Annotated in this window: 65 protein-coding genes (1 of these 65 only partly in view); 34 read left to right on the top strand and 31 right to left on the bottom strand. The window is 71.9% G+C overall.

Annotated elements, in window-relative coordinates:
- Window positions 1-429 precede the first annotated feature (429 nt).
- Window positions 430-1,086 (top strand): DUF461 domain-containing protein, encoded by a 657-nt coding sequence (locus OG488_RS20770; protein WP_329231302.1) that lies wholly within the window; start codon window positions 430-432, stop codon window positions 1,084-1,086.
- Window positions 1,087-1,144: 58 nt separating this feature from the next.
- On the opposite strand, the gene OG488_RS20765 is transcribed toward OG488_RS20770, so the two are convergent.
- A complete protein-coding gene (locus OG488_RS20765) occupies window positions 1,145-1,825 on the bottom strand; it encodes a response regulator transcription factor (RefSeq protein ID WP_014047499.1) in 681 nt (226 codons plus the stop codon).
- Window positions 1,822-3,090, bottom strand: a complete 1,269-nt coding sequence (locus OG488_RS20760) for a sensor histidine kinase (protein ID WP_329231300.1) — start codon at window positions 3,088-3,090, stop codon at window positions 1,822-1,824. Before OG488_RS20760 ends, OG488_RS20765 begins: the two co-directional genes overlap by 4 nt.
- A 198-nt stretch (window positions 3,091-3,288) precedes the next feature.
- On the opposite strand from OG488_RS20760, the gene phoU reads away from it, so the two are divergent.
- The gene (phoU, locus tag OG488_RS20755) at window positions 3,289-3,966 is read left to right on the top strand and encodes a phosphate signaling complex protein PhoU (RefSeq protein WP_329231298.1); all 678 of its coding nucleotides are present in this window, start codon (window positions 3,289-3,291) and stop codon (window positions 3,964-3,966) included.
- 227 nt (window positions 3,967-4,193) lie between these two features.
- Complete coding sequence (locus OG488_RS20750; protein WP_329231296.1) at window positions 4,194-4,334, top strand: hypothetical protein; 141 nt, start codon at window positions 4,194-4,196, stop codon at window positions 4,332-4,334.
- Between the two features lie 71 nt (window positions 4,335-4,405).
- On the opposite strand, the gene OG488_RS20745 is transcribed toward OG488_RS20750, so the two are convergent.
- Complete coding sequence (locus OG488_RS20745) at window positions 4,406-5,683, bottom strand: MDR family MFS transporter (RefSeq protein WP_329231294.1); 1,278 nt, start codon at window positions 5,681-5,683, stop codon at window positions 4,406-4,408.
- Window positions 5,684-5,903: 220 nt separating this feature from the next.
- Between OG488_RS20745 and OG488_RS20740 the strand changes: the two genes are divergently transcribed.
- Entirely contained in the window at window positions 5,904-6,665 is a 762-nt protein-coding gene (locus OG488_RS20740; protein ID WP_147958379.1) for a phosphoglyceromutase, read from the top strand.
- 166 nt (window positions 6,666-6,831) lie between these two features.
- On the opposite strand, the gene OG488_RS20735 is transcribed toward OG488_RS20740, so the two are convergent.
- Window positions 6,832-7,110 carry a hypothetical protein gene (locus OG488_RS20735; RefSeq protein WP_329231293.1) on the bottom strand — a complete coding sequence of 93 codons (279 nt, stop codon included), beginning with the start codon at window positions 7,108-7,110 and terminating at the stop codon, window positions 6,832-6,834.
- Between the two features lie 225 nt (window positions 7,111-7,335).
- Between OG488_RS20735 and OG488_RS20730 the strand changes: the two genes are divergently transcribed.
- The 3 genes from OG488_RS20730 to OG488_RS20720 all read left to right on the top strand — a co-directional run bounded on the left by OG488_RS20730 (window position 7,336) and on the right by OG488_RS20720 (window position 8,802).
- The gene (locus OG488_RS20730) at window positions 7,336-7,764 is read left to right on the top strand and encodes a VOC family protein (RefSeq protein ID WP_329231291.1); all 429 of its coding nucleotides are present in this window, start codon (window positions 7,336-7,338) and stop codon (window positions 7,762-7,764) included.
- A gap of 550 nt (window positions 7,765-8,314) precedes the next feature.
- The gene (locus OG488_RS20725) at window positions 8,315-8,563 is read left to right on the top strand and encodes a hypothetical protein (RefSeq protein ID WP_329231289.1); all 249 of its coding nucleotides are present in this window, start codon (window positions 8,315-8,317) and stop codon (window positions 8,561-8,563) included.
- Window positions 8,560-8,802, top strand: coding sequence for a hypothetical protein (locus OG488_RS20720; RefSeq protein ID WP_329231287.1), 243 nt, complete (start codon window positions 8,560-8,562; stop codon window positions 8,800-8,802). Before OG488_RS20725 ends, OG488_RS20720 begins: the two co-directional genes overlap by 4 nt.
- A 30-nt stretch (window positions 8,803-8,832) precedes the next feature.
- Here the strand turns inward: OG488_RS20720 and OG488_RS20715 are convergent, their stop codons facing one another.
- On the bottom strand, window positions 8,833-9,345 hold the full coding sequence (locus tag OG488_RS20715; RefSeq protein ID WP_329231285.1) for a MarR family winged helix-turn-helix transcriptional regulator: 513 nt from the start codon (window positions 9,343-9,345) through the stop codon (window positions 8,833-8,835).
- A gap of 76 nt (window positions 9,346-9,421) precedes the next feature.
- On the opposite strand from OG488_RS20715, the gene OG488_RS20710 reads away from it, so the two are divergent.
- Window positions 9,422-10,156 carry a nitroreductase family protein gene (locus tag OG488_RS20710; protein WP_329231283.1) on the top strand — a complete coding sequence of 245 codons (735 nt, stop codon included), beginning with the start codon at window positions 9,422-9,424 and terminating at the stop codon, window positions 10,154-10,156.
- A gap of 2 nt (window positions 10,157-10,158) precedes the next feature.
- Window positions 10,159-11,103 carry an EamA family transporter gene (locus OG488_RS20705; RefSeq protein ID WP_329231282.1) on the top strand — a complete coding sequence of 315 codons (945 nt, stop codon included), beginning with the start codon at window positions 10,159-10,161 and terminating at the stop codon, window positions 11,101-11,103.
- Here OG488_RS20705 and OG488_RS20700 read toward each other — a convergent pair.
- On the bottom strand, window positions 11,072-11,851 hold the full coding sequence (locus OG488_RS20700; protein ID WP_329231281.1) for a hypothetical protein: 780 nt from the start codon (window positions 11,849-11,851) through the stop codon (window positions 11,072-11,074). The genes OG488_RS20705 and OG488_RS20700 overlap by 32 nt on opposite strands.
- 221 nt (window positions 11,852-12,072) lie before the next feature.
- On the opposite strand from OG488_RS20700, the gene OG488_RS20695 reads away from it, so the two are divergent.
- The gene (locus OG488_RS20695) at window positions 12,073-13,056 is read left to right on the top strand and encodes a phosphotransferase family protein (RefSeq protein WP_329231279.1); all 984 of its coding nucleotides are present in this window, start codon (window positions 12,073-12,075) and stop codon (window positions 13,054-13,056) included.
- Between the two features lie 78 nt (window positions 13,057-13,134).
- Here the strand turns inward: OG488_RS20695 and OG488_RS20690 are convergent, their stop codons facing one another.
- Window positions 13,135-13,641: a YbjN domain-containing protein gene (locus OG488_RS20690; RefSeq protein WP_329231278.1), complete on the bottom strand. Its 507-nt coding sequence runs from the start codon at window positions 13,639-13,641 to the stop codon at window positions 13,135-13,137.
- Between the two features lie 65 nt (window positions 13,642-13,706).
- On the bottom strand, window positions 13,707-15,056 hold the full coding sequence (gene mshA, locus OG488_RS20685; protein ID WP_329231276.1) for a D-inositol-3-phosphate glycosyltransferase: 1,350 nt from the start codon (window positions 15,054-15,056) through the stop codon (window positions 13,707-13,709).
- Window positions 15,057-15,248: 192 nt separating this feature from the next.
- Between mshA and OG488_RS20680 the strand changes: the two genes are divergently transcribed.
- The 3 genes from OG488_RS20680 to OG488_RS20670 all read left to right on the top strand — a co-directional run bounded on the left by OG488_RS20680 (window position 15,249) and on the right by OG488_RS20670 (window position 19,152).
- Window positions 15,249-16,031 carry a class I SAM-dependent methyltransferase gene (locus tag OG488_RS20680; RefSeq protein ID WP_329231275.1) on the top strand — a complete coding sequence of 261 codons (783 nt, stop codon included), beginning with the start codon at window positions 15,249-15,251 and terminating at the stop codon, window positions 16,029-16,031.
- Window positions 16,032-16,299: 268 nt separating this feature from the next.
- On the top strand, window positions 16,300-17,367 hold the full coding sequence (locus OG488_RS20675; RefSeq protein WP_329231273.1) for a C40 family peptidase: 1,068 nt from the start codon (window positions 16,300-16,302) through the stop codon (window positions 17,365-17,367).
- 435 nt (window positions 17,368-17,802) lie between these two features.
- On the top strand, window positions 17,803-19,152 hold the full coding sequence (locus OG488_RS20670) for a PP2C family protein-serine/threonine phosphatase (protein ID WP_329231272.1): 1,350 nt from the start codon (window positions 17,803-17,805) through the stop codon (window positions 19,150-19,152).
- Here OG488_RS20670 and OG488_RS20665 read toward each other — a convergent pair.
- From OG488_RS20665 to OG488_RS20655, 3 genes are all read right to left on the bottom strand, one after another.
- A complete protein-coding gene (locus OG488_RS20665; protein ID WP_329231271.1) occupies window positions 19,134-19,469 on the bottom strand; it encodes a DUF2516 family protein in 336 nt (111 codons plus the stop codon). The two genes, OG488_RS20670 and OG488_RS20665, sit on opposite strands and share 19 nt — an antisense overlap.
- 117 nt (window positions 19,470-19,586) lie before the next feature.
- On the bottom strand, window positions 19,587-20,252 hold the full coding sequence (locus OG488_RS20660) for a hypothetical protein (RefSeq protein WP_329231269.1): 666 nt from the start codon (window positions 20,250-20,252) through the stop codon (window positions 19,587-19,589).
- A gap of 28 nt (window positions 20,253-20,280) precedes the next feature.
- Window positions 20,281-20,790: a helix-turn-helix domain-containing protein gene (locus OG488_RS20655; protein WP_329231267.1), complete on the bottom strand. Its 510-nt coding sequence runs from the start codon at window positions 20,788-20,790 to the stop codon at window positions 20,281-20,283.
- Window positions 20,791-20,979: 189 nt separating this feature from the next.
- Here OG488_RS20655 and OG488_RS20650 point away from each other — a divergent pair, with 189 nt between their 5' ends.
- Window positions 20,980-21,705, top strand: coding sequence for an SMI1/KNR4 family protein (locus tag OG488_RS20650; RefSeq protein WP_329231265.1), 726 nt, complete (start codon window positions 20,980-20,982; stop codon window positions 21,703-21,705).
- 186 nt (window positions 21,706-21,891) lie between these two features.
- On the opposite strand, the gene OG488_RS20645 is transcribed toward OG488_RS20650, so the two are convergent.
- Window positions 21,892-22,908, bottom strand: a complete 1,017-nt coding sequence (locus OG488_RS20645; RefSeq protein WP_329231263.1) for an NADP-dependent oxidoreductase — start codon at window positions 22,906-22,908, stop codon at window positions 21,892-21,894.
- A gap of 70 nt (window positions 22,909-22,978) precedes the next feature.
- Between OG488_RS20645 and OG488_RS20640 the strand changes: the two genes are divergently transcribed.
- The 10 genes from OG488_RS20640 (at window position 22,979) to OG488_RS20595 (ending at window position 29,904) form a co-directional block, all read left to right on the top strand.
- Window positions 22,979-24,040 carry a GlxA family transcriptional regulator gene (locus tag OG488_RS20640; protein WP_443074235.1) on the top strand — a complete coding sequence of 354 codons (1,062 nt, stop codon included), beginning with the start codon at window positions 22,979-22,981 and terminating at the stop codon, window positions 24,038-24,040.
- 61 nt (window positions 24,041-24,101) lie between these two features.
- Window positions 24,102-24,710, top strand: coding sequence for an SMI1/KNR4 family protein (locus OG488_RS20635; RefSeq protein ID WP_329231261.1), 609 nt, complete (start codon window positions 24,102-24,104; stop codon window positions 24,708-24,710).
- Window positions 24,711-24,837: 127 nt separating this feature from the next.
- On the top strand, window positions 24,838-25,431 hold the full coding sequence (locus OG488_RS20630; RefSeq protein ID WP_329231259.1) for a DinB family protein: 594 nt from the start codon (window positions 24,838-24,840) through the stop codon (window positions 25,429-25,431).
- Window positions 25,424-25,780, top strand: a complete 357-nt coding sequence (locus tag OG488_RS20625; protein WP_329231257.1) for a hypothetical protein — start codon at window positions 25,424-25,426, stop codon at window positions 25,778-25,780. The genes OG488_RS20630 and OG488_RS20625 overlap by 8 nt, the downstream gene beginning before the upstream one ends.
- A gap of 94 nt (window positions 25,781-25,874) precedes the next feature.
- Window positions 25,875-26,201 (top strand): hypothetical protein, encoded by a 327-nt coding sequence (locus OG488_RS20620; RefSeq protein WP_329231255.1) that lies wholly within the window; start codon window positions 25,875-25,877, stop codon window positions 26,199-26,201.
- 41 nt (window positions 26,202-26,242) lie between these two features.
- Complete coding sequence (locus tag OG488_RS20615; RefSeq protein ID WP_329231254.1) at window positions 26,243-26,578, top strand: deoxyxylulose-5-phosphate synthase; 336 nt, start codon at window positions 26,243-26,245, stop codon at window positions 26,576-26,578.
- A 50-nt stretch (window positions 26,579-26,628) separates the two neighbouring features.
- Complete coding sequence (locus OG488_RS20610) at window positions 26,629-27,117, top strand: MarR family winged helix-turn-helix transcriptional regulator (protein ID WP_329231252.1); 489 nt, start codon at window positions 26,629-26,631, stop codon at window positions 27,115-27,117.
- Between the two features lie 101 nt (window positions 27,118-27,218).
- On the top strand, window positions 27,219-28,694 hold the full coding sequence (locus tag OG488_RS20605; RefSeq protein WP_443074234.1) for an MFS transporter: 1,476 nt from the start codon (window positions 27,219-27,221) through the stop codon (window positions 28,692-28,694).
- Window positions 28,695-28,713: 19 nt separating this feature from the next.
- The gene (locus OG488_RS20600; RefSeq protein WP_329231250.1) at window positions 28,714-29,199 is read left to right on the top strand and encodes a pyridoxamine 5'-phosphate oxidase family protein; all 486 of its coding nucleotides are present in this window, start codon (window positions 28,714-28,716) and stop codon (window positions 29,197-29,199) included.
- Between the two features lie 81 nt (window positions 29,200-29,280).
- A complete protein-coding gene (locus OG488_RS20595; protein WP_329238854.1) occupies window positions 29,281-29,904 on the top strand; it encodes an HAD family hydrolase in 624 nt (207 codons plus the stop codon).
- Window positions 29,905-29,962: 58 nt separating this feature from the next.
- On the opposite strand, the gene OG488_RS20590 is transcribed toward OG488_RS20595, so the two are convergent.
- Window positions 29,963-30,604 (bottom strand): TetR/AcrR family transcriptional regulator, encoded by a 642-nt coding sequence (locus OG488_RS20590; protein ID WP_329231248.1) that lies wholly within the window; start codon window positions 30,602-30,604, stop codon window positions 29,963-29,965.
- Window positions 30,601-31,398: a TetR/AcrR family transcriptional regulator gene (locus OG488_RS20585; protein WP_403913086.1), complete on the bottom strand. Its 798-nt coding sequence runs from the start codon at window positions 31,396-31,398 to the stop codon at window positions 30,601-30,603. The genes OG488_RS20590 and OG488_RS20585 overlap by 4 nt, the downstream gene beginning before the upstream one ends.
- A gap of 73 nt (window positions 31,399-31,471) precedes the next feature.
- Between OG488_RS20585 and OG488_RS20580 the strand changes: the two genes are divergently transcribed.
- Together OG488_RS20580 and OG488_RS20575 are read left to right on the top strand one after the other, a co-directional pair.
- Window positions 31,472-32,431 (top strand): ATP-binding cassette domain-containing protein, encoded by a 960-nt coding sequence (locus tag OG488_RS20580; RefSeq protein WP_329231246.1) that lies wholly within the window; start codon window positions 31,472-31,474, stop codon window positions 32,429-32,431.
- Window positions 32,424-33,197, top strand: a complete 774-nt coding sequence (locus OG488_RS20575) for an ABC transporter permease (protein WP_329231245.1) — start codon at window positions 32,424-32,426, stop codon at window positions 33,195-33,197. The genes OG488_RS20580 and OG488_RS20575 overlap by 8 nt, the downstream gene beginning before the upstream one ends.
- Window positions 33,198-33,262: 65 nt before the next feature.
- Here OG488_RS20575 and OG488_RS20570 read toward each other — a convergent pair whose 3' ends face one another.
- The 3 genes from OG488_RS20570 to OG488_RS20560 all read right to left on the bottom strand — a co-directional run bounded on the left by OG488_RS20570 (window position 33,263) and on the right by OG488_RS20560 (window position 36,284).
- Window positions 33,263-34,519, bottom strand: a complete 1,257-nt coding sequence (locus tag OG488_RS20570; protein WP_329231243.1) for a GNAT family N-acetyltransferase — start codon at window positions 34,517-34,519, stop codon at window positions 33,263-33,265.
- A gap of 75 nt (window positions 34,520-34,594) precedes the next feature.
- On the bottom strand, window positions 34,595-35,566 hold the full coding sequence (locus tag OG488_RS20565; protein WP_329231241.1) for an asparaginase: 972 nt from the start codon (window positions 35,564-35,566) through the stop codon (window positions 34,595-34,597).
- Between the two features lie 52 nt (window positions 35,567-35,618).
- The gene (locus OG488_RS20560; protein WP_329231240.1) at window positions 35,619-36,284 is read right to left on the bottom strand and encodes an RsiG family protein; all 666 of its coding nucleotides are present in this window, start codon (window positions 36,282-36,284) and stop codon (window positions 35,619-35,621) included.
- Between the two features lie 115 nt (window positions 36,285-36,399).
- Here OG488_RS20560 and dtd point away from each other — a divergent pair, with 115 nt between their 5' ends.
- A complete protein-coding gene (gene dtd, locus OG488_RS20555) occupies window positions 36,400-36,849 on the top strand; it encodes a D-aminoacyl-tRNA deacylase (protein ID WP_329231238.1) in 450 nt (149 codons plus the stop codon).
- Window positions 36,850-36,889: 40 nt separating this feature from the next.
- Here the strand turns inward: dtd and ygfZ are convergent, their stop codons facing one another.
- From ygfZ to OG488_RS20525, 6 genes are all read right to left on the bottom strand, one after another.
- A complete protein-coding gene (gene ygfZ / locus OG488_RS20550; protein WP_329231236.1) occupies window positions 36,890-37,855 on the bottom strand; it encodes a CAF17-like 4Fe-4S cluster assembly/insertion protein YgfZ in 966 nt (321 codons plus the stop codon).
- 30 nt (window positions 37,856-37,885) lie between these two features.
- Complete coding sequence (locus tag OG488_RS20545; protein ID WP_329231235.1) at window positions 37,886-38,344, bottom strand: Fur family transcriptional regulator; 459 nt, start codon at window positions 38,342-38,344, stop codon at window positions 37,886-37,888.
- 44 nt (window positions 38,345-38,388) lie between these two features.
- Window positions 38,389-38,961: an FABP family protein gene (locus OG488_RS20540; RefSeq protein WP_329231232.1), complete on the bottom strand. Its 573-nt coding sequence runs from the start codon at window positions 38,959-38,961 to the stop codon at window positions 38,389-38,391.
- Window positions 38,962-39,220: 259 nt separating this feature from the next.
- Window positions 39,221-40,114 (bottom strand): hypothetical protein, encoded by an 894-nt coding sequence (locus OG488_RS20535; protein ID WP_329231231.1) that lies wholly within the window; start codon window positions 40,112-40,114, stop codon window positions 39,221-39,223.
- A complete protein-coding gene (locus OG488_RS20530; RefSeq protein WP_443074233.1) occupies window positions 40,111-40,944 on the bottom strand; it encodes a hypothetical protein in 834 nt (277 codons plus the stop codon). The genes OG488_RS20535 and OG488_RS20530 overlap by 4 nt, the downstream gene beginning before the upstream one ends.
- On the bottom strand, window positions 40,941-41,777 hold the full coding sequence (locus tag OG488_RS20525) for a hypothetical protein (protein ID WP_443074232.1): 837 nt from the start codon (window positions 41,775-41,777) through the stop codon (window positions 40,941-40,943). The genes OG488_RS20530 and OG488_RS20525 overlap by 4 nt, the downstream gene beginning before the upstream one ends.
- Window positions 41,778-41,883: 106 nt before the next feature.
- On the opposite strand from OG488_RS20525, the gene OG488_RS20520 reads away from it, so the two are divergent.
- Window positions 41,884-42,246 carry a DsrE family protein gene (locus OG488_RS20520; RefSeq protein WP_329231228.1) on the top strand — a complete coding sequence of 121 codons (363 nt, stop codon included), beginning with the start codon at window positions 41,884-41,886 and terminating at the stop codon, window positions 42,244-42,246.
- Between the two features lie 19 nt (window positions 42,247-42,265).
- Here OG488_RS20520 and OG488_RS20515 read toward each other — a convergent pair whose 3' ends face one another.
- From OG488_RS20515 to OG488_RS20485, 8 genes are all read right to left on the bottom strand, one after another.
- Window positions 42,266-42,619 carry a DUF3099 domain-containing protein gene (locus OG488_RS20515; protein WP_329231227.1) on the bottom strand — a complete coding sequence of 118 codons (354 nt, stop codon included), beginning with the start codon at window positions 42,617-42,619 and terminating at the stop codon, window positions 42,266-42,268.
- Between the two features lie 144 nt (window positions 42,620-42,763).
- Entirely contained in the window at window positions 42,764-43,051 is a 288-nt protein-coding gene (locus OG488_RS20510; protein WP_014154938.1) for a DUF1416 domain-containing protein, read from the bottom strand.
- A 48-nt stretch (window positions 43,052-43,099) separates the two neighbouring features.
- Window positions 43,100-43,939, bottom strand: coding sequence for a sulfurtransferase (locus OG488_RS20505; protein WP_329231225.1), 840 nt, complete (start codon window positions 43,937-43,939; stop codon window positions 43,100-43,102).
- Between the two features lie 150 nt (window positions 43,940-44,089).
- Complete coding sequence (locus OG488_RS39290) at window positions 44,090-44,170, bottom strand: putative leader peptide (RefSeq protein ID WP_350310325.1); 81 nt, start codon at window positions 44,168-44,170, stop codon at window positions 44,090-44,092.
- Between the two features lie 250 nt (window positions 44,171-44,420).
- Window positions 44,421-45,116, bottom strand: coding sequence for an LmeA family phospholipid-binding protein (locus tag OG488_RS20500; RefSeq protein ID WP_329231224.1), 696 nt, complete (start codon window positions 45,114-45,116; stop codon window positions 44,421-44,423).
- A 155-nt stretch (window positions 45,117-45,271) separates the two neighbouring features.
- Window positions 45,272-46,726, bottom strand: coding sequence for a hypothetical protein (locus OG488_RS20495; RefSeq protein ID WP_329231222.1), 1,455 nt, complete (start codon window positions 46,724-46,726; stop codon window positions 45,272-45,274).
- A 10-nt stretch (window positions 46,727-46,736) separates the two neighbouring features.
- The gene (locus OG488_RS20490) at window positions 46,737-46,991 is read right to left on the bottom strand and encodes a MoaD/ThiS family protein (RefSeq protein ID WP_329231220.1); all 255 of its coding nucleotides are present in this window, start codon (window positions 46,989-46,991) and stop codon (window positions 46,737-46,739) included.
- 41 nt (window positions 46,992-47,032) lie between these two features.
- A complete protein-coding gene (locus OG488_RS20485) occupies window positions 47,033-47,995 on the bottom strand; it encodes an alpha/beta hydrolase (protein WP_443074231.1) in 963 nt (320 codons plus the stop codon).
- Between the two features lie 297 nt (window positions 47,996-48,292).
- Between OG488_RS20485 and OG488_RS20480 the strand changes: the two genes are divergently transcribed.
- The 6 genes from OG488_RS20480 to OG488_RS20455 form a co-directional block, all read left to right on the top strand.
- Entirely contained in the window at window positions 48,293-49,096 is an 804-nt protein-coding gene (locus OG488_RS20480; RefSeq protein WP_329231217.1) for a response regulator transcription factor, read from the top strand.
- A gap of 24 nt (window positions 49,097-49,120) precedes the next feature.
- Complete coding sequence (locus OG488_RS20475; protein ID WP_329231215.1) at window positions 49,121-50,164, top strand: LacI family DNA-binding transcriptional regulator; 1,044 nt, start codon at window positions 49,121-49,123, stop codon at window positions 50,162-50,164.
- Between the two features lie 94 nt (window positions 50,165-50,258).
- Complete coding sequence (locus OG488_RS20470; protein WP_329231213.1) at window positions 50,259-51,503, top strand: S1C family serine protease; 1,245 nt, start codon at window positions 50,259-50,261, stop codon at window positions 51,501-51,503.
- A gap of 13 nt (window positions 51,504-51,516) precedes the next feature.
- Window positions 51,517-51,693: a hypothetical protein gene (locus OG488_RS20465; RefSeq protein ID WP_329231211.1), complete on the top strand. Its 177-nt coding sequence runs from the start codon at window positions 51,517-51,519 to the stop codon at window positions 51,691-51,693.
- A gap of 47 nt (window positions 51,694-51,740) precedes the next feature.
- Window positions 51,741-52,472, top strand: coding sequence for a response regulator transcription factor (locus tag OG488_RS20460; protein ID WP_124273950.1), 732 nt, complete (start codon window positions 51,741-51,743; stop codon window positions 52,470-52,472).
- Window positions 52,469-53,341 carry the 5' portion of a HAMP domain-containing sensor histidine kinase gene (locus OG488_RS20455; RefSeq protein WP_329231210.1) on the top strand. Its footprint extends 552 nt past the window's final position, so 873 of the gene's 1,425 nt are visible here — the first part of the coding sequence; the start codon lies at window positions 52,469-52,471; its stop codon lies beyond the right edge, outside the window. The genes OG488_RS20460 and OG488_RS20455 overlap by 4 nt, the downstream gene beginning before the upstream one ends.

The raw sequence follows: 53,341 nt of genomic DNA, 5'->3' as shown, positions 1-53,341 counted from the left end.
AACTTTCCGTACTCCGTTCGGACCTCGATCACCCGTACGGCTCTTAGTGTCCGTGGTCATTGAAATTGATCAACGGCCCGGGACCGGGTGGATTATGCGCGGGAAATGCGCCGCCGCCCGGAAATCGATCATCGGCCGATCAACGACGCAGCTCACCCCCTGTTTTGTGAACACCGTGCGAATCGTGAGGGGTGTGGAGACGCCCAGGACGCGGCCTGAGGACATCAGGCGCCCCGACGGGAACTGTCGACCCGCGGCCGGGCTCACAGGTCGGTCGGCCCAAGGGGCGGGTCGGGTGCGGGCCCGGGACGACGGCTCGGTAACCTGAGGCCGCTGACACACACTTAGGGCGGCTTTACGGCCGCTCGGGCCTTCCTGTCCGCAGAGTCCGAAGTCCGCAGTCCGATCGTTCAAGGAGTTGCCGCCGCCGTGAGCCGCAGCCTTCGACACGGCGCCCTCGCCGCCACTGCCCTCGTGTTCTCGATCGCCGCTCTGTCCGCGTGCAGCGCCGGCAACGACGCGCAGACGCTTCAGGTCAGGCCGGACAACGCAGCCACCGCTGTCGACTCCATCAAGATCCAGAACCTGAACATCATCACCCAGCCCGAAGCGGACGCCGAGGGTCCGGCGGTCATCGCCGCCACCCTGTTCAACGACGGCACGAAGCGCGAGATCGTGGAGAAGGTCACCCTGCCGGGCACCTCCACGACCGTGAAGCTGCAGGCCGCCAAGGGCAAGGGACCGCTCGTGGTCCCGGCCGGCGGACGGGTCGTCATCGGCGGGAAGAACAACGCCTCGGCCGTGATCGAGAACGGCCGGGAGGCGGGACGCAACGGCAACGTGCAGACCGTGGCCTTCACGTTCAGCGAGACGGGCGACATCGAGCTCGGCGCCGCCATCGTCCCGGCGACCAGCTTCTTCAAGGACTTCGGTCCGAGCGCCCTGCCGTCGGCGAAGCCCACGCCCTCGGCCTCCGCGTCCGGGACGCCGGGGTCGGCCTCCGAGACGCCGGGCGAGCAGTCGTCGAGCCCCTCGGGCACGCCGAGCGACTCGGCCACGCCGGACGACGAGGCCGCCGAGCACTGAGCGCGCGTGGGGGGTGTCTCCGGCGGAGACACCCCCCACGTAGCCCGCAGCCCTCGGTTTACGGCTCGAACTTGTACCCCAGGCCCCGCACCGTCACCAGGTAGCGCGGTGCCCCCGGGTCGGGCTCGATCTTGGCCCGGAGCCGCTTGACGTGGACGTCCAGGGTCTTGGTGTCGCCGACGTAGTCCGCGCCCCAGACCCGGTCGATCAGCTGCATGCGCGTCAGTACGCGCCCCGCGTTGCGCAGGAGCATCTCGAGGAGGTCGAACTCCTTCAGCGGGAGGTCGACCTTGCCGCCCGAGACCGTGACGACGTGGCGGTCCACGTCCATCCGCACCGGACCGGCCTCCAGGGCCGCCGGCGTGACCTCCTCCGGCTCGCCGCGGCGGCGCAGCACCGCGCGGATACGGGCCACCAGCTCCCGCGAGGAAAAGGGCTTGGTCACGTAGTCGTCGGCTCCTATTTCCAGACCCACGACCTTGTCGATCTCGCTGTCCTTGGCGGTGACCATGATCACCGGGACGTTGGACCGGACGCGCAGCTGACGGCAGACCTCCGTACCGGGCAGTCCCGGGAGCATCAGGTCGAGCAGCACGAGGTCGGCGCCGTTGCGCTCGAACTCGTCCAGGCCGTCCGGGCCGGTGGCCGCGATGGCCACCTCGAAGCCTTCCTTGCGGAGCATGTAGGACAGGGCGTCGCTGAAGGATTCCTCATCCTCGACGACAAGCACTCGGGTCACGGAAGGGCCTCCGGGGCAGGAAATGGTTCATAAGAATCGGTCCCGTAGGGCCCGTCGTCGTCAACGGCTCCGTTGACGACGAGAGGTCCGCCGGTGGTACGACCCCGTACGACGCCCGACTCGGGCAGTCGCAGGGTGAACGTGGAGCCCTGTCCCTCCGAGCTCCATACGGTGACCTCCCCGCCGTGCGAGGCGGCCACATGCTTGACGATGGCGAGGCCGAGGCCGGTGCCACCGGTGGCCCGCGAGCGGGCCGGGTCGACGCGGTAGAACCGCTCGAAGACGCGCTCGCGGTCCTTCTCGGAGATGCCGAGGCCCTGGTCGGTCACGGCTATCTCGATGAGGTCCCCGCCGGGCGCGGCCATCTTCCGGGCGGCGATGCCGACGCGGGTCCGGGCGGGGCTGTAGTTGACGGCATTCTCCACGAGGTTGCCGAGGGCGGCCGCGAGCTGGCTGCGGTTCCCCCAGACGAAGAGGTCCGCCGCGCCGCCCGATGCCATGGTGATCTGCTTGGAGCCGGCCTGCTGGCGGCAGCGGTCGATGGCCTCGGCGACCAGCTCCTCGACCCGGACGGGCTCGGCGTCCTCGAGCGGGTCGTCGTTCTGCACCCGGGAGAGGTCGATGAGCTCCTGGACGAGGTTGGTCAGCCGGGTCGCCTCGATCTCCATGCGCCCGGCGAACCGCTGCACCGCCTCCGGGTCGTCGGACGCGTCCATGACGGCCTCGGAGAGCAGGGAGAGCGCGCCGACCGGGGTCTTGAGCTCATGGCTGACGTTGGCGACGAAGTCGCGGCGGACCGCCTCTATGCGGCGGGCCTCCGTGAGGTCCTCGACGAGCAGCAGGACCAGGCGCGACCCCAGTGGGGCGACCCGGGCGGAGACGGCCAGCGCCTCCCCCCGGCCCGTGCCACGCCGCGGGAGGTCCAGCTCGACCTGCCGTATCTCCCCGTCGCGCCGGGTGTCCCTGGCCATGTGGAGCATCGGCTCGACCGACAGCCGGCCGCCCCTGACCAGGCCCAGCGCGTAAGCCGCGGAGCTGGCCTTGACCACGCTGTCGCTCTCGTCGAGCACGACGGCGGACGAGCTGAGCACGGAGAGGACCGTGTCCACCCCCGGGGGCAGCGCGGCGTTGCCGTCGGGCCGCAGGGACGTACGCGTGGGGCGCTTCTGCTCGCGTTCGCTCCAGCGGAACGCCAGCATGGCGATCACACCGGTGCACAACCCGGCGATCGCTGCAGCTGCGGCGACCGCCGCGTTCACGTCCATGCCTCAAGGTTATGCGGGCGCGCCGACACTCTCCCAGCCATCCGGGTGCCATCTCGAACACTCGTCGCCCAGAGTTCACCAAGGGGATAGTGCCGGTTCACTTAGGGGGACGGATCCCGACGCGTTGGGACCGCACCGTGGAAGCGTGGGGGTCGGCACCGGACCCCGGCCTCAGTAAGGATCTGGAGAGGGACTTCCATGCGCGACGCTTATCACGAGGAACTCGACTCGATCGGCGAAGGCCTGGTCGAGATGGCCAGGCTGGTCGGCTCGGCGATCGGCCGGGCCACGACCTCCATGCTCGACGCCGATCTCAAGCTCGCCGAGAGCGTGATCGCCGCGGACCAGAAGGTCGACGACCTCCAGCACGACCTGGAGGCGCGCGCCATCGCGCTGCTCGCCCGCCAGCAGCCGGTCGCCACCGATCTGCGGATCGTGGTCACCTCGCTCCGGATGAGCGCCGACCTGGAGCGCTCGGGCGACCTCGCCCAGCACGTCGCCAAGCTGGCGCGGCTGCGCTTCCCCCAGTCGGCGGTGCCTCACGACCTGCACGCCACCATCCTGGAGATGGGGCAGCTCGCCCAGCGGCTCATGGCGAAGGCCGCGGAAGTCATCATCACGAAGGACGTCGACCTGGCGCTCCAGCTGGAGCAGGACGACGACGAGATGGACCTGCTGCACCGCACGCTGTTCCAGCACCTGATGGACGACCGCTGGAAGCACGGCATCGAGACCGCCGTCGACGTCACCCTGCTCGGCCGCTACTACGAGCGCTTCGCCGACCACGCCGTGTCGGTCGCCAAGCGCGTCGTCTACCTGGTCACGGGTGAGCACGCGGACGAGATCCAGGCGGCGGCGTCGGTAGAAGGAGCGTAGGTGGGAGGTGCGTAGGGGGAAGGGGCATCGGGGGGAGGGGCGCAAGGGCGCGACCGCCTACAGCGGTCGCACGTCTGTTCCCGCACTAGTGCGCCGTTGATGCGCCCTCTTCGCTGGGCATGCAATGGGTGCGGGGGCGACACGTCATGCCCGTACGCCCCCGCCGTCGGCCACGCGCTCCACGCATGTGCCGTACGCCGTCGTGTCGTACCCCCTGAGGAGGGACCATGGCCGATTCCCCCGTGACCGAACCCCAGCAGGAGACCCCGACCGAAGTGGTGCATCTGACCGTGCTGGGGGCCTGCGGCTGCGGCTCGGGCTGCGGGTGCGGCTGTCAGTCCGGTGCGCCCTGCCAGTGCGGTGGCTGAACCAGGCCGACTGCCGCCTCGGGGGGTGCCTCACGACTGTCCGTCGTGAGGCACCCCCCGAGGCGTCCTGCTCAGAGCGCGGGCTCGGCCACCGTGCCGTCCACCGGCGCCGGGGCGACGAGCGGAGCCGGCTCCGGCTGGGGCAGCTCCAGGTTCCGCATCAGCAGCCAGTAGCCGAACGCCGTCACCGTGCCCAGGACCGCACAGGTCCCCCACAGCCAGGCGGCGCCGTAGCGGTCGATCACGAAGCCGGACATCAGCGGAGCGACGAGCGCCGCCACCGACCAGGACATCGTGTACATGCCCTGGTAGCGGCCCCGCCCGTGCGCCGGGGACAGCTGCACGACGATGCCCGTCTGCGTGGGCGCGTTGACGATCTCGGCAAGGGTCCAGACGCAGATCGTCAGGGCGTACACCCCGACCGAACCCGCGAAGGCGGTCAGCCCGAAGCCGTACCCCGCGACCAGTGACGAGAGGATCAGCAGCCGTCGCGGGTCGCGGTGCTGGATGAACCGGGTGATAGGGATCTGCAGGGCCACGATCAGCACGCCGTTGACGGCGATGGCCGTACCGAACTCGGAGCTGGACAGCCCGTCCGTCCCCATGGCCACGGGCAGACCCACGTACCCCTGCTGGAAGATCAGCGCGACCAGGAACGACAGCCCGACGACGCCCATGTAGCGCCCGTCGCGCAGGACGGTGCTCAGCCGCACGTCGTCCGGCGCCGGGGCACCGGCGGCCCGGGGCGCCTCCTTCGGCCGCGACTCCGGCACCCTGAGGAAGACGACGACGGCGCAGAGCAACGTCAGAGCGGCCTCGCCCATGAAGCCGGCCAGGTAGCTGTACTCGGCGATGAACCCCGCTCCGGCCGACGAGACGGCGAAACCCAGGTTGATGGCCCAGTAGTTGAGCGAGAAGGCCCGGACACGGTCCTCGGGCCGGACGATGTCGGCCATCATCGCCTGCACGGCCGGCCGCGACGCGTTGCTGGCCATGCCCACGACGAAGGCCACGCCCGCGATCGCCACCGGATGGACCATGAAGCCGAGCACGGCCACGGACACCGCCGTGGAGAGCTGGGCGATCAGCATCGTCGGGCGACGGCCGAGCCGGTCCGTCATCACCCCGGCACCCAGCGACGACACGACCCCGCCGAGCCCGTGGAGCGAGGCGACGAGGCCGGCGTACGAGGCCGAGTAGCCCCGGTCCAGAGTCAGGTAGAGCGCCATGAAGGTGGCGACGAAGGCCCCGAGGCGGTTGACCAGCGTGCTGGTCCACAGCCACCAGAACTCCCTGGGGAGGCCGGCGACCGTCTCGTGTGCCGCCTTTCTGAGACCGGCGACAGACATAGGGCTTCCCCCCGGGGACGTACGCGTGCGGAACGGATGCGGGCCGGACCTGTGTAAGCGGTCCGACCACTGTCCGAACATTACGAAGGCGGATTCCCCGACCGCCACTCAATTGACGCCGCCCGTCAATCGTCGGCCCGCCGCCCCACCCCGCCCCGCCCCCTGTCCGCCCTGTGACCGAGCGCGCAGAGGCCGCACGGGTTCGATTACGCTCGGACCCATGGCCGACGCACCGTACAAGCTGATCCTCCTCCGCCACGGCGAGAGCGAATGGAACGCGAAGAACCTGTTCACCGGATGGGTGGACGTAGACCTCACCGACAAGGGCGAGAAGGAGGCGGTCCGCGGCGGTGAGCTGCTCAAGGACGCCGGCCTGCTCCCCGACGTCGTGCACACCTCCCTCCAGAAGCGCGCGATCCGCACCGCCCAGCTCGGGCTGGAGGCCGCGGACCGCCACTGGATCCCCGTGCACCGCTCCTGGCGCCTGAACGAGCGCCACTACGGCGCCCTCCAGGGCAAGGACAAGGCCCAGACGCTCGCCGAGTTCGGCGAGGAGCAGTTCATGCTCTGGCGCCGCTCGTACGACACCCCGCCGCCCGCGCTCGAGGACGGCACCGAGTTCTCGCAGAGCGCCGACCCGCGCTACGCGACGATCCCCCCGGAGCTCCGCCCGCGCACGGAGTGCCTCAAGGACGTCGTCGAGCGCATGCTGCCGTACTGGTACGACGGCATCGTCCCGGACCTCCTCGACGGCAAGACCGTCCTGGTCGCCGCCCACGGCAACAGCCTCCGCGGCCTGGTGAAGCACCTGGACGGCATCTCCGACGACGCCATCTCGGGCCTCAACATCCCGACCGGCATCCCGCTCGCCTACGAGCTGGACGCCGACTTCCGCCCCCTCAAGCCAGGCGGCACCTACCTCGACCCGGACGCGGCGAAGGCCGCGATCGAGGCTGTGAAGAACCAGGGCAAGAAGAAGTAGTCAGCGCTGAAGCAGCCCCCTGCCTGCGGACTTCCCGTCAGGAGGGGGCTCTTCTCTGCGCTCGAGGGCCCTGTCCGGGCCCGTCGCGTCCGAGCTCGGCGAAGCCGAGCAGCGCTGGGATGTCGCGCAACCGTGCAGGGCCGTGGGTGCCCCGCTGGCCCCCGGCTCAGTTCTCCTCTTCGTCGACCAGGCCGAAGTCGCGGGGAAACGACTCCAGGAACTCCCGTCGCGCGGTATCCGGCTCCGCGTCGCCCAGGTCGGCAAGCACCCGCAGGAGGCTGTCGCGCTGGGCTGCGGGCAGGCTCAGCAGTTGCCCGCCCATGCCTTCCATCATCTCCACTGCGGTATCCGGATCGACTTCGTCGTCCTCGCAGGTGTCGAGGAACCGAGCCACGTCGACGATCAATGCCACAAGAGCTGGCACCAGCGGATCTCTGTCTGTCATCCGCGCAACCTAACCGACCCCGATGACAGCAGGACGCCCGTCCCTCTGTGTCCGGCACGGACAGCCCTGGCCGGTGCCGATACCGGCGGGATGGATGCCGCCGTGGGGGCACAAGTGGCTGTAGGCGGCCGGCCCGGTCGAACCTCGCGCAGGCTGAAAGGCCCGCCCGGGAATCACCCGCGCATCCTCCCCGGCATCGCCCGCCGTGCACGGCACAGTGGGCGCATGGACGCAGACGATAGGAAGACGCTGGCCGGGGCTCGCGGCGCCGCCACTCGGCTGCCGGCCCAGGATCTGGAGCGGGCTCGGCGGTTCTACTCCGAGAAGCTTGGTCTGGAGCCCGTCGACGAGCGGCCAGGCGGGTTGCTGTACCGGTGCGGACAGTCGGAGTTCGCCCTGTTCGAGTCGGTGGGGGCCTCCCCCGGCACCTTCACCCAGATGGGATGGGCCGTCGACGACATCGAGGCGGTGGTGGCGGGACTGGTGAGTCGAGGCGTGGTGTTCGAGGAGGTCGACCTGCCGGGGTTGCGCACGCGGGGCGGCATCGCCGAGATCGAGGGCAACTACCCGAGCAAGGGCGCCCGGGGCGAGCGCGGCGCCTGGTTCCGCGACAGCGAGGGCAACATGCTGGGCATCGGCCAGCCCGTCGCGTAGGGGTACGGGGGCGCGTACGGCCGTTGCGAGGAGGGCGCGGCAGGCGGACACGCCTGCTTCTGCGGGGGAGCCGCTCGCCGTCGAGAGCAGTGGCACTCTCGCGAGGGCGCATCCCCGAGACACCCCGGCGCCCGTAGCCCCGACTGTCTTCTGGCGTGAGGCGGGTTCCTCCCTGGTACGCGAGCTGTTCGAGGAGTGCGACCAGGTTCCGGACGAGGGCCCTGCGGTTCGTCGGTTACGCGGAGTTCGTCCTGCTACCTGAGCAACAGCGTAAGTACGGACCCCTGTTCACCAGAGAGACGAGCCTCGAGCTCGACTTAAAGTACAACGGGACGCCTTTCGCCGTCCGTTGGGTGACTCACGGGTACCCACTCCCCCGGCGCGCAGCTCGACTCGACGCGTTCCTGGACCTGCTGCACCGGAAGCAGCCGTCCCGTCCAGGGTGGCACCCGCTAACCTGACCCCCACGTCCGCCCGTTACCCAGGTGCAGGCCCCCGGAGGTACAGGCCGGGCAGGGCGCGGAGAGCAAGGAGATCGGGGAGAGCGATCATGGGCGAGTCTCTGAAGACCTTCGTCGGCGGCACCGAGGTCGAGGTGCCCAACAGCATTCCAGCGATCCGTGCCGCGCTCCCTGAAGGGAGACGCGAGGAGTTCGACCAGGCCATCAACGACGCCGGGGTGCACGAGATCCAGGCCGTGATGCGCCACTGGATGCTCGAGTCCGTGCCCGATCCCGAGGCCGAGCGCATCCTGGTCCGGCTGGCGCAGGACGAGGCCGAGAGGCGGAAGGTCGCTTGAGCTTCCGCATCTCCTTCGCCCCGCCCGCCGACGACACCCTGGCCAAGATGCGCGACGGTGACTCGTTCCGGGACGAGATGGCGCGCACCCTGGGCCTCGACCCGTACGGACACGCCTCGACCGCCGTGAAGCGCGAACGCGACCGGCGCGAGGCGACGGTGTCCGGCGCCATCGTCCTCTACTACGTCTCCGGAACCGTGCTGACGGTCACCGTCGTGAGGCTCGTACCGCTGCCGTGAGGCTCGGCCTCACCCCCGGCCCGGGGGGCCTCACCCCAGCCTGACCTTGCGGTCCGTGTCGCCGAGGGATTCCAGCAGGTCCCGCAGGTCGCCCGCGATGCGCTCGCGCTTCTCCTCGGTGAGGCCGGACAGCAGGCGGTTCTGGTTCTCCACGTGGTCCACGAGCGCCCGGTCGATCAGTTCCCTGCCCGCCGCCGTGAGCGAGACGTGCACGCTGCGGCCGTCCTCCGGACGCCGGCTGCGTACGACGAGCTCCCGCTCCTCCAGGCGGTCGAGCCTCTGGGTGATCGCGCCCGACGTGACCATGGCGGACCGCATCAGCTCCGCGGGGGTCAGCCGGTGCGGGGCCGGACTGCGCCGCAGGGTGGCCAGGACGTCGAACGCGGCGGGGTCGAGATCGTGCGCCCCGAAGACGGCCCGCTGTTCCGCCTCGACGATCCGGGACAGTCGTTTGATGCGCCCGACCAGGCCCATCGACGAGGTGTCCAGTCCGGGGCGCTGCTCCGCCCACTGCGCCAGTACGCGGTCCACATGGTCGCTCATGGGGGACAGCATAGCTTTACCTTAGAGTTGAGATACCTACTTGCTTAGCGCTAAGCAAAAACGCTACGGTCCAGCCATGACTCGGGACTTAGACCCTCTGACCGTGCCGCAGGCGATCCGTGCGCGCCGCAGCATCCGCCACTACCTGCCCGACCCGGTCCCCGACCGGCTCCTGACCGAACTCCTGGACCTGGCGATGGAGGCCCCCTCCAGCTGGAACGTGCAGGCGCGCTTCGTCGTGGTCGTCTCGGACGACGAGGGACGGGCCGCCCTCACCCGGGCCACCGGGGGCCAGCCGCACCCCCAGGAGGCCCCGCTCACCTTGGTGTTCGTGGCCGGGAGCCAGACCTGGCGCGAGGACCTGAGCGACGTCTACGAGCGGGCCCTGCGCGACGGCGCGTGGAACGAGCGGTTCGTCAGCGGGTTCTCCCAGGCCACCCAGGACTTCCAGCGGGACCTCGAACAGCGGGGGCTGCTGCGGGAGTACGCCGTCAAGGACGCGGTGATCGCCGCGACCTACGCGATGCTCGCCGCGACCTCCATGGGCCTGGCCACGTCCCCGATGAACGGCTGGGACGAGCAGCAGGTGAAGCGGGTCATCGGCGTCGAGGACCGGGACGACCTGCACATCGCCATGCTGGTGCCGGTGGGCATGCCCGCGGAGACGCGCGCCCACCCGGGCCGACGACCACGGTCCCGACAGGCGTTCACCGGCCGCTTCGGCCACGAGAGGCACGAGAGGCACGAGGGCCACAAGGTCCACGAACCACACAACACACACGACGCACACGACGCAGGCGGTATCCGGTGACGATGAAGGCCAACGGGTCCGCGGCCGACTCCGCGATCACCGCCCTCGCCCCGCTCGTCTGGGGCTCCACCTATCTCGTCACCACCGAGTTCCTGCCGCCCGACAGGCCCTTGCTGGCCGCCACCGCCCGGGCCCTGCCGGCGGGCCTGATCCTCCTGGCGATCGGCCGGACGCTGCCGCGCGGCAGCTGGTGGTGGCGCGCCGCCGTGCTCGGCACGCTGAACATCGGCGCCTTCCTCTACCTGCTCTTCGTCGCCGCCTACCACCTGCCCGGCGGGGTGGCCGCCCTGGTGATGGCCGTACAGCCGACGGTCGTGCTGGCCCTGTCGGCGGTGGTGCTGAAGGAGCGGATCACGGTGACGCACGCCGCGGCCTGCGCGCTGGGGATCACGGGCGTCGGACTGCTCGCCCTGACCCCCCGCGCGGGACTGGACGCGGTGGGGGTGGGCGCCGGGCTCCTGGGCGCGGTGAGCATGGCAACCGGCATCGTGCTGACCAAGCGCTGGGGGCGCCCCACCGGGGTGGGCGTCCTGACGTTCACGGGGTGGCAGCTGACCTTCGGCGGGATCATCCTGCTGCCCGTCACCCTCCTCGGCGAGGGCCTGCCCGACGCGGTCGACGGCCGGAACCTCGCGGGCTTCGCCTACCTGGGGCTCATCGGTGCCCTGCTCGCCTACGCGGTGTGGTTCCGCGGCGTGGAGCGGCTGCCCGCGCTGACCGTGTCCATGCTCGGCTTCGCCTCACCGCTCGCCGCGATGGTGCTGGGCTATCTCGTCCTGGACGAGACCCTGTCCCCCGTCCAGCTCGCCGGCGCGCTGGCGGTGGTCGCGGCCGTGGTGCTCGTCCGGCCCCGGACGGCGAAGGGGCGGGAGCCGTCCTGCCCGCCCCCGCCCCCGCCCCCTCACCGCACCCGTATCAGCCGAGCTTCGCGACCTGCGCGTCGATGACCGACGTCGGCCGCTCGAAGTCGGCGTCCGCACCCGTCTTGGCGAGGTTGAAGGAGAAGAACGTGGCGACGGTGCCGCCCTGACGCACGCTCACCAGCTTGAAGGGGGCGACCTCGTCGCCCTCGCCCATCTGGACCCGCCAGGCGAGGGCCTCCTCGCCGCCGGTCACCTTCTCCTCGGTGAGCTTGGTGACCTTCTGCTTCGAGCCCTTCATCGACAGGGTGAAGCCACCGGTCGCGCACTTGGCCGCCGATTCACGGAGCTCCGCCATGTTCTTGACCGCGCCGTCACCGTCGTACGAGGCCAGGGTGACCAGGGACGACGTCATGTCGAGCATGCCGGCGAGGAGGTCCTCGGGGTCGGCGGACTCGTCCTTCTTGGGCTCCTCGACGACCTTGCGCCCGGCGTTCCCGACCGGGGTCCCCCGCTTCACCCCGTAGAAGGCGAAGCCGATGGGCTCGCACTCCTTCTTGTCCACGGTGACGTCCCCGGGCTGCGCGATGTCCTCGGGGCCGGTCTTCGAGATCTTGTGGCCGGCGACGTCGCCCTGCTCCAGCGACGCCTTCTCCAGCTCGGCCGAGGACAGCGCCTTGACGGCGGCGGGCTTGGCGGAGGCGTCGTCCTTCGCCCCCGAGGTGCCGCCGTCACCCTTGGCATCGGAGTCCGAGCCGCCGCAGGCGGTGGCGAGCAGCGTCAGGGACGCCACGGCGGCGGCAAGGGCGGTACGGCGTACGGCGGTGGCGCGCATGGTTCGTTCAACTCTCCGTCCGAAGGAGCAACAACCGCCCGCCGAGGCGTGATTCAGGGCTGTCGGAGGAGAGCTGTCGCAGTGCGCCACACTCTACGATCGGACACCTGTCCGATGATCGCCCCGCATGGTCACGGGATGTGATCGTGACTCCTCTGTGATCACTCTGTGAAGCTCCTGTGGGGCGGACGAATCCGCAGCTCAGCCATGGGAGCCCGCCTGTGCCCGTCGACGCGACGACAGCCGTCCTGGAAGCCGTCGGTGCCCACACGCCCGCCTCCCGTGAGGCGCTCACCGGGGGCACGTACAACACCGTCACCCGTGTGACGTTCGAGGACGGCGGCGACTGGGTGGTGAAGGTCCCTCCGGCGCACTCCCCGGGGCTGAGCCACGAACTGCGCCTGCTCGTCAACGAGGTCACCTTCTACGGCGCCGCCGCCGCGGCGGGTGGCGCCGCGATCCCGCGGGTCGTGCACAGCGAGCTCGACCCGGGAGCGCCGGCCGGGGCGTACGTGGTCATGACCGCCTGCCCCGGCCGGCCCTGGAGCACCCTCGCCGGTGACCTGACCGCCGACGAGGGACACGCCCTGCGCACCGAGTTCGGGCACATTGTCGGGCGGCTGCACGGTGTCACGGGTCCCGCGGGGTTCGGATACCCCGCCGAACCCTTCGGGCCGCTCTCCCCCACCTGGCGCGAGGCGTTCACCGCGATGACGGACGCCGTGCTCGCCGACGCCGAGACGTACGGGGCGAGGCTGCCCCGCCCGGTGGACCGGATCCGCGAGGTGCTCGCCGGGGCGTCGGACGTGCTGGACGAGGTGGTCCGGCCTGCGCTGGTCCACTTCGACCTGTGGGAGGGCAACCTGCTGGTGGCCGGGGAGCCGGGCGCCCGCCGGATCGGCGGGATCATCGACGGCGAGCGGATGTTCTGGGGGGACCCGATGGCCGATCTGGTCTCGGCGCACCTGTTCGGCGACCCGGAGGCGGACCTCGGATTCCTCGCCGGATACGCGTCCGCGACGGGCCGCCCGCTGGTGTTCACCCCGTCCGTGCGGCGCCGGCTCGACCTCTACCGGAGCTACCTCTACCTGATCATGCTCACCGAGACGGTTCCCCGGGGCGCGGGGGCCGATGCGCTGGCCTGGACCTGGAAGGAGGTGGCACCGCGGCTCGTCACGGCACTGGACGGGCTGGCGACGGCATGACGCCCGGACCTCGGGAAGCAGCCCGGCAAGGACGCCGGGAAGGACCGCCGCACGAGCCGGGCGGCCGCGGGAAGGACCTCAGGAGGGCCGCTTCGTCAGATGGGTGAAGGCGTCCAGGTTGCGGGTGGACTCGCCCCGCTCCACCCGCCAGGCGTACTCCTTGCGGATCGCGCTCGCGAACCCCAGCTCCAGCAGCGGGTTGAACGCGCCGTCCGCCGCCTCCAGGACCGCCCCCAGCAACCGGTCGAGCTCCTCGGGCGTGACCACCGAGAGCGGCAGCCTTCCGACGAGGTAGATGTCGCCGAGCTGGTCGATGGCGTAACTCACTCCGAAGAGGCGGAGGTTGTGCTCCAGGAGCCAGCGGTGCACGGCAGCGTCGTTCTCGTCCGGGTGGCGGATGACGAACGCGTTGAGGGAGAGGGAGTGCTGCCCGACGATCAGCGAGCAGGTCGTGGACAGCTTGCGCGTGCCGGGCAGTGTGACGACGTAGCTGCCCGGGCCGGGGCTCTCCCATGCGAGCTCCGCGTCGTCCAGCGTCGCCTCGATGACCTGCGCCGCTGCTGCTTCGTCGGATACGTCAGCCATGGTGCGAGCGTACGACAACGCGTGCGCGCGGACTCGCGGCGAGGGGGGCGGAGGGCCGTGGGACCTCAGCCGTGGTGCGCACGGGCACGGCGCCGGTGGTCGAGCATCGCCGCCGTGTAGACGTCGGCGGTGGCCGACGCCGCCGTGTCCCAGCCGAACGACTGGGCGTGCGCGGCGGCGGCCTCGCCCATCCGGGAGGCCAGCTCCGGGTCGTCCGCGAACCGGCCGAGTGCCTGTGCGTACGCCGCCGGTTCGTGGCCCGGGATCAGGAAGCCGCTGACGCCGTCCTTCACCGCGACGGGGAGACCGCCCACCTCCGCCGCGACGACGGGCGTGCCGGCCGCCTGCGCCTCGATGGCGACGAGCCCGAAGGACTCGCTGTACGAGGGCATGACCAGCACGGACGCCGCCCGGAACCAGTCGGCGAGCTGGTCCTGCCCGACCGGCGGGTGGAACCGTACGACGTCGGCGATGCCCAGGCGCGCGGCGAGCTTCTGGAGGCCCTCGGGCTTCGCGAGGCCGCTGCCGCTGGGGCCCCCGACGACGGGGACGACGATGCGCGAGCGCAGCGAGGGGTCCCGCTCCATGAGCACGGCGACCGCGCGCAGCAGCACGTCCGGAGCCTTGAGCGGCTGGATCCGGCCGGCGAACAGCGGGATCAGCGCGTCCTGCGGCAGGCCGAGACGGGCCCGGGCGGCGGCGCGGCCGTCTCCGGGGCGGAAGCGTTCCAGATTGACGCCGGGGTGTACGACGGCGACCGACGCCGGATCCGCCTCGTAGAAGCGGATGAGCTCGTCGGCCTCCCCCGCGGTGTTCGCGATGAGCCGGTCGGAGGCGTGCACGATCTGGGTCTCACCGATGACGCGGGCGGCGGGCTCGGGGGTGTCGCCCTCGGCGAGCGCGGCGTTCTTGACCTTCGCCATGGTGTGCATGGCGTGGACGAGGGGCACGCCCCACCGCTGGGCGGCCAGCCAGCCGACCTGTCCGGAGAGCCAGTAGTGGGAGTGGACCAGGTCGTAGTAGCCGGGGCGCTGACCCGCCCAGGCCTGCATCACACCGTGGGTGAAGGCACAGAGCTGAGCGGGCAGCTCCTCCTTGGCCAGGCCCTCGTACGGCCCCGCGTCGATGTGGCGGACCAGGACCCCGGGCGCCAGCTCGACCGTCGGGGGCAGTCCGCCGGTGGTGGCCCGGGTGAAGATCTCGACCTCGATGCCGATCGCGGCGAGGCGCTTGGCCAGCTCGACGATGTAGACGTTCATGCCGCCCGCGTCGCCGGTGCCGGGCTGGTGCAGCGGGGAGGTGTGCACGGAGAGCATCGCGACGCGGCGGGGCTTGCGGTGTCCGGCGAAGCCGCCCGGGAAGCGGATGCGGGGTGCCGCACGGCTGCTGCCGAGCCGGGAGACGTACTGGCTCACGGGTCCGCTCCTCCTCGCTCAGGGCATGACGCGTACGGGGCACAAGGCCCCCTCGAAGGGCCAGAACAGCGGAACTCAGCCTTTCATTTCCGCTTTGCCAAATCATTGCGATCCGCCCGGCGTGCCGGACGAGGTCCGGCGGGCCCCGCCGCTCCGCGTGTGCCCTCCTCCGCGTCGCATACGCTCCCTTTCATGCACCAGCGCCCCATCGGCACCGCGACCCGCGGGACCACCAACCCCAACCGGCTGCGCCGCATGGACCGCTGGATCGCCGCCACGCACGGCCCCGCCCTGCGCCGCAGCGACGCCCCCGTCGCGGTCGACCTCGGCTACGGCGCCGCGCCGTGGACCGCCGTCGAGCTGCTGGAGCGGCTGCGCACCGCCGAGCCGCGCACCGCCGTCGTGGGCATCGAGATCGACCCGGCCCGGGTCGCGGCGGCACAGCCGTACGAGCGCGAGGGCCTCACCTTCGCGCACGGCGGCTTCGAGATCCCCGTGGCGGGCCGGCCGGTCCTCATCCGGGCCGCGAACGTGCTGCGCCAGTACGACGAGGGCGAGGTCGCCGCGGTCTGGCAGCGGCTGTGCGCCCGGCTCGCCCCGGACGGCCTGCTGGTCGAGGGCACCTGCGACGAGATCGGCCGCAGGCACGTATGGGTCGCGCTCGGCCCCGAGGGGCCGCGCACGGTGACCTTCGCGACCCGGCTCGGCTCACTGGAACGCCCCTCCGACCTCGCCGAGCGCCTCCCCAAGGCCCTGATCCACCGCAACGTGCCGGGCGAACCGGTCCACGCCTTCCTGCGGGACCTCGACCGGGCCTGGGCCACGGCCTCCCCGTACGCGTCCCTGGGGGCGCGGCAGCGCTGGATCGCGGCGGTCCGTGCGGTCTCCGTCGACTGGCCGCTGACGGACGGCGAACGCCGGTGGCGGCAGGGCGAGATCACGGTGCGCTGGGAGGCCCTGCGCCCGGGCGGGTGAGGGGCGGCCCGCAGCCGGTGTGAGGCGGGGGCCCGGGGAAGGGGCGGGTGAGAGGCGGCGCACGCGGAGGAACCGGCGGTGAACCCCACCGGACCCGGGAACACCCGCCCCTCACCGTTCGTCCCCCTGTGTGACGGGCAGGGTGGCACGAACCTCTGTTGCTTTACGGGACAACATGGCACGATCGCGTCGTCACGCAAACGTTACTGACGGTAAGTCAGATGTACGCGATATGGCTTTCGTTGCCTTTCGCCCGGAGGGGGAGCTTGTGAACCGACGCCACTGTGCCAGCGCCGCGATCACTCTGGTCTGCGCACTGGCCCTGCTGACCGCGCCGGTCCAGGCCATGGCCGCCCCGATCCCCGAGCCCACACCGACCGCCACCGCGCCCGCCGCCACCGGGAAGAGCCTGGAGGAGGTGCGCGACGAGATCGACACCCTCTACCGCAAGGCCGGGGCGGCCACCGACGCGTACAACCTCGCCGAGGAGCAGGCCGAGAAGCAGTCCGGCGAGATCGTCCGGCTGACCAAGGCGATCGCCGACGGCCAGGCGAGGATCGCGGAGCTGAAGGACAAGGCCGGCGCCGTGGCCCGCGAGCAGTACCGCACCGGCGGGCTCCCTCCGGGCGCGCAGCTGGTCCTGAGCGGTGACCCGAACCTCTTCCTGGACGGCGTCAACCAGGCCAGGCAGGGCCAGCAGGCCACCAAGGGCATGCTGACCGAACTGGAGCGCGCACAGGAGGACTTGGAGACGTATACCAAGGACGCGAGCCTCAACTGGGAGAAGATCGAGGCCACTCGCGTCAAGCAGGCCAAGGCGAAGAAGAGCATCGACGCGCAGATCGAGGCGGCGGAGAAGCTCGAATCCCAGCTGGCGAAGGAGGAGCAGGCCAGGCTCCTCCAGTTGGAGAAGGACGCCGCGTCCACGGCGCAGGCCGCCTGGCTCTCCTCCGGCGCCCTCAAGGACATCAACCGCGAGGCGAGCCCCGCCGGGAAGAAGGCGCTGGCCTTCGCGACCGCCCAGATAGGCAAGCCGTACGTCTGGGGAGCCGAAGGCCCCTCTTCGTACGACTGCTCGGGGCTGACCTCACAGGCCTGGGCCGCGGCGAAGAGGCCGATCCCCCGGACGTCCCAGGAGCAGTGGCGGCAGCTGCCGCACATCCCCGTCCAGGACATGCGCCCCGGCGATCTGATCATCTACCACAGCGACGCCAGCCACGTCGGGATGTACGTCGGCGACGGCTCGATCGTGCACGCCCCCCGGCCCGGACGGCACGTCACGCTGACGGGTGCGGGCACGATGCAGATCCTGGGCGTGGTCCGGCCGGACAAGTAGGCACCGGGAGTTACGGCGGTCGGGACGCGGACCGGGCACGTGACGGACCATGCCCGGCGCACGGCACCGAGGGGTGAACAGCCCCTCAGGTGAAGGGGCCGGGCGGTCCGTCCGGGGCACGCGTCACCGGGCATCTGGCGGAGTACGCGTGACCGGGCGCACGTGACGCACACCGCAACGCCCGCCCGGGCGCGGGCGACCGAATGTGTGCGGTACGTGTCGGGCGCGTGATGTTTGTCATGACCCCATGTCCGTCTCATGCGCGCCGATCGCGCCGGATCCGTGGTGGGACGCGGCTTATGGCCGCGCATATGACACAGGATGATCGCCGGGCGCCATTCCGTTCCCCTGCTGCGGACCGCTATCGTCCCCGTCGGCGGTTCGTCGTTCGTCGATCCGCCGCGCCCTCGGGGGGAGGGAAGGAAACCCGAACCGATGCCCGTACCCGTACCGCAGCAACGTGCCGTTCCCGCTGCGGAGACCACTCATGGCGCCGACCTCACACTCCTGGTGATCGAGGACGACCCTGCGGGCACCTTCGCCGTCCCCGAGCTGTCGTCCACCGCCGGGGCACGGGTCCGCGTCCGCACCGCCCGCAACCTCACCGAGGCGGGCCGGCTGCTCACCGACGACGTCGACTGCATCCTGCTCGACCTCGACCTGGCGGCGGCGCCCGTGCCCGGCGGCGCGCGCTCCGACGTCCGTGACGAGGAGACGGGCGGCCCGGACGAGCTCGCCGCGCTCAAGCACGTCCTGCGCATCGCGCCGCGCCACGCCGTGCTCGCCCTCACCGCCGAGGGTGACGCCGAGCGGGCTGCCGAGGCGGTACGGGTCGGCGCCCAGGACTACCTCTTCCGCGACGAGCTCGACGGCCGGCTCCTCAGCCGCGCCATCCGGTACGCGGTGGAGCGCAAGCGCGCGGACACCGCCCAGCACCAGTTGACCGAGTCCCGGCTGCGCGCCCAGGAGAACGCCCGGCTGGAGCGCGGGCTGCTGCCCACCCCGCTCCTCGACGGCTCCGACCTCGCCTTCGCCGCCCACTACCGCCCGGGCCGCAGCCGCGCCCTGCTCGGCGGGGACTTCTACGACACGGTCCGCACGCCCGACGGCACGGTCCACGCGATGATCGGCGACGTCTGCGGGCACGGCCCGGACGAGGCGGCGCTCGGCGTCGAGCTGCGCATCGCCTGGCGGGCGCTCACGCTTGCCGGGCTCTGCGGCGACGCCCTGCTCTCCACGCTGCAGCAGGTCCTGGAGCACGAGCGGCAGAGCGAGGAGATCTTCGCGACGCTCTGCACCGTCGACATCGCCCCCGACGGCCGCCGCGCGGGCCTGTGCATCGCGGGCCACCCCGCGCCGCTGATCGCCCGCCAGGGCAGGGCGGCGCACCTGCTCCCGTACGAGGACGGCGGCCCGGCCCTCGGCCTGCTGCCGCACGCCCGGTGGCCGCGCCGCCAGGTCGAGCTGGGCGGCTCCTGGAGCCTGATGATGTACACCGACGGGCTGATCGAGGGCCGCGTCGGACAGGAGGGGACCCAGCGGCTCGGCCAGGACGGCATGGTCGCGATGGTCAACGGACGCCTGGACCAGGGGCTCGGCGGCGAGGCGCTGCTGGAGGCCGCGGTCACCCAGGTGCAGGAACTGAACGGCGGCGAGCTCACCGACGACGTGGCGGTCCTGCTGCTGGAGCGCGACGAGGCCCGGATACGGCGAAGGGGCGGAAGCGCGCCGCGCTCCCGCCCCGGTGCGGCCTCCGCCGTGGGCGCTCAGCGCCCGCCGTTGTAGGGGCCGTACGGTCCGTCGCTGCTGGAGCCTCCGCGCCGGCCGCCGCCGCCCGACACCGCCTTGAGCGCGGGCTTCACGTCCACCATGAAGACGATGGAGGCGATCACACCCGCGATCTGCAGGAACAGGATCGGGATGACGAGGTTCACGAAGACGGTGACCCCGAGGATGATCAGCCAGAAGGACTTCTTCTGCTTGTCCGCGGCCCGGTAGGCGTCCTCGCGCGCCGTCACGGCGAAGATCAGCGCGACCACGGCCAGGACGAGCATGGCCAGGTACAGCAGCTGGAGGAACGAGCCGAATGCTTCGAGCAACACGGTGAGCACCGCCTAGTCAGTGGATGAGCGCCTCGCGGCCAAGGTACCGGGACAACGACCCGGGCACCCCCAAAGGTGCCCGGGTCACCGTCCCGGCAATCCCGGAACCGCCTCCGCCTACTTCGCGGAGGGCGGGGTCGTCTTCTTCGCGGCGGGCTTGCGCACCGGCGCCGGCTTCTTCGCCGCGGTGGTGGGCGCCGCCTTGGACTCGGCCGGCTTCGGCGCCGGCTTCTTCGCGGCGGGGGCGACGGGCTTCGCCGAGGTCACCGGCTTGACGGGAGCCACCGGCTTCGCCGCGGCCTCGGACTTCTGCTTCGGCACGGACTTCGGGTCCGCCTCGACGACGGCGGCGATCTCGACGATCTCCTCGGCCGTCTCGCCGCGCCAGGTCCGTACGGACTGCTCACCGCGCTCGGCGACCTTCTCGTACGTCTCCCGGGCGCGGACCGCGTACTCGGCGGCCACGCCGACGCTCCGCAGCGCCAGGTCCTGGGCGGTCTCGCCCCACTTCTTCAGGTCGGTGTCCAGCGCCCCGAAGACCTCGGTCACCTTCGCCTGCACGGTGGCCTGGGCCTCCTTGGCCTGCGTGGTGACCCGCTCCTGCACGGCCTTCGGGTCGGTGTTGCGCACGGCGTCGAAGCGGTCGGGCGCCTCGGCCCGGAGCTGCTCGATCAGAGCCGGGACCTTGCGCGCCTGCTCCACGGCGAGGTCGGCCGTGCCGGCGGCGAAGTAGAGGGGGGTCGGGTCGGTGAGGGTCTTACGCAGGTCATCGGTGATGGCCATGACTGTGGTCCTCCCGGATCATCAGAAGTCAGTTCGCTGGTGGGTCTTCATCACTGCCGCCGGCCGTGCGGGGGCCGCGGGCATCCGGACCGGCACCGTTGGCGTCATCGGCACCGCTTTCCGCGTCGGCATCGATTCTGCTCTCCGCACCGGCGGCACCGTGGAACCCGGCGCCGGTGTCGGGCGCGACATCGAAACCGTTCTCCCGGCGGAAGGAGTCGTAGATCTGCAGCAGAACGTTCTTCTGCCGCTCGTTGATCGACGGATCGGCCAATATGACCGCCCGCGTCTCCAGCTCCTCCCGCTCCCGCTCATCGAGGATCCCGGCCCGCACGTACAGCGTCTCGGCCGAGATCCGCAGGGCCTTGGCGACCTGCTGCAGCACCTCGGCGCTCGGCTTGCGCAGACCGCGCTCGATCTGGCTGAGATACGGATTGGACACCCCGGCGGCGTCGGCGAGCTGCCTCAGGGAGAGCTGCGCCGTACGGCGCTGCTCACGCAGGTACTCGCCGAGATTGCCGACGTTGAGTGATGCCATGCCTCGATACTGCCCAGCGTTGCTAACTTTTGCAAGCGCCTGCTTGCAAAAGTGTTCCACGTCATCCGGAGGAGCGCCCGCGACACCGCCCTCCGATGTCCGTTCTCCTCGGATGCGGCGAGTCCCGGTGGTCCGGCAGACGACCTGGCGGAGCCCCGGCGGGACCGGCCGGCCTGTACGGTCCACCGCATGGCTGACGCGTTCGATGTGGCTCGAGCTCTGCGCGGTGGGATACCCGACAGGGCACGGGCCTGGGCCTTCGTCCGGGACTTCGCCGCAGCGTGGACGGAGCCGCTCGCCGGCGGCGCGGGCACCCGGGCGGAGGAGCTGGAGCAGGCCGAGGAGACGCTGGGGCTCACGCTGCCGACCGCGTTGCGCGAGGCGTACGCGCTCCTCGGTACGCGTCACGACCTCACCGGCAACCAGGACCCGCTGCTGCGCCCTTCCGAGTTGTTCGTGCACGACGAGTTCGGTGGAGTGCTCGTCTTCCGCAGCGAGAACCAGGGGTGCGCTTTCTGGGGAGTGCGGCTGCGGGACCTCGGTCAGGACGATCCGCCGGTGTTCGTCCAGTCACAGGACGGCTGGGTCCGCCACCTGGAACGGGTCTCCCTGGCCTGCGTCGAGCTCGTACTCAGCGAGACGCTGCACGGCGGCGAAGGACGGCTGTACAACGCCTGCGAACTTCCCGCCGACCTGATGCGCGAGCTGCCGAGCCGGTTCGCGCCGGTGGAGTTCCCCGAATACCCGATGTGGACGGGGAAGGACGAGTCACCCGTGTGCTGGTTCTCCGCGCCGGGGAAGCTCCTGCGGCTCGACGGACTGGGTGACCACAGCTGGCTGCACGCCCGGGGACGCACGCCGGCCGACCTGGAGTCGCTCTGCGCCACTCTTCCCGGGCACTGGGTCCGTGGGTAGTCGGAGCCTTTGAACCAGATGTCCACCGTCAACGACGACCGCTTCGCCATGGCCGCCGACCGGGTCCGCGTCCGGCCCGGGGCGGGCCGGGGCCGTCGGGCGTCCGGTCCGGGCCCGCGGAGGGGCGGGCGGCGGCCAGGTACGCCGCCGCCCGCCCCTCCGCGGCGACACCCGTGAACAACGGGATCACCGCACGGTGAGGACCAGCTTGCCCGTGGTGCGGCCCGTCTCGCCCAGGGCGTGGGCCCGGGCGCCTTCGGCGAGGGGGAAGGTGCCGGAGACGTGGGCGCGGAGCCTGCCGCGCTCGACGAGATCGGCGATCGCGAGCATCCCGGACCGGTCGTGCTCGACGAGCAGGGTGACCGCGCGGGCCTGCGCCTTCTCCGCTGCGGCCTGCGTGTCCTCGGCGCCCGGCAGCAGGGAGACGACGACGCCACCGGGGCGGAGCACGCCCGCTGAACGGGTGGCGGTCTCTCCGCCGAGGGTGTCGAGGACGACGTCGTAGCGCGTGCCGGTGTCGGTGAAGTCCTCGGAGCGGTAGTCGACGCAGGCGTCCGCGCCGAGCTCGCGCAGGAAGTCGTGCTTGGGGGCGCTCGCCGTCCCCGTGACATGCGCGCCGAGCTCCTTGGCGATCTGTACGGCGAGGTGGCCGACGCCGCCGGCCGCGGCGTGGATCAGCACCCGCTGCCCGGCCCGGAGGTCCGCGGTGTCGACCAGGGCCTGCCAGGCGGTGAGCGCGGCCAGCGGCAGCGCGGCCGCCTCGGTGTGGCCGATCCCGGCGGGCTTGGCGGCGAAGGCGCGGGTGGGGCCGGTCACGTACTCGGCGTGGGAGCCGGCCCCGTACGGGTAGGGCAGCATCCCGAACACCTCGTCACCGGGCCGGAACAGGGTGACGCCGTAACCGGCCTCCACCACGGTGCCGGAGACGTCCCAGCCGAGGGTGAGCGGCGGGGGCGGGAGGAAGAGGCTCATGGCGCGGTGCTTGAAGTCCGTGGGGTTGAGTCCGGCCGCGTGCACGGCGACGAGGATCTCGCCCGGGCCGGGCGCCGGCCGCGGAAGCTCGGTCAGCCGGAGGACCTCCGGGCCGCCGAGGGCCGTCTGGTGCAGGGCGAGCATCGAAGGGGTGCCGTCCGGGCCGGTGCGGTCCGTGGTGGCCGCCGGGTCCGGGGAGCCGAGGTGTTCCGGGGTGTTCGTCGTGGTCATGTCTCGATCCTGGCCGCACGGTCCACTCCGGGGCGATGGCAAGAAGGTCATCCTCCGATACATTTATGCCATGCCTTCCGCACCCACCGGCCGCCCCGCCCCCGCCGGCCCCTCCCTGGTCGGCGACCGCGCCGCACGCGCGGCCGAGCTGGAACGCCAGATGCGCCCGGACCCGCGGCCCGGCGCCCACAAGGTCGTCGTCCTCGCCCTGGACGGCGTCTACCCCTTCGAACTCGGCATCCCGCACCGCGTCCTGGGTTCCGCCGACGGCCGCTACGAGGTGCTGTCGGCGAGCGTGGACGGGCGGCCCGTGCGTACGGACTCCGACCTGACCGTCACCCCCGCGCACGGTCCCGACGTGCTGGCCGAGGCGGACACCGTGGTCGTCCCGCCGTACGCGATCACCCGGGCCTCGGCCGCCACCCCCGACCCGGGGGCCCTCGCCGCCCTCTCCCTGATCCGCCCCGGGACCCGCCTGGTGTCCATCTGCACCGGCGCCTTCCTGCTGGCCGCCGCCGGTCTCCTGGACGGCCGGCGGGCCACCACCCACTGGGCGCTCACCGAGCACTTCCAGGAGCTGTTCCCCCAGGTGGAGCTCGACGCCGGGGTGCTCTTCGTCGACCAGGGTGACGTGCTGACCTCCGCGGGGGCAGCGAGCGGTGTCGACGTCTGCCTGCACCTGGTGCGCCAGGACCACGGCAGCGAGGTGGCCAACCAGGTCGCCCGGCGCTGCGTCGTGCCGCCGTACCGGGACGGCGGGCAGGCGCAGTACATCGAGCGGCCGCTGCCGCCGGCGAGCGGGACAGGCACCGGCCCGACCCGCGACTGGGCGCTGCACCGGCTGGCACAGCCCCTGTCGCTGGACGAGTTGTCCGCGCACGCGGCGATGAGCACCCGCACCTTCGCCCGGCGCTTCCGGGAGGAGACCGGCCTGAGCCCCGGCCGCTGGCTGACCCAGCAGCGGCTGCGGCGGGCACGGCACCTGCTGGAGTCCAGCGACCTGCCGGTGGACCGGGTGGCCCACGAGGTCGGCTTCGCCACCGCCACCTCGCTGCGACGGCACCTCGCGGCGGAGTCCGGGGTCGCCCCGGCGGCGTACCGGCGCACCTTCCGCGCCTCGGGTCCGGCCTGAACCACTCCCCCGGCAGGACCCCGCCCGGGGCCGGCCGGGGCCTCTTGGGAGACTTCCGGCCATGACCTCGAACGATGGCGACGTGCGTACGTCCTGGGACCGCATCGACGCCTGGTGCGGGAGCCACCTCCGCGGGACGCCGGTGAGGGCCGTGTCGGACCCGGGCCTGCTCCGCGCGGTCGAGACGGAACTCGGGGAGGCGATCCCCGCCGACGTGCGCGCGTGGTGGGCCCTGGAGCGGGTCGGCGCCGACTTCTGGCTCCCGGGACCGTTCGCACCGATGGATCTGGCGGAGGCGCTGGAGACGAGGGAGATCTGGCTGGAGGTAGCGGAGCAGGAGGACGCCGCCTTCGACGCGAACGGCACACCGGAGCCCCGCTTCCTGCCCTCGTTCCTGCCGATCGCGGCCGGCCCCGGCGGTGACGGCCTCGTCGTCGACCTGAGGCCCGGCGGCTCCCGCGGCGCGGTGTACCTGTGGGACCACGAGACGTGGGTGCTCGGGGTGCCGCTGTGGAGTTCGGTGGCCGCCATGCTCCAGGACATCGCCACGGCCCTCGAATCCGGTACGCCCGCCCTGCTCCGGCACACGGCCCTCGGCGGCACCGAGAAGGCGTGCGTCGCACGCGTGGACGACGCCGGCGAACTGACCTGGGAAGCGGCGGCCCGCTGACGGTCCTCGGTGCTCCCGTACGGAGGTTGTCCGTCGGCGCACTCGGCGACAGGGGTTGTCCGTCGGCGCACTCGGCCGGGCGAGAAATCGGTTGGGCGGATGCCGAGCGAACGAGAGACTCGGCGCCATGACCTCGCCGAACGCCAAGGCCGACCTCCTCTTCTACCTGCAGTCCGCCCGGGACGCCCTGCTCTGGAAGCTCGACGGGCTCTCCGAGTACGACGCCCGGCGGCCCCTCACACCGACGGGCACCAACCTCCTGGGCATGGTCAAGCACGTCGCCACCGTCGAGTTCGGCTACCTCGGCGACACCTTCGCCCGGCCGTCCGGCGCGCCGCTGCCCTGGGTCGGGGAGGGCGCCGAGCCCAACGCGGACATGTGGGCCACCGCCGACGAGTCGCGCGAGCAGATCGTGGGGCTCTACCACCGGGCCTGGGCCCACGCGGACGCGACGATCGACGCGCTGGCCCTGGACACCGTCGGCACGGTGCCGTGGTGGCCGAGCGGCAAGGACCGGGTGACCCTGCATCACGCCGTCGTGCGTGTGGTCGCCGACACGCAGCGGCACGCCGGGCACGCCGACATCCTCCGCGAACTCCTCGACGGCGCCGTGGGGATGGAGAAGGGCAACAGCAGCATCCCGCCCGGGGACGCGGCCTGGTGGGAGAAGCACCGGAGCCGCCTGGAGAGCACGGCCCGCGAGGCCGGCCGGGATGCCTGACGCCGACGGCCGGGACGACCACCCCGTCCTCGACCACAGGTCCCTGGATGCCGGGAACAACGTGTACGCCACGCTGCGCGGCCCTCTCCGCACCGCCGCCGCGGCCGAGCGGTTCGAGCGGGCGGGGTGGACGTGCCGGTCGTCCTCCTGGCACGGGTACGAGGTGGAGACCGGCTGGTGCCAGGTCGAGCTCGATCCGATCGAGCAGGGGGCCACGCTGCTGAACGGCGTCATCGTCCCGGAAGCGCTCGACGCCCTCGCCTCGCTGCTCACGGAGTTCGGGCTGGGCTTCACCCTGGAGCTGTACGACGAGGAGGGCGGCCTGCTGCGGGAGCTACGGTCCCGGTGAGTCGCGACGAGCGCACCGTGGTGCCGTGCGCGGGGACAGGAAGAGCGCCGTCGGCCCCTCCACAGGGCGCCTCCGGTCCCGTAGCGTCGGTCCGATGACCGACCTCCTGCCCCTTCTCGCTCTCGCGGGCGCACTCGCCGTCGTCATGGGCTTCTTCCGGTGGCTGGCGTCCCGCGTGCGGCGGCGCGGGACCGCCGGTGCCGCGATCGGCGCAGCCCTGGCGGCGTACGACGAGGCGTTCCGGGTGACCGCGCACGAGGCCCACCACGAGATGCGGGCGCAGGCCGAGCGCACGGCTCCGCTGCTGTCGCCGGACCGTCCGTGGGAGACGGGCCGCGGCGTCCGGCCGTCAGGGGAGGGCCCGCGGCGGCGGGGGCGCTTCGGGCGTCCGTGGCGCGGGCGTCGGGCCGGGGCCGCGTAAAACCGGTCGAACAACGGGGGCGGGCTTTCTACTCTGGCCGCATGTCCCACGCCAACACGTCGTACGTCTGCCTGCCCTGCCGCGCCTCGTACAAGCAGCCCCGCGGCATGGGGTGGGAGGACCGCGTCTGCCCCCGGTGCGCCGGGGTGCTGATCCACGCCGGGTCCGCCTTCGCCGCCCCTCGGCGTCGGGACGCCTCCGCGTGGCGCGCCCTCTCCGTACTGCTGAACGCAGGCGTCCGCTTCCACAAGAGCTGCTGCGGCGGGCCGGGTTACCGCCCGCGCACACTGCGGGAGGTGAAGGAGCGGATGGTGTACGCCGAGCGCACCGGCGAACCGCTCGCGAAGGCGCTGGTCAGGCGCGAGCTGCCGCGATAACGTCCCCTTGCGGATGATCTGCCACAGTACGAATTGTTACAGTGGCGGACATGACCGCCCTGAGCCCCGCGCGCACCGAACCCGACCTGTCCTTCCTCCTCGACCACACCAGCCATGTCCTGCGGACCCGGATGGCGGCGGCACTCGCCGAGATCGGGCTGACCGCACGCATGCACTGCGTGCTGGTCCACGCCCTGGAGGAGGAGCGCACCCAGATCCAGCTGGCGGAGATCGGCGACATGGACAAGACCACGATGGTCGTGACCGTGGACGCCCTGGAGAAGGCGGGACTCGCCGAGCGACAGCCCTCCAGCCACGACCGGCGGGCGCGGATCATCGCCGTCACCGAGGAGGGCGCCCGGATCGCCGTGCGGAGCCAGGAGATCGTCGACCGGGTGCACCAGGAGGCCCTGGGGGCCCTGCCCGCCGGCGACCGCGAGGTGCTGGTGCGCGCCCTGAACCAGCTGGCCACGGACCATCTGGCCACACCCGCCGAGAATCCCCGGCCGGTCAGGAGGGCCCGCCAGGGGCAGCGGTAGCCCGCAGAGGCAACCGCCGAAGACCGGACCGTTAAATATAGTCTGCAACAAACCCATCTGCTACGGTCCTTCTTGTCGACCCTTCCGACAGGAGAAGACCGATGGCCCTCCATGCCCCGCGCGACACTTCCGCCACATCCCGACCCACGAACGCGCCCTCCGGCCCCGGGGGGACCGCCCGCCACCGCGGACTCGCCCTCGGGGTGATCGCCGCCGGGATGCTGACGGTCACCCTCGACGGCTCGATCGTGACGGTCGCGATGCCCACCGTCCAGCGCGACCTCGGCTTCACCCCGGCGGGCCTCAGCTGGGTCGTCAACGCCTATCTGATCGCCTTCGGCAGCCTGCTCCTGCTCGCCGGCCGGCTCGGCGACCTGATCGGCCGCACCCGCGTGTTCCTCGCCGGCACCGCCGTCTTCACCGTCGCCTCCCTGCTGGCCGGTGCGGCCACGACGCCTGCGCTGCTCATCGCCGCCCGCTTCCTCCAAGGGGTCGGCAGCGCGATGGCCTCGGCCGTCGGCCTCGGCATTCTGATCACCCTGTTCAGCGAGGCCCGCGAACGGGCCCGCGCCATCGCCGTGTTCTCCTTCACCGGGGCGGCGGGCGCGTCCCTCGGGCAGGTGCTCGGCGGGATCCTCACCGACGCGCTCGGCTGGCACTGGATCTTCTTCATCAATCTCCCGATCGGCGTGGCGATCCTCCTGATCGCCCGCCGGGTCCTGCCCGCAGACCGTGGCGAGGGGCTCACCTCCGGCGCGGACGTCCTCGGTGCGGCGCTCGTCACGGCGGGTCTGATGCTGGCGATCTACACCGTGGTCGAGGTCGAGGCGCACGGCTGGATCTCCGCGCACACGCTGGGGCTCGGCACGGTGGCCCTCGCCCTGCTCGTGGCCTTCACCGTCCGTCAGGCGACCGCGCGGACACCGCTCATGCCTCTGCGCGTCCTGCGCTCCCGCAGCGTCGCCGGAGCCAACCTGGTCCAGGTCCTCATGGTCGCCGCCCTGTTCTCGTTCCAGATCATCGTCGCGCTGCACCTGCAGAACGTCCTCGGATACGGCGCCGCGGAGACCGGTCTCGCCATGCTCCCGGCCGCCGTCGTCATCGGAGGCGTCTCCCTGGGCGTCTCGGCCCGGCTGAACGCCCGGTTCGGTGAACGGACCGTGCTCCTGACCGGGATCGTCCTGCTGATCGCCGCCCTCGGATTTCTCAGCCGGGTCCCCGCGGACGCCCGGTACCTCACCGACGTCCTCCCCGCGATGCTCCTCGCGGCAGGCTTCGGACTGGCGCTCCCCGCTCTGACGGCCCTGGGGATGTCCGGTGCGGGCAGGAACGACGCCGGGCTGGCGTCCGGCGTCTTCAACACCACTCAGCAGATCGGCATGGCCCTCGGCGTCGCGGTACTGACCACTCTGGCGGCGGCCCGGACCGACAGCATGCTCGCGGAGGGCAGCCGCCGGGCCGAGGCACTGACCGGCGGCCACCAACTCGCGTTCACCGTAGGGACGGGCCTGCTCGCCGCCGCCTTCGTGGTGGCGTTCCTCGTCCTGCGCCCCACCCCCTCCGCCCCCCGCTCCTGAATCCCGAGAGGCAAGCCACATGGACACCACCGAAGAGACGAAGGGCGGGCCCGCGCCCCGCACCCTCACCGACCAGGCACTCGTGCGGATCCTCCGGGACCAGCAGTTCGGAGTGCTCGCGGCCGTCCGCTCCACCGGCCACCCCCATCTGTCGACCGTCCTGTACCGCCTGGACGCCGAGGAACGCGTCCTTCGCGTCTCCTCCACCGCGGCCCGTCTGAAGACCCGCATCCTGCGGGCGAATCCGCACGCCTCCCTGCACGTCGGCGGCGGTGACGTCTGGTCCTTCGCCGTGGCGGAGGGCACCGCGGAGGTCTCGGAGCCGACCTCCGTGGCCGGCGACGTGGTCGGCCGTGAACTCCTCTCCCTGACACCGGGTTTCGACGACCCAACCGAGGAGCGGGCCTTTCTGGAGCAGGCCGTGGCGGAGCACCGCGTGGTGATCCGGATCCGGGTGTCGAGGCTCTACGGAGCGGCCCTGGACGTGACGGCGGCCGGCGCATGACGGCGGCCGCGCGTGACATCGGCCGCGCGCACGACGGCGGCCGCGCGTGACATCGGCCGCGCGCATGACGGCGGCCGGCGCATGAGGCACGACGGGCCCTACGACGCCGTGCTCTGCGACCTGGACAACGTCGTCCGCTTCTACGACGTGACGCACCTGTCCGCGCTGGAGCGCGCGGCCGGCCTGCCCGAGGGCACCACGGAGGACGTCGCCTACGCCCCCGAGGTGGACCTCCCGCTCCTCCTGGGCCGGATCACCCTGGAGGAGTGGGTCGAGGCCGTCGCGCTCGGTCTCGCCCCCAGGGTCGGCACGGCGAAGGGGCGCGAGCTGGGCAGGGCCCTCGCGGAGGCCCCCTTCCGGGCGGACGCCACGGTCGTGGCGATGCTGCGGCGGGTCCGGGCCCGCGTACCGCTGGTCCTGATCACCAACGCCACACCGCGCCTGGACGAGGACCTCGCCGCCCTGGGCCTCACGGACCTGGCCGACCACGTGGTCAGCAGCGCGGTCGAAGGGATCGCCAAGCCGGACCCCGCCCTCTACCGGATCGCCGCCGGGCGAGCCGGGGTACCGATGGACAGGTGCCTCTTCGTGGATGACAGCCGGGAGAACGTGGCCGCGGCGGTCGCGCTCGGCATGTCGGGCGTGCATTTCCGCGAACCGGCGGATCTGCCCGGTCCGTTCGGCCTCGGACCGGAAGGGGCGTGAACGGGGAGAGCCGGGGCCGGCACCGGGCGCGGCCTGCCCGGCGCCCCCCGCTCGCTCATCAAGGGGCTTCAGCGGAATCCGCGGTGGCCAGGCCGTCCTTCAGCTGGGCGAAAGCCAGGCCGGCCGCCGCCACGGCGTCCGCGTGCACCCGGTCGGCGCTCTCCCCCGCGTCCATCCGCCGCCAGTTCTCCTCGGCGAGGATCCGCAGTACGGCGATGATCTGACCGGCGGCGAGCCGCGCCGTCACCGGGGTGCCGGGATCCAGGGCGCGGGCGAGCGCCGCCTCGGAGCGCCCCTGGTAGGCGTACAGGCGGGCGACGAGCGACGGCGTCCCGTAGAGCAGCCGGTGGAAGGCCAGGACCTGCGGGTTGTCGCACAGACCGGTCACCGGGTCGCGGCGGTCCAGGCCGTCCAGGAAGTGGTGGCGCAGCGCCTCCAGCGGGGAGAGGCCGTCCGGCCGGCCGGAGACGACGCGGGCGGACTCGTCCTCGTGGTCGGCGAACCGGTGCAGGACCAGGTCCTCCTTGGACGGGAAGTACCGGAACAGCGTCGGTTTGGAGATGTCGGCCGCCGCCGCCACCTCGGCCACGGAGACCTTGTCGAAGCCCCGTTCCAGGAACATCGAGATCGCGGCCTCGGAGACCGCCTGGTAGGTCAGCTGCTTCTTGCGCTCACGCAGGCCGGTCGTCCCGTCGCTCATGACGGTGATCCCTTCTGGATGAGCGCCTCGACCCCGTCGAGGATCCGTTCGAGACCGAACACGAACTCGTAGTCGGGCTCGTCCGGTTCGCTCATGATCCCCGTGTCCAGCAGCGCCGCCAGCTCCGGATGCCGTGCCGGGTCGACGAGCCTGCGCACCGTCCGCTCCCACCGCGCCATGAACTCCTCGGCGGAGACGCCCTTCTCCTCGACGGCGGCGGCGATGTCACTCATCAGCGTCGCCTCGTTCCGTACGTAACCCGAGACGAGGAGGATGACCGAGATCTTGTCGCCCGGGGACAGGCCGCTGCCCGACATCGCCTCGAGCCCCTGCTCCCACCACAGGACCATGCGGGGGCTGGCGGGCGGACCGCCGATCGGGATGCGCAGGGCCCACAGGTTCCGCTGGAACATCCGGCGCTGGGACCAGGCCCACCGGCTCAGCCCCTCCCTCCACCCCGCCTGCTCCTCCGCCTCGGACAGGGGCGGCGGAGTGCCCATGGCCGCCTCCTGCATGAGGACGTACAGCTCCTCCTTGGCCGAGACGTAGCGGTAGAGCGACATCGTGGAGGCGCCCAGCTCCTTGGCGACCCGCCCCATCGAGACGGCCGAGAGCCCTTCCGCCGCGGCCACCGACACGGCCGCCCCGACGATGCGGTCCAGTGTCAGGCCGGGTTTCGGGCCCTTGACCGGACGGTCGCGCAGACCCCACGCGGCCTCGATGCTGGCCGGCAGCCCCGTGCCGCCCGACGCACTGCTGTTCTCCGTCACCCGTAGCCGCCCTTCCCCGCTCATGGCTTGCCACCATCCTAGATTTGCGTAATGCTTACACAGTAACGCGTATGACATACGCAGAAGGGGGATCGTCATGAGTACGGGCACGAACGACGTCATGATCGAGGCGCACGGCCTGACCAAGTCCTACGGAAGGGGCACGCGGGTCCTGGACGGGGTCGGCCTCCGTGTGGCCCGCGCCGGGATCCACGCACTGCTCGGGCCCAACGGCGCGGGCAAGACCACGACCGTGCGGATCCTCGCCACCCTCACCACCGCCGACTCCGGCACCGCGCGCGTCGCCGGGTACGACGTCGTCGCCGACCGGCGCCGGGTGCGCCGTGTCATCAGCCTGACCGGGCAGTTCGCCGCCGTCGACGAGACGCTGACCGGCGAGGAGAACCTGCGGATGATGGCCCGGCTCTCCGGCCTGCCCCGCGCCCGCGCCCGGTCCCGCGCCGGGGAGCTCCTCGAACGCTTCGGCCTCACCGACGCGGCCCGCCGCCAGGCGCACACGTACTCCGGGGGGATGCGGCGCCGCCTCGACCTGGCGGCCGGCCTCGTCGGCTCGCCCGAGCCCGGCGTCCTCTTCCTCGACGAACCCACCACCGGCCTCGACCCCCGCAGCCGCCGCGAGCTCTGGCAGGTGGTCCGCGACCTCGCCGGCCGGGGCGCCGCCGTGCTGCTCACCACCCAGTACCTGGAGGAGGCGGACCAGCTCGCCGACGGCGTCAGCGTCCTCACCGAGGGGCGTGTCGTCGCCGAAGGCACCCCGGAGGCCCTGAAGTCACGCGTGTCGGGACACCGCCTGGACCTCGTCCTCGGCAGCCGCGAGGCCTACCTCCGGCTCGCCACCCGCGCCGTCCACCACTCCCCCGAGACCCTCACCCTGGGCGTCCCCACGGACGGCACGGCCGCCCACGTCCGCTCCCTGCTCGACGAGATCGACCCGCACCGCACCGACGTCGACCGCTTCTCGCTGCACCGCGCGACCCTCGACGACGTGTTCCTCGCCCTCACCGCCGAGAAGAAGGAGGCACCGGCCCATGTCTGACACGCCCGGAGCGCTGACCCACGCCACGGTCATGACCGGCCGCAGCCTGCTCATCAGCCGCCGCAACATCGACGCCGTCATCACCTCGATGATGCTGCCGATCATGCTGATGCTGATCTTCGTCTACTTCTTCGGGGGCGCGATCGACACCGGCACCGCCTACGACTCGTACGTCATGTACGTCGTCCCCGGCGTCCTGTTCCTCTGCGCCGGCTTCGGCTCGGCCACCACCGCCGTCGCGGTGAGCGAGGACATGAAGGGCGGCATCATCGACCGCTTCCGCTCCCTGGACATCGGCGCGCTGCCCATCCTGACCGGCCACGTCGCGGCCAGCACGGTCCGCAACCTGGTCTCCACCACGCTGGTGTTCGCCGTCGCCCTGCTCATCGGCTTCCGCCCCGCGGCCACCCCCGCCGGCTGGCTCGCCGTCGCCGCCGTGCTGCTCGCCTACATCGTGGCCCTGTCCTGGATCTCGGCGGCGATCGGCCTGCTCGCCCGCACACCCGAGGCGGCCGGCGGATTCACCTTCTTCATGTCGTTCCTGCCCTACCCGAGCAGCGCGTTCGTCCCGGTCGACAGCATGCCGGGCTGGCTCCACGGCTTCGCCGACCACCAGCCGGTCACCCCGGCCATCGAGTCGCTGCGCGGCCTCCTGCTGGACCAGCCGGTGGGCAACGCCCCCTGGATCGCGCTCGCCTGGGCGGCCGGGCTCCTGCTGCTGGCGGTGGGCCTGTCGGGGACGCTCTTCAGGAGGCGGACGCGGTGACGTGGGAGTCCGCACCGCACCCGCCGTCCGGCGGTGCGGGCTCCGGCGCACCCCTCCGACGCCCGTCAGAACACATCCGGGCACCACGCCCGCCGTGGCGCCCGGAACAGCGTGTCGGCCGAGGCCGCCGCGCCCGCCCGGTGCTCGTCGAGCCGGCCCAGCGCGGCCAGCCGCACCGGGGACTCGTCGCCCAGCAGGAGCGCGCCCAGCTCCGCCACGTCCAGCGTCAGGTCGGCGTCCCGGGTCGTGGGGGTGCAGGACGCGCCGGACGGTGAGGCGTCCAGCAGGAACCGGCCGCCCGCCAGGCCCGCTCCGTCCCGGACGTCCAGGACCAGGGCCGACTCCGTCGCGTACGTACGCGCCTCCAGGGCGCGGGGGACGTCCAGGACGCGCAGCCACAGCCAGTCCGCCTGGGTCACGACCCGGGCGGCCCGGGGGTCCGGGAGGAGGAGGGGGAGCAGGTCGTCGGGGGCGCGGTAGCCCGTACGGACCGTGGTGATCCAGTCGATGGAGCAGACGAACTGCCAGAGCGCGCGCTCCGCCGCCGGGGTCGCGGCGATGAGGCCGCTCACCGTCGCCGTGTTGAGCGGCTGCTTACGGTCGCCCCAGTGCGCGTCCGCCCGGTAGACGACCAGGCCGTCCGTCCCGCCGTCGGCCGACCGGTACACCGCGTAGAACGGCTCCTGCCAGGTCTCGAACGCCGGGACGTCCACGCCGGTGTTCCGCTGCCACCAGCGCGCGTCCCGGGAGACCACGCCGTGCTGCCGGTCGGCGAGGCGGCCGTGGAGTTCGGGGCCCAGCTTGCGGACGTCCGCGCCGTCCACCAGCTCGATCCGGCCGCCGTCCGCGTCGGAGGGGACCCGGCCACGCGGGTCCAGGCCCGCGCGGGGGACGTCGATCTCCCACTCGGTGGTCCAGGCGGCCGGCCCGAATCCGTACCGCCCGTAGATCGGGTACTCGGCGGCGATCAGCGACGCGACCACGTCACCGCGTTCCTTCGCCGCCGCCAGGTCCTTCGCCATCATCCGGCTGAGCAGCCCGCGCCGCCGGTGCGTGGGGGTCACCGTCACGGCCGTGATCGCGTCGGCCGGGACCTTCGCACCGCCGACCACGGTGAGCTCCTGGGCGAACGAGCGGTAGGTGGCCACGCAGCGCCCTGCGTCGAACACGCCCTGGACGCGGTCGAGATCGGTGTGGGCCAGGCGCACCGCGATCTCCTCCTCCGGCACCGGTGCCGCCGACGCCCGGAGGAATCCGGTGCCGACGGCGTGCAGCCAGTCGGGGAACTCGGCTGCGGAGACGGGGCGTGGATCACAGTTCATGCGGCCCACGCTAAGCCGGGGGCGTCCGGGATGTCGCACGTATTTCGGGCCGCGCCCGGTGCCGGCCCCCGCCGCTCAGAACGCCGCCCGGATCTCCCCCACCTCCACCGCGCCGCCCAGCAGCGGCGAGCGCCCGATGCGGGACACCACCGGGGCGTCGACGCCCAGCAGTTCGAGGGAGCGCGCCAGCACCGGGCCCAGAGCGCGGACGGAGCCGTCGTCGATCTTGAAGGCCAGGGCCCTGCCGTCCGGGAGCGCCAGCGCCTGGACCGCCTCGGCGCCCATCTTGGAGAGCGTGCCCGGCACCTCCCGCATCAGCCAGGTGTCCGGCCGCCGGGTGCCCGCGACGTACTCCGGGTGCGCCCGCATCGCGTCCGCGACCCGGCGCTCCGCCGTGCCGGGCTCCGCCAGCACGAACGCGCGGAACGCGCGGGCCAGGCCCACCAGGCCGATCGCCATCAGCGGGGCCCCGCAACCGTCCGTGCCGAGGGCGGCGACGGGTTCGCCCGCCGCCTCCGCGACGACCTCGCCGACCAGCCGCTGGAGCGGGTGGCCGGGGTCGAGATAGGTGGCGGTGTCCCAGCCGTTGCGCACACAGACGGCCAGCATCGCCGCGTGCTTGCCGGAGCAGTTCATGGTGAGCGGTTCCCGCACACCCCCCGCGGCGAGGTACGCCTCCGCCTCGACCGGGTCCAGCGGCAGATCGGGCGGGGTCCGCAGATCGTCCGGGGTCAGCCCGTGCTCGGCGAGCATCGTGCGGACCAGTTCGAGGTGGAAGCCCTCACCGGAGTGGCTCGCGGCGGCCAGCGCCAGCCGCTCCCCCGAGAGGTCGAGACCGGCCCGCAGGATCGCGGCGGCCTGCATCGGCTTGTTGGAGGAGCGCGGGAAGACCGGCGCCGCCGGGTCGCCGAGCGCGAGCTCCACGCTCCCGTCGGCTGCCAGGACGACCAGCGACCCCCGGTGGTGGCCCTCGGTGAAACCGGACCGTACGACCTCGGCCAGGACCGGCAGCACGGGGGACGCGGAGGTGGATATGGAGGACGTCATACGGCGGGTGGCCTTCCGGGGGCGGGCGTGACCCGCTCCCGGAAGGGTCGCTTCAGGCGAGCAGGTCCTCTACTTGTGCTTCCCCGTCACGGTACCTGCGGGCGATCTCCGCGCTGCAATCGTCCACGGTGCGCTGGAGTCGGTGACGGCGCCGGGAGACCTGCCGCTCGTAGCGGACGAGCCGGCCCATGGCGGTCAGGAGCTCTTCGTCCGTCCGGGCGTCGAGGTCGGAGAGCTCGACCTCGGCGAGCGTGTCCGCCGCCAGCTGCCGGTACTCGTCGCTGCGCGGCGTGGTGAGGGTGACGTGCCGCGCCGAGGAGCGATGGACGGACGGGGTGTCGGCGAGGATCTCCGACAGCCGGTCCACCACGGGCGACTCGGGATCCACCCGGCGGGCGAGCTCGGCCCGCAGGATGTCGATCCGGCCCTGGACCAGACGGCGTACGTAACTGAGGTCCGCCTCGTCGCGCTGGGCGTCACGGCGGAGGGTGCGCAGATCCGGAAGCCGCAGCCGGCCGAATTCGGGCTGCGGGCGCACGGAGGCCAGTCCGTCGATCGCACCGCTCCCGGTCTGCCCGGGCACGGACACCGCTCCGGGCAGGTGCACGGGTGGCGGGGTGGGCACAGCGACGGTCCGCTGCACGGGCGGCCGCAGGCCGGCTGCGGTACGTGTCACTGGTACGGCCCCGGGTGATGGCCCGGTTCCCTGTGTCGTCATGATGTTCCGTCCCCTCGACCGGTGCGTCGGCACACCGACATCGTGCATCGTGCCACTACGGAGGGTGTTCACGCAGGTGCTCTGTACCCGTTCAGCCCAAGATAGGTTGGTCTGTATGCGTGCAGTGATACAGAGGGTGGACGGCGCGAGCGTCGCCGTGGCGGGCTCCGCGGACGATCCGTCGGGCAGCAAAACGGTCGGCGAGATCGTCGGCGAAGGACTGTGTGTGCTGGTGGGGGTCACTCACGGCGACACGGCGGAGAAGGCGGCCCAGCTCGCCCGCAAGCTGTGGACGGTGCGGATCCTGGAGGGCGAGAAGTCCTGCTCGGACGTGAATGCACCGCTTTTGGTCATTTCTCAGTTCACCCTCTACGGGGACGCCAGGAAGGGCCGGAGGCCCACCTGGAACGCCGCCGCGCCGGGCGAGGTCGCCGAACCGCTGGTCGACGAGGTGGTCGCGCAGCTGCGCACGCTCGGAGCCCGGGTGGAGACGGGCCGGTTCGGAGCGGACATGCGGGTCACGCTCACGAACCACGGCCCGTTCACCGTACTGCTCGAGGTGTAGCAACGCGGCCGGCCCGGCTGGACGGCCGCGCGTAGGCGCTCTACGGCTCGACGACCGTCTCCTGGGCCGCCGCGGTGTCACCCGCGATCAGCTCCGCGTCCACCGCCACGTTCCGCTTGACCAGTGCCAGGGCGATCGGGCCCAGCTCGTGGTGGCGGGCCGAGGTGGTGATGAAGCCGAGCTGGCGGCCCTCCACGCCGTCGGCGGCGAGCCGCACGGGCGTCCCGTGGCCGGGCAGGTGGACCTCGCTGCCGTCGAGGTGCAGGAAGACCAGGCGGCGCGGCGGCTTCCCCAGGTTGTGGACACGGGCGACCGTCTCCTGGCCCCGGTAGCAGCCCTTCTGCAGGTGCACGGCGGTGCCGATCCAGCCCAGCTCGTGCGGGATGGTGCGGTGGTCGGTCTCGAATCCCAGGCGCGGGCGGTGCGCCTCGATACGCAGCGCCTCGTAGGCCAGGATGCCCGCGGCGGGGCCGTGCGCGGCCGCGTACGCCTCCAGGTCGGCCCGGGGCAGGAAGAGGTCACGGCCGTGCGGGGTCTCGCGCACGGCGACGCCGTCCGGGACCTCGGCGATGGAACCGGCGGGCAGGTGCACGACGGCGATGTCCTCGGTGCGGTCGGCGACCTCGACCCGGTAGAAGAACTTCATCGACTCCAGGTACGCGATCAGCTCGCCCTGGCTCTCCGGCTCGGCGTGCATCCACACCGTCGTGCCGTCGTCGACGAGGTAGAGGGCGTGCTCGATGTGCCCGTTGGCGGTGAGGATCAGCGCCTCCGTCGCCGTGTTCGGCGCGAGGTCGCTGACGTGCTGGGTGAGCAGCAGGTGCAGCCAGGCCAGCCGGTCGTCGCCGGTGACCGTGACGACCGCGCGGTGCGAGAGGTCGACGAGGCCACTGCCGTCGGCGAGTGCGCGTTGCTCACGGAACAGGTCGCCGTAGTGCGCGGCGACGCCTTCGTCGCGCCCCTCGGCGGGGACGGCGCCGGGCAGGGACAGCAGGGGGCTCTTCATGCGACAAGCGTACGACCCGGGCGGGCCGTTCTACCGCTCGTCGGCGGGTCCCTCCGGCTCGGCCGCCACGGTCTTGGCCGTGCAGTCGGCACAGCGCCCGAAGATCGCGAAGTGCTTCATGTCGGTCTCGAAGCCGAACGTGTCCCTCAGCTTCGCCGTGAACTCGGCGACCACGTCGACGTCTGCCTCGATGACGTTGGTGCAGTCCCGGCAGACGAGGTGGATGTGGTGGTGCCGGTCCGCCAGGTGGTACGTCGGGGCGCCGTGCCCGAGATGGGCGTGACTGACCAGCCCGAGCTCCTCGAGGAGCTCCAGGGTCCGGTAGACGGTGGAGATGTTCACACCCGACGCCGTCCGGCGCACCTCGCAGAGGATGTCGTCGGGTGTCGCGTGCTCCAGGGCGTCGACGGCCTCCAGGACGAGCTGTCGCTGAGGCGTCAGCCGATAGCCGCGCTGCCGAAGATCGGTCTTCCAGTCGGTGCTCACCACAGGCCCAGTGTAGGGCGGGGCGAGCACCGGACCGTCGGTCCGACCTACTTGAAGAACGCGATGCCGTCGTCCGGCAGGTCCCCGAGGCCCCGCGCCATCTCGGCGACCTGCTCCGGGGAGACGACCTTCTTCAGGTGCGCCGACATGTACGGCCGCAGCTCCACGTCGGGGGTGGCCTTCTCGCCGACCCACATCAGGTCGCTGTTCACGTAGCCGTAGAGCCGCTTGCCGCCGCTGTACGGGCCGGAGGCGGCGGTGCGCGCCACGGCGTCGGTCACGACGTCGATCTGCGGCTTCTGCTTCGCCAGCTCGCCGTACCAGATCTCGACGATGCCCTGGTCGCGGACCATGACGATCTCGACCTTGCGGTCCTTGTCGATGCGCCAGTAGCCGGACTCGGACTCCAGCGGCTTGACCTGGTTGCCCTCAGCGTCGAGCACCCAGGAGTGCGAGACGTACTCGAGGAAGTCGCGGCCGTCGTGGCTGAAGGTCACTTCCTGGCCGAAGTTGCACTTCTCGGCACCGGGGAAGTCGGAGACGCCCGCACCCGCCCAGTTGCCCAGGAGGAAGGCCAGCGGCACGAGGTCCGGGTGGAGGTCGGACGGAATCTCGATCATGAGCGGCTCAGACGATCTGTGAGGGTGTACGGGAGGTGTTCGGCGAGGGTCAGCGCTGGCCCTGGTACAGCTTCTTCACGGTCACGGCGGCGAAGGCGAGCACGCCGACGCAGACCAGGACCAGCAGGGCGGAGAAGAAAGCCTCAAGCACGGGAGCTCCTCGGAACGAACGACATGACGGCAGCAGGCGGCCGGGCCCCCAGCCTAATGGGTGGGGGCCCGGCGCGGCGGTCCGGGGCTTCACCCGGGCCCGGTCGGCTCAGCCGAGGAGCTGGTTCTGGAGGATCAGCGTCTGGTGGAACGGAACCGCCTCCGTGCCGGCCTCGCCCTTGCGGCTCTGGACGACCAGGGCGACGGTGTCCCCGGCCAGCACGTAGGCGTGGCGGACCTGCTCGGCGCCGTGGGGCTCGGGTTCGGAGTAGACGTGCGCCGTGGTGAATTCCGCCCCGCCGGTGGCGCTCCAGTCCTCGTCGGCGGCGGGCTCGGCCGTCCCGGCGAGGGGAAGCGGCAGGGAGCCGTTGTCGAAGAGGTCGTCCTGGAAGTCGGTGGAGTAGGCCACCGAGTTGAACTGGAGCAGGTAGACCCGGGACGAGGTGCCGTCCGGCATGGTCCAGCCACGGGCGGCGATGTGCCGCAGCGCGGAGTTCTTCAGACGCTGGGTGACGGTCGCCCGGTCGTCCTCCGCGTACTCGGCGGCGTAGCGGGCGATATCCACCCAGCCGCCGTCGAGCTTCTTGTCCACGGTGGCACCGGCCGGCGCGGGCAGCAGCAGACGCCGCAGATCCGCGTGGTGGACCTCCGCCGTGTTGAAGTCGGTGAAGGGCCGGGGCGCGTCGGCCGGAAGGGCCGGAAGGCTCAGCGCCGGGTAGTCCCAGCGCCCGTCGTCCCGGGTGGCGAGACCCGGCACGTCGGTGCGCTCCATCGCCGTGATGCCGACGGCCGTGCCCGTGCCGAGTCCGCCGAGCACCAGCACGGCGGCCGTCCACCGGAGGGCCGCCCGCAGGACGCGGCGCGGCGGGCGGGGTGGGGCGGGCGCGGGACCTTCCACGGGGATCCGCGGCGTTTCCTGCGGGACCGGGGGCGTGGTTGCCTCGGGAAGGGGGTCCGGTGCGGGAGCCGCCACGTCGGTTGGTCCGGCCGTCTGCTCGGTCATACGTACTCCCCCGGGGACGTGATGTGGTCCAGCTGGTCCTTCAGAAGCTCGGCGACGGCCGCCTTGTCGACGGGCTTGATGCCGGACGCCGAGTAGCTGATGCTCAGCTCACCGTCGTAGGCCACGCACACCATGTCCTCGATGCCGCTGTCGCTGTCCTTGGGCTCCAGGTAGCAGGCAGCGTTCCGCGTGTGGCCCTTGATCTTCGGCCCCTCGCGGAAGATCCCGAGGACGTCGAACAGCCCGGTCTGGAAGGTGTGGAAGTCCCGCACGGCCTTCCTGTCCTTCATCCGCACCATCTCGGCGTGCACCTCCAGGTCGTCCTCCTGGGTGATGTACGAACGGACGGCGAGGCCCTGCACGCGGAGCTTGTCGATCCGCTCGTCGTACGCGCGGCGCTCCTTGCCCGCAAGCCCGCGATTGGACTCCTTCATCGCTGCGACGGCCTGCTCGCCGTTCACCTCGTCGTCGTTGCCCTGCTCCCCGGTGTCCGGGCCGAGCCGGTAACCGTCGGGCACCGGCAGCATCAGCTTGCTCAGCGCGGTGTCGGCCCTGCCCCGGCTCGTGTCCCGCGCGGGATCCTTGCCGGGCTTGCGCTCGGACACCTTCCAGGCCGTGGTCTCCACGCTGCGGTCGGCGCCGTCGACCGTGATCTTCGTGTACGCCGCCGCGCCGCCGACCGCTCCGAGCACCAGCACGAAGGGAAGGGCCGTGAGCAGGATCCGCCGGGCCCGGCCGGATCGCGCAGGAGCCCCGGCGGCGTCCGGGGCGTCGAGCGGTTCGGGGAGCGGTGCCGCGCCGGAGGGCTCGGGCCGGTTCATGTCGTTCACACGCGCTCCAGCTGTTGCTCTGCCAGCGTCCGGATGTCCTTCTTGCTGATCGGCCGGCTGTCGTACAGATTGATCTCGATCATGATGTCGCCGCGGTTCATGAGTGCCCTGGCCTGGTACAAGGGCTCGTAGCCGGGCTCCCGGTCCACCTCGTACAGGTAGTAGCGACCCTCACCGCTCGCCTCGACCGGGTCGCCCTCGTTGCCCGCGCCCTTCTCCGGGTCCCCCATGTACGCCCGCTGGCCGTCGGCGAACTTGGCGGCGGACGTGCTCACCCCGGAGGAGAACTGGACGAGCCGGATCTCGGCCTCACGGTCCGCGCCCTTCACCCAGGAGGCACCGGCTATGCGGCGTATGCCGGACCCCAGGAAGTACTCGAACATGTAGTCCTCCTCCCTGTAGTCGCGTGCGAGGTCCCCCACGCTCATCCAGCCGTCGTCCAGCCAGTCGGCGTCCTTGTCCTCGCTCCAGCCCGCCGGGCGGTCGATGAGCAGCTTGCGCAGGTCGCCGTCCGTCTTGGCCTGCCGGTCCTGCGAGGCGGGCAGCGGGGCCGGGACCTTGTCCGCGGGGAGCGCCTTCGCCGGGTAGGCCAGCTCCGTCTGCGACAGCGCGGGCAGCTGCGACGGAGGCCGCTGCGCCTGGATGCCGTAGCCGACCGCCGTGCCGCCGGAGATGCCGAGCAGGGCCGCGGCGGCGATGAGCAGGGCCGTACGGCCACGCGGACGCGGGCGGACGGGCGCGGCGGGCGCTTCGGCGGGTGCGGCGGGCGGCTCGGCCGGTGCCGTGGACAGCGGCTCGGCCGGTACGGCAGGAATGGTGTCGTTCGGTTCCAAAAGGGTCCCCCCCAAGAGACCTGAGGCGCAGGTTCCATTACCTGCGCACACAACTGACCCACAGGTCACAGGGGAGGTTGCACGGCCGAGGATTACAGTTCGGTACATGCCGAAGAAGCTCGTGATCAAGGTGACCGCCGGAGCCGATGGGGCCGAGCGCTGCTCGCAGGCCTTCACCGTGGCGGCCGTGGCCGTCGCCAGCGGGGTCGAGGTCTCCCTGTGGCTGACCGGCGAGTCCGCCTGGTTCGCCCTGCCGGGGCGCGCCGCCGAATTCGAACTGCCGCACGCCGCGCCGCTGCCCGATCTGATCGACTCGATCCTGGCGGGCGGCCGGATCACCCTCTGCACCCAGTGCGCGGCACGGCGGGACATCACCGAGAAGGACGTCCTGGAGGGCGTGCGGATCGCCGGTGCACAGGTCTTCGTGCAGGAGGCCATGGCGGACGGGACCCAGGCACTCGTCTACTGACCCGGCTCCGCGGGAGGAGCTACCGGCGGTTCCTGCCGTCGAGTTCGTCCCACCACGCGTCCGACGTGGGGTCGCCCGTCCGCTGCCTCCCGGCCTTCCCGGCCGGGCGCGGGCGTGCGTCCCGTGTCGTGCTCGGGGGCCGGGGCGGTGAGTCCCCGGACCGGGAGTCCCGGGCGGGGTCGTCCCACCAGCGGTCCTCCGGACCCCGCCGGTTGGCGACGATCGCCGCGACGGGCGGTATGACCATGGCGACCACACACATCGCCACCGCCGCCGGGACCGACCACAGGCGCACGAAGGCCCAGGCGGAGACGAAGAGGAAGAGGCACCCGCCCATCATCAGGAAATAGGCGCGCCTGCGCCGGGCGTACATGTCTCCAGCGTAGGGCTCTCCGGCGCGGAAGCACATGCGGAAGAACCTGAGGAAGCACCAGCGGACGGCACGAAGGGCCGCACCCCTGATCAGGTGGCGTCCAACCCCCTGGGGTGCGGCCCTCCGGCCGTATGTGCGCGTGAACTACACCGCGATGGCGACCTCGGCGAGGCCACCGGTCTGCGCCACGACCGTACGGTCGGCGGTGCCGCCCGGAACCAGGGCGCGGAGCGTCCAGGTGCCCTCGGCCGCGTAGAAGCGGAACTGCCCGGTCGCCGAGGTCGGGACCTCGGCGGTGAACTCACCGGTCGAGTCCAGCAGACGGACGTAGCCGGTGACGGGCTCGCCGTCGCGGGTCACGCTGCCCTGGATGGTCGTCTCGCCCGGCTTGATCGTCGAAGCGTCGGGGCCGCCGGCCTGTGCTCCACACATGGTGTTCTGTCCTTCTGGTCGGGGTCCTGCTGATCGGGTCCTGCGGAATTACTTGTTGGCGCCGAGCTCGATCGGCACGCCCACCAGGGAGCCGTACTCGGTCCACGAACCGTCGTAGTTCTTGACGTTCTCCTGGCCGAGCAGCTCGTGCAGCACGAACCAGGTGAGCGCGGAGCGCTCACCGATGCGGCAGTACGCGATGGTGTCCTTGGACAGGTCCACCTGCTCGTCCTCGTAGAGGGCCTTGAGCTCGTCGTCCGACTTGAACGTGCCGTCGTCGTTGGCGTTCTTCGACCACGGGATGTTGCGGGCGCTCGGCACGTGGCCGGGGCGCTGCGACTGCTCCTGCGGGAGGTGCGCCGGGGCGAGCAGCTTGCCGCTGAACTCGTCGGGCGAACGGACGTCGACGAGGTTCTGGCTGCCGATGGCGGCCACGACGTCGTCGCGGTAGGCGCGGATCGACTCGTCCTGGGCCTTGGCCGTGTACTGGGTGGCCGGGCGCGTCGGGACGGCGTCGGTCAGGTCGCGGGAGTCGAGCTCCCACTTCTTGCGGCCGCCGTCGAGCAGGCGGACGTCCTGGTGGCCGTAGAGCTTGAAGTACCAGAAGGCGTAGGACGCGAACCAGTTGTTGTTGCCGCCGTAGAGGACGACCGTGGTGTCGTTGCCGATGCCCTTCTCGGACAGGAGCTTCTCGAAGCCGGCCTGGTCGATGAAGTCACGGCGGACCGGGTCCTGGAGGTCCTGGGTCCAGTCGATCCGGATCGCGTTCTTGATGTGGTTCTTCTCGTACGCCGAGGTGTCCTCGTCGACCTCGACGATCGCGACCTGCGGGTCGTCGATGTGGGCCTCGACCCAGTCGGCGTCGACCAGAACGTCTGCGCGGCTCATGTGTTTCTCCTCCGGGGCAGTCTGCGGCGGGGTGGTGCGGTGTGCGGGGTGCGAGGTGTACGCGCAGGTGCTGGGAGCGGAACGCGTACGAAGGCACGGGTTCGGCCCTGACATCGTCGAAGGGCCGGGGGAAACGGGAGAGGGTCCCGCTCAGAAGGTGCGACAGAGCATGGCGGCGACGCGGCACAGGTCTACTGCCCGCCGCTTCGTGAGGTCCGCCTGTCGCTTCATGTGTCCGATCGTAGGGAGGTACGGGCGGAGATGTCACCGCCGTGTCGGATGATGAGACACGATCGTCCGCGATGCGAGACGGATCATGCGGGGAGGGCGGTCGCGGCGCGGGATCCCGGTCCCGGAACCCGACGGTCATCTACGGGGCGGACGAGCCCGTCTCACTATCTGGATCGCCGGGCGGTCCCGCTCCGTCGGGCCCCTACCCAGGGCGGCCGGAGGTTACCCGCGGCCGTCCCGTGTCGTGCCGTCAGCCCGCCAGTTCGACGTCGGAGCCGGTCATCGATATCTCCAGGCCGCCCGGCGCGACCTCGATCTTCTCCAGCTTCAGCCCCGCCGGCAGCCCGCCGATCCCGCGCTCGAAGTCGGTCTTCTTCCTGACCAGGTCCTCGATGCCGGGGATCCCCTCGCCCGGGACCTCGTCGGCGCGGACCTTGACGGTGTCGCCGTCGACCAGGGTGACCGTGGAGAGCACACTGCGCGTGACCGTCCGCTCCACCAGCGGGATCCGGACCGTGCCGGTGACCTTGACCTTGCCGTTGCCGCCGTAGGCGACGGTGACCCCGTCGTCGGCGGCCTCGGTGAGGGCCGCGTAGGAGACGAGGACGGTCCCGGTGGCCCGGGAGGCGGTCGCACTGGTGTATCCGGCGCCGAGCGTCACCTGGTGCAGCCGGGCCCGGATCTCACTGATCCGTATCTCCCGCCCCGCGGCCCTGGCGCGGATGTCCTCGACCGTGACGTCGACCTGGTCGAGCTCGGACCCCGCCACCTGGGTCAGGAAGGGGAAGCCCTTGATCGAGACGTCGGTGGAACCGGTCTCGACACCGCCGAAGGAGACCCGCTCCTCGGCCTCCGACTCCGCGAAATGGACGGCGGCCCGGTCCACGGCGACGAACACGCCGCCCAGGACCACGGCGATGATCAGCAGTATTCGCAGTGCGCGCATGCCTGTTGTTCCCCCACTCGGACCGGCCTGACCCCTGGTGCACGTGAGCCTACTGCCGCCGCGCGGCGCGCCCGGAGTGATCGACGAGCGGAAGGCCCGCACGGTTCCCCTGTGCGGGAGCAGGAGTGAGGGAACGTCAGAAACGTCCGAAAACGTCAGGCGATCGCACGGCCGATCAGATAGACGGCGGGAGCCGCGGCGGTGAGCGGCAGGGCGACTCCTGCCGTCATGTGCACGAAGCGGGACGGGTAGTCGTAGCTCGCGACCCGCAGGCCGATCAGCGCGCAGCCCCCGGCGGCGAAGCCGAGGAACGCGGCCTGCGCACCGAAGTCGGTGAACACCCCGGCGGCCGTTCCCGCGCCCGCCGAGGCGAGCAGGGCCCCGACGACCGAGACCGGGCCGGGCAGCGGCAGGGCCCTGACGAGCACGCCCGCGGCGACCGCGACACCGCCCACCGTCACCGCGTCGGGGACGGCCGCCAGGTGCCCGGCCGCCAGCACGGCGAGCGCCGCCGACGCGACGGTGGCCGTCAGGCCGTACATCCGCTCGTCGGCACCGGCGTGGCTGCGCAGCTGGAGGACGATCGTGAGCAGCACCCAGACGCCGAGCGTGCCGAGGATGGCCGCCGGGGCATGGCTCCGGCCCGCGACGAGCAGCACGGCATCGGCCACGACACCGCCGGCGAAGGCCAGGGCGATGCCCTGCCTGGCCGGCCACATGCCGTTGAGCCGGAACCATCCCGCGGCCGTCACGGCCTGGAGCAGGACGAGGGGCACGAGCAGGGCGTACGACCCGATCGCTGCGCCGAGGGCCAGGAGCAGCCCCAGCCCGGCGGTGATCGCGGCGGGCTGCATCCCCGGGGCGATGATCGGCGAACGCCCCTCGGCGCGGGCCCGCTGGGCGTCGGTGATCCGGCTGTTGCCCAGGGTGGTGGGCGCGCTGTAGCCGTCGGAGGTGTCTGCCGGAGCGACAGCGGCGGCGGGAGCGGCGGCGGGAGCGGGCGCGGCGACGGGCGGAGCCGTCGGGACCTCGGGCGGCAGCGGGTAGGCGCCCTGGGCGCCCTGCGGAGCGACAGGGGCAGCGGGAGCGGCGGGAGCCGCGGCCTGCCCGGCCTGGTGCTGCTGCGGCTGGATGGTCGGCTGGTACTGGGTGTCCCAGGTCTGCCCCTGCCACGTCTGGGTCGCCCCCTGGTCGCCGTCGTGGGGAGAACCCTGCTCCGGGTACACGGCGGGCGGCTGCTGCTGCGCGTACGGCTGCGGGGGCTGCTGCGGCTGCTGGTACGACTGCTGCCCGCCGTACGCCGCTTCCTGACCGTAGGCCGGGGCCTGACCGTAGGCCGGGGCCTGACCGTAGGCCGGGGCCTGACCGTACGCGGGGTCCTGGTTGTACACCGGGGCCTGGTCGTACGCGGGGTCCTGGCCGTGGACCGGGGCCTGGTCGTACGCCGGGTCCTGACCGTAGGCCGGGCCTTGGCCGTACGTCCGGCCGTACGGCTGCTGCGGTGGGTTCTGCGGGTTCTGCTGCCCCGAGGCCGGGTCGTAGGGCTGCTGTCCCTGGTCCTGCCGCCCGTGTCCCGGGTCGTACGGATACTGCTGATCGCTGTTGCTCATGGTCTGCGGTTCACCCTCCTGCGAACGGCGGGAGCACCTCGACCGTGCCGCCCTCGGCAAGCCGTACGGTCTCATGTCCACGGGTCCCCACAGGATTCCCGTCGATGAGGAACGAGCATCGGAGCAGTACGCGCGACAGCTCACCGGGGTGCCGCTCGCGCACCCCGTCGAGCGCCTCGGCGAGTGTCTCCGCCGCGTACGGCTCCTCCGCGGTCCCCGCTGCGGCCTTGGCCGCGGCCCAGTAGCGGATCGTCCCCGCTGCCATGGCGGCACCCCTTTCGTCGTGCGTCAGCTGTCCATCATGGATCACGCCGACTCCGTCCAGTCGGCGATACGGGCCAGCAGGCCCTCGTCCGCGGCGTTCTCCGCGTGGCCCATGCCGCGCTCCAGCCAGAGCTCGGCCCCGTCCCCGGCTGCCGCCGCCAGCATCCGGGGGTGGTCGACGGGGAAGTACGGGTCCCGGTCGCCGTGCACGAGGAGCAGCGGCGCGGTGATCAGCGGGACCGCCTCCACCGGTGAGAGCGGCACCGGGTCCCAGTCCTCCCGGTGGATGCGGGTGCGGAAGCCGTAACGGCCGACGAGACGGCCGGTGGGGCGGGTGACGACCCAGTGGAGACGTCGCATCGGGGCCGTGCCCCGGTAGTACCAGCGGGCCGGTGCGCTCACCGCGACGACGGCGTCGGTGTGCGCGTCCCGGGCCGCGTCCATGTACGCGCCTGAATGCGCCTGTGCGCGCCCCCCGTGCGCCGTATGCGCCCCAGTGCGCCGCTCCACCCGTTCGGTCCCAGGGGCGCGTTCTTCCTCGGCAAAGAATTCTCCGGCTTCCGGAGCCGTATACAGAGCCGCGTGCCGGAGCACCACGGAACCGCCCATGGAGAAGCCGACCGTAACGATCCGGCGGTGTCCCAGCGACCGCGCCCAGGCGACCGCGGCGGCCAGATCCAGGACCTCGCGGTCGCCCACCGTGGACCGTCCGCCGGACCTCCCGTGCCCCCGGAAGGAGAACGTGATCACGGCCGCACGCTGGGCGAACACCGCAGCCGCGCGCAGCAGCGCGGGCCGGTCGACGGCGCCGGTGAAACCGTGCGCGAGGACGACGGCCGTCCCGTCGGAGGCACCGCTTCCGCCGGCCCCGGAACCCGCCGTACACGGGGTGTACACCGCCTCGATACGGACCCCGTCACCGGTCAGCAATGTGGTGCGCCGGGGGACCGGCGTGATCGAGGGAACAGAAGAACTCATGAATCGACCCTCGGACACAGAACTCATGTGGGCTATTCTGCTGCGAAGAGGATCCGGGCAAAGCAGCCCCCGGGTCCTTTTGTGCTTTCCGAGCGTTGTTACAGCAGCGTTTCCACAAGCTCAGCGGTCCCCGGGCGCGGGACCGCACAGTAAAAACCGTATGACAGCCGTCGCGGGTGATGGCCGTACGGGAGTACGAAGCAGTGCCGCATACTCCCCCGGGTCCGACCCGGGAGTGCCCCTCTCGCAGGGAACGAGGAGGACCGACGTAATGGGCGAGCTGAACGTGCACGATCGACCGACGACCCGGACAGGTGGGCGGCGATGAGTTCACTGCTGCTTCTGACGAATGCCCTTCAGCCGTCGACGGAGGTGCTCCCCGCCCTCGGTCTTCTGCTCCACAGCGTGCGGGTCGCCCCCGCCGAGGGCCCCGCCCTCGTCGACACCCCTGGTGCCGACGTCATTCTCATCGACGGCCGCCGCGACCTCCCCCAGGTGCGCTCGCTGTGCCAGCTGCTGCGGTCCACCGGACCCGGCTGTCCGCTGATCCTCGTCGTGACGGAGGGCGGCCTGGCGGCCGTCACCGCCGACTGGGGCATCGACGACGTCCTGCTGGACACCGCGGGCCCCGCCGAGGTCGAGGCCCGACTGCGGCTGGCCACCGGCCGTCAGCAGATCACCGCCGACGACTCCCCCATGGAGATCCGCAACGGCGATCTGTCGGTCGACGAGGCGACGTACAGCGCCAAGCTCAAGGGCCGGGTCCTCGACCTGACCTTCAAGGAATTCGAACTGCTCAAGTACCTCGCGCAGCACCCCGGCCGGGTCTTCACCCGCGCCCAGCTGCTCCAGGAGGTGTGGGGCTACGACTACTTCGGCGGCACCCGCACGGTCGACGTCCACGTACGGCGGCTGCGGGCCAAGCTCGGCCCCGAGCACGAGTCGCTGATCGGCACCGTGCGCAACGTCGGCTACCGCTTCGTCACCCCCGAGAAGGTGGACCGCGCGGCCGAGGAGGCCAAGGCCAGGGCCGCGTCGAAGCCGGCGGAGCAGGAGGTCACCCGTTCGGAGCAGTCCGCGGAGGCCGAGATCCCGGAAGAAGCCCCGGTCCGGCCTGCCAAGCGGTAGGTCGATCCGCGTAGACTGCCGCGCGTGGCCAAGGTGACGCGGGACGATGTGGCGAGACTGGCGGGGACCTCGACAGCGGTCGTCAGCTACGTCATCAACAACGGACCGAGGCCGGTTGCCCCGGCCACGCGCGAGCGGGTGCTCGCCGCGATCAAGGAGCTGGGCTACCGGCCCGACCGGGTCGCCCAGGCGATGGCCTCGCGGCGCACCGACCTCATAGGGATGATCGTGCCGGACGCCCGGCAGCCGTTCTTCGCGGAGATGGCGCACGCGGTCGAACAGGCCGCCGCCGAGCGCGGGAAGATGGTGCTGGTCGGCAACTCGGACTACCGCGACGAACGCGAGGTCCACTACCTCCGGGCCTTCCTCGGCATGCGGGTCTCAGGGCTGATCCTCGTCAGCCAGGGTCCCAGCGAGCGCGCGGCGGCGGAGATAGAGGCCTGGGACGCCCGCGTCGTCCTGCTGCACGAGCGCCCCGAGGCCATCGACGACGTCGCCGTCGTCACGGACGACATCGGCGGAGCCCTGCTCGCCACCCGGCACCTCCTGGAGCACGGCAACGCGTACGTGGCGTGCCTCGGCGGCATGGAGTCGACCCCGGTGGTCGGCGACCCGGTCGCCGACCACATCGAGGGCTGGCGCCGTGCGATGCACGCGTCGGGACGCTCGACGGAGGGCCGCCTCTTCCACGCCCCGTACAACCGTTACGACGCCTATCAAGTGGCCCTGAAGCTGCTCGCCGGCCCCGACAGACCGCCGGCGATCTTCTGCTCGACCGACGACCAGGCGATCGGGGTGCTGCGGGCCGCGCGCGAGCTGCGGATCGACGTACCCGGCGAGCTCGCGGTGGCCGGATTCGACGACGTGAAGGAGGCGGGGCTGACCGACCCGCCGCTGACCACGGTCTTCTCGGACCGTCCGGCGATGGCCCGGGCGGCCGTGGACCTGGTCCTCGACGACTCGCTGCGGGTATCGGGGTCCCGGCGCGAGCGGCTCAAGCAGTTCCCGTCCGCGCTCGTCGTACGCCGCTCGTGCGGCTGCGGGGAACCGACGGTCACACCGCGGTAGCCCAGCGCGTCCTTATATCGGGCATACGCGGTTCTGCCGGGCTTCTCAGGGCACACTCAGGCTGCTCTCATGTTCGCTGGCCACTCTCGTAGACATGACCGACAGCCACCGCCCGAGCGGCGAGTACCCGACGTCCCCCTCACACGACAACGGTTCGCGCGACAACGGTTCCTACGCCGATGGTTCGTACGGCGAGGGTTCGTACGGCGAGGGTTCGTACGGCGAGGGTTCGTACGGCGACGGCTCGTACGCCGGTGCGCCGCAGGGCGGCTCCCCGTACGACAGCTCGTCGGACGGCCGCGCTCCGTACGGCGGCGCGTCCTACGGCGGTGGCGAGGCGGCCTACCCGCCGCCTCCGGCCCACGAGCCGGGGCAGCCCACCACTGTCATTCCCGCGTACGCCTGGCCGGCGCCCGAGCCCGTCCCGGCTGCGGAGACACCGAAGGCCGAGCGCCGGGTCAAGCGCCCCCTGGCCCTGCTGGCCGCCGTGGCGATCGCCGCCGCGGCGATCGGCGGCGGCACCGCGACCCTCATCGGCCAGCTCGCCGACGGCGGCTCCGCCGGCACCGGATCCGGCGGCGTCGTCAGCGGCACCACCGTCTCGCAGAGCAACGCGGGCACCGTCTCGGGTGTGGCGGCTGCCGTGTCGCCCGCCATCGTGGAGATCAGCGCGAGCTCCTCGGCCGGCGATGCCACCGGCTCCGGTGTCGTCATCACGGGCGACGGCGAGATCGTCACCAACAACCACGTCATCTCCGGCGCCTCCACGATCAAGGTGGCCCTCAGCACCGGCAAGACGTACACCGCCGACGTCGTCGGCACGGACGCCGACAAGGACCTGGCGCTCATCAAGCTCCAGGGCGCGAGCGGACTCAAGACGGCCACCCTCGGCGACTCCTCCTCGGTCAAGGTCGGCGACGAGGTCGTGGCGATCGGCTCGCCCGAGGGCCTCACCGGCACGGTCACCAGCGGCATCGTCTCCGCGCTCGACCGCGACGTCACGGTCGCCAAGGAGGAGCAGCAGGAACAGCAGCAGCAACAGGGCGGCCAGAACTGGCCGTTCGAGTTCGGCGGCCAGCAGTTCAACGGGGAGACCGGTACGTCCAAGACGACGTACAAGGCCCTGCAGACCGACGCCTCGCTCAACCCCGGCAACTCCGGCGGCGCCCTCATCAACATGAACGGCGAGATCATCGGAATCAACTCCGCCATGTACTCCCCCAGTTCCGCCAGCAGCTCGGGCAGCTCGGCGGCGGGCAGCGTGGGCCTCGGCTTCGCCATCCCCGTCGACACCGTCAAGGCCGACCTGGACACCCTGCGCGCCGGCGACGGCTCCTGACCCGGAGGTCACCATGAACCCCGACACCACGGACACCGGCCCCTCCGGACTGTCCCTGCCCCTCGCCCTGGCCGCCGAACTGGCCGCCCCGGCCCCCTCCGCGACCGCACCCCGCCCGGCCGAGGTCCGCACGGGCACGAGCCGCACGCGACGTGCCGCGCGACGGCGCGCGAACGCCGTGCGAGGCTGAGAGCCCAGCGCACCGAACCCGGCACGAAGGAAGAGGACGAAGAAGCGATGAGCCCCGCCGAAGACGATCCGCAGCGCGTCCTGATCGTCGACGACGAGCCCGCCGTGCGGGAGGCCCTGCAGCGCAGCCTCGCGTTCGAGGGCTACGGGACCGAGGTGGCCGTGGACGGCTACGACGCCCTCGCCAAGGCCGAGTCGTACGCCCCCGACCTGATCGTCCTGGACATCCAGATGCCCCGCATGGACGGCCTCACGGCCGCCCGGCGCATCCGGTCCACCGGGTCGACCACGCCAATCCTGATGCTCACCGCCCGCGACACCGTCGGCGACCGGGTCACCGGCCTCGACGCCGGCGCCGACGACTACCTCGTCAAGCCCTTCGAGCTGGACGAGCTCTTCGCCCGCATCCGCGCCCTGCTGCGCCGCAGCTCGTACGCGGTCGCGGCGGGCGGCCCCGTCCCCGACGACGACGTCCTGTCCTTCGCCGACCTCCGCATGGACCTCAACACCCGCGAGGTCACCCGTGGGACCCGCCGGGTGGAGCTGACCCGCACCGAGTTCACCCTGCTGGAGATGTTCCTGGCCCACCCCCGGCAGGTGCTGACCCGAGAGCAGATCCTGAAGGCCGTCTGGGGATTCGACTTCGAACCCAGCTCCAACTCCCTGGACGTGTACGTGATGTACCTGCGCCGCAAGACCGAGGCGGGCGGCGAGCCCCGCCTCGTCCACACCGTGCGGGGCGTCGGCTACGCCCTGCGCTCCGGCGGCGGTGACGGGTGACCGGCCTGCCCCGCCGGCTCCGCGCCCTCCCGCTCCGCTCCCGGCTCGCCCTGCTGGTCGCCACGGCGGTCGCGGTGGCGGTGGCAGCGGTGGCGGCGGCGTGCTGGTTCGTGACGCGGGAGCAGCTAGAGCACCAGCTGGACCAGTCGCTTCGCAGCTCGACGGCGATCGACGAGACGTACGTCCAGAACCTGCTCAACGCCTGCGGGGGCACCGCGGCCCGCCAGCGCCCAGCGCCCGGCTCGTACAGCGTGCAGATCATCGCCACCACCGGTGACCCCTGCGCCGCGCCACCGCGCCCCCAGCCCTTCCCCACGACGGACGAGGACATCGCCGTGGCGGGCGGTGACAGGGACGACGTCCTGCACACCGTCACGGACACCGATGGTGCCAAGCTGCGCGTCTACACCTACCAGATCAGGCTGGACCGCCCTGGCCCCGGAGCAATCACCACCCTCGCGGTGTCCGTGGCCCGCCCGATGGACGATGTCACCGACCCCCTCTCGACCCTCGCCTGGGTGCTGTTCTTCGTCGCCGGCGTCGGCGTCGTCGGAGCCGGCGCCGCAGGTCTGTGGATCGCCCGTACCGGCCTGCGCCCGGTGGACGACCTCGCGCACGCCGTCGCACACGTGGCCGAGACCGAGGACCTGACCATCCGGATCCCCGCGGAGGGCGAGGACGAGATCGCCCGGCTCTCCCGGTCCTTCAACTCCATGACCAGTTCCCTGGCCACCTCGCGCGACCGCCAGTCGCAGCTCATCGCGGACGCCGGGCACGAGCTCCGCACCCCGCTCACCTCGCTCCGCACGAACATCGAGCTGCTCGCCCGCAGCGACGACACGGGCCGGGCGATCCCGCCCGACGACCGC

Source organism: Streptomyces sp. NBC_01460, assembly GCF_036227405.1.
Lineage (GTDB): Bacteria > Actinomycetota > Actinomycetes > Streptomycetales > Streptomycetaceae > Streptomyces.
This window is presented reverse-complemented; position numbering and strand designations above follow the sequence as displayed.

Coding starts and splice junctions, on each gene's coding strand:
- OG488_RS20760 (WP_329231300.1), bottom strand. CDS start 3,090: ATGGACGTGAACGCGGCGGTCGCCGCAGCTGCAGCGATCGCCGGGTTG.
- phoU (WP_329231298.1), top strand. CDS start 3,289: ATGCGCGACGCTTATCACGAGGAACTCGACTCGATCGGCGAAGGCCTG.
- OG488_RS20750 (WP_329231296.1), top strand. CDS start 4,194: ATGGCCGATTCCCCCGTGACCGAACCCCAGCAGGAGACCCCGACCGAA.
- OG488_RS20745 (WP_329231294.1), bottom strand. CDS start 5,683: ATGTCTGTCGCCGGTCTCAGAAAGGCGGCACACGAGACGGTCGCCGGC.
- OG488_RS20740 (WP_147958379.1), top strand. CDS start 5,904: ATGGCCGACGCACCGTACAAGCTGATCCTCCTCCGCCACGGCGAGAGC.
- OG488_RS20735 (WP_329231293.1), bottom strand. CDS start 7,110: ATGACAGACAGAGATCCGCTGGTGCCAGCTCTTGTGGCATTGATCGTC.
- OG488_RS20730 (WP_329231291.1), top strand. CDS start 7,336: ATGGACGCAGACGATAGGAAGACGCTGGCCGGGGCTCGCGGCGCCGCC.
- OG488_RS20725 (WP_329231289.1), top strand. CDS start 8,315: ATGGGCGAGTCTCTGAAGACCTTCGTCGGCGGCACCGAGGTCGAGGTG.
- OG488_RS20715 (WP_329231285.1), bottom strand. CDS start 9,345: ATGAGCGACCATGTGGACCGCGTACTGGCGCAGTGGGCGGAGCAGCGC.
- OG488_RS20710 (WP_329231283.1), top strand. CDS start 9,422: ATGACTCGGGACTTAGACCCTCTGACCGTGCCGCAGGCGATCCGTGCG.
- OG488_RS20705 (WP_329231282.1), top strand. CDS start 10,159: ATGAAGGCCAACGGGTCCGCGGCCGACTCCGCGATCACCGCCCTCGCC.
- OG488_RS20700 (WP_329231281.1), bottom strand. CDS start 11,851: ATGCGCGCCACCGCCGTACGCCGTACCGCCCTTGCCGCCGCCGTGGCG.
- OG488_RS20690 (WP_329231278.1), bottom strand. CDS start 13,641: ATGGCTGACGTATCCGACGAAGCAGCAGCGGCGCAGGTCATCGAGGCG.
- OG488_RS20680 (WP_329231275.1), top strand. CDS start 15,249: ATGCACCAGCGCCCCATCGGCACCGCGACCCGCGGGACCACCAACCCC.
- OG488_RS20670 (WP_329231272.1), top strand. CDS start 17,803: ATGCCCGTACCCGTACCGCAGCAACGTGCCGTTCCCGCTGCGGAGACC.
- OG488_RS20660 (WP_329231269.1), bottom strand. CDS start 20,252: ATGGCCATCACCGATGACCTGCGTAAGACCCTCACCGACCCGACCCCC.
- OG488_RS20655 (WP_329231267.1), bottom strand. CDS start 20,790: ATGGCATCACTCAACGTCGGCAATCTCGGCGAGTACCTGCGTGAGCAG.
- OG488_RS20650 (WP_329231265.1), top strand. CDS start 20,980: ATGGCTGACGCGTTCGATGTGGCTCGAGCTCTGCGCGGTGGGATACCC.
- OG488_RS20645 (WP_329231263.1), bottom strand. CDS start 22,908: ATGACCACGACGAACACCCCGGAACACCTCGGCTCCCCGGACCCGGCG.
- OG488_RS20640 (WP_443074235.1), top strand. CDS start 22,979: ATGCCTTCCGCACCCACCGGCCGCCCCGCCCCCGCCGGCCCCTCCCTG.
- OG488_RS20635 (WP_329231261.1), top strand. CDS start 24,102: ATGACCTCGAACGATGGCGACGTGCGTACGTCCTGGGACCGCATCGAC.
- OG488_RS20630 (WP_329231259.1), top strand. CDS start 24,838: ATGACCTCGCCGAACGCCAAGGCCGACCTCCTCTTCTACCTGCAGTCC.
- OG488_RS20625 (WP_329231257.1), top strand. CDS start 25,424: ATGCCTGACGCCGACGGCCGGGACGACCACCCCGTCCTCGACCACAGG.
- OG488_RS20620 (WP_329231255.1), top strand. CDS start 25,875: ATGACCGACCTCCTGCCCCTTCTCGCTCTCGCGGGCGCACTCGCCGTC.
- OG488_RS20615 (WP_329231254.1), top strand. CDS start 26,243: ATGTCCCACGCCAACACGTCGTACGTCTGCCTGCCCTGCCGCGCCTCG.
- OG488_RS20610 (WP_329231252.1), top strand. CDS start 26,629: ATGACCGCCCTGAGCCCCGCGCGCACCGAACCCGACCTGTCCTTCCTC.
- OG488_RS20605 (WP_443074234.1), top strand. CDS start 27,219: ATGGCCCTCCATGCCCCGCGCGACACTTCCGCCACATCCCGACCCACG.
- OG488_RS20600 (WP_329231250.1), top strand. CDS start 28,714: ATGGACACCACCGAAGAGACGAAGGGCGGGCCCGCGCCCCGCACCCTC.
- OG488_RS20595 (WP_329238854.1), top strand. CDS start 29,281: ATGAGGCACGACGGGCCCTACGACGCCGTGCTCTGCGACCTGGACAAC.
- OG488_RS20590 (WP_329231248.1), bottom strand. CDS start 30,604: ATGAGCGACGGGACGACCGGCCTGCGTGAGCGCAAGAAGCAGCTGACC.
- OG488_RS20585 (WP_403913086.1), bottom strand. CDS start 31,398: ATGAGCGGGGAAGGGCGGCTACGGGTGACGGAGAACAGCAGTGCGTCG.
- OG488_RS20580 (WP_329231246.1), top strand. CDS start 31,472: ATGAGTACGGGCACGAACGACGTCATGATCGAGGCGCACGGCCTGACC.
- OG488_RS20575 (WP_329231245.1), top strand. CDS start 32,424: ATGTCTGACACGCCCGGAGCGCTGACCCACGCCACGGTCATGACCGGC.
- OG488_RS20570 (WP_329231243.1), bottom strand. CDS start 34,519: ATGAACTGTGATCCACGCCCCGTCTCCGCAGCCGAGTTCCCCGACTGG.
- OG488_RS20565 (WP_329231241.1), bottom strand. CDS start 35,566: ATGACGTCCTCCATATCCACCTCCGCGTCCCCCGTGCTGCCGGTCCTG.
- OG488_RS20560 (WP_329231240.1), bottom strand. CDS start 36,284: ATGACGACACAGGGAACCGGGCCATCACCCGGGGCCGTACCAGTGACA.
- dtd (WP_329231238.1), top strand. CDS start 36,400: ATGCGTGCAGTGATACAGAGGGTGGACGGCGCGAGCGTCGCCGTGGCG.
- ygfZ (WP_329231236.1), bottom strand. CDS start 37,855: ATGAAGAGCCCCCTGCTGTCCCTGCCCGGCGCCGTCCCCGCCGAGGGG.
- OG488_RS20540 (WP_329231232.1), bottom strand. CDS start 38,961: ATGATCGAGATTCCGTCCGACCTCCACCCGGACCTCGTGCCGCTGGCC.
- OG488_RS20535 (WP_329231231.1), bottom strand. CDS start 40,114: ATGACCGAGCAGACGGCCGGACCAACCGACGTGGCGGCTCCCGCACCG.
- OG488_RS20520 (WP_329231228.1), top strand. CDS start 41,884: ATGCCGAAGAAGCTCGTGATCAAGGTGACCGCCGGAGCCGATGGGGCC.
- OG488_RS20515 (WP_329231227.1), bottom strand. CDS start 42,619: ATGTACGCCCGGCGCAGGCGCGCCTATTTCCTGATGATGGGCGGGTGC.
- OG488_RS20510 (WP_014154938.1), bottom strand. CDS start 43,051: ATGTGTGGAGCACAGGCCGGCGGCCCCGACGCTTCGACGATCAAGCCG.
- OG488_RS20505 (WP_329231225.1), bottom strand. CDS start 43,939: ATGAGCCGCGCAGACGTTCTGGTCGACGCCGACTGGGTCGAGGCCCAC.
- OG488_RS39290 (WP_350310325.1), bottom strand. CDS start 44,170: ATGAAGCGACAGGCGGACCTCACGAAGCGGCGGGCAGTAGACCTGTGC.
- OG488_RS20500 (WP_329231224.1), bottom strand. CDS start 45,116: ATGCGCGCACTGCGAATACTGCTGATCATCGCCGTGGTCCTGGGCGGC.
- OG488_RS20495 (WP_329231222.1), bottom strand. CDS start 46,726: ATGAGCAACAGCGATCAGCAGTATCCGTACGACCCGGGACACGGGCGG.
- OG488_RS20490 (WP_329231220.1), bottom strand. CDS start 46,991: ATGGCAGCGGGGACGATCCGCTACTGGGCCGCGGCCAAGGCCGCAGCG.
- OG488_RS20485 (WP_443074231.1), bottom strand. CDS start 47,995: ATGAGTTCTGTGTCCGAGGGTCGATTCATGAGTTCTTCTGTTCCCTCG.
- OG488_RS20480 (WP_329231217.1), top strand. CDS start 48,293: ATGAGTTCACTGCTGCTTCTGACGAATGCCCTTCAGCCGTCGACGGAG.
- OG488_RS20470 (WP_329231213.1), top strand. CDS start 50,259: ATGACCGACAGCCACCGCCCGAGCGGCGAGTACCCGACGTCCCCCTCA.
- OG488_RS20465 (WP_329231211.1), top strand. CDS start 51,517: ATGAACCCCGACACCACGGACACCGGCCCCTCCGGACTGTCCCTGCCC.
- OG488_RS20460 (WP_124273950.1), top strand. CDS start 51,741: ATGAGCCCCGCCGAAGACGATCCGCAGCGCGTCCTGATCGTCGACGAC.